This is a genomic window from Pseudomonas sputi (genome assembly GCF_021603585.1).
Lineage (GTDB): Bacteria > Pseudomonadota > Gammaproteobacteria > Pseudomonadales > Pseudomonadaceae > Aquipseudomonas > Aquipseudomonas sputi.
Window position 1 is genome coordinate 115,344 of sequence record NZ_BQHI01000009.1, and the last position, 55,655, is coordinate 170,998.

General features: G+C 50.3%; 59 protein-coding genes and 4 pseudogenes (2 of these 63 cut by a window edge). 26 read left to right on the plus strand and 37 right to left on the minus strand.

Annotation, left to right across the window (positions count from 1 at the left end):
* Position 1 carries a 1-nt sliver of a quinone oxidoreductase family protein gene (locus tag L6D81_RS15125; RefSeq protein WP_236180582.1) on the plus strand. It extends 965 nt beyond the left edge of the window, so only 1 of the gene's 966 nt is visible here; the start codon falls outside the window, past its left edge; only part of the stop codon is in view: it crosses the left edge, with 1 base visible at position 1.
* Between the two features lie 90 nt (positions 2 to 91).
* On the opposite strand, the gene L6D81_RS15130 is transcribed toward L6D81_RS15125, so the two are convergent.
* Positions 92 to 1,087, minus strand: a complete 996-nt coding sequence (locus L6D81_RS15130) for a zinc-dependent alcohol dehydrogenase family protein (RefSeq protein WP_236180585.1) — start codon at positions 1,085 to 1,087, stop codon at positions 92 to 94.
* A 128-nt stretch (positions 1,088 to 1,215) separates the two neighbouring features.
* Between L6D81_RS15130 and L6D81_RS15135 the strand changes: the two genes are divergently transcribed.
* A complete protein-coding gene (locus L6D81_RS15135) occupies positions 1,216 to 2,121 on the plus strand; it encodes a LysR family transcriptional regulator (RefSeq protein WP_236180586.1) in 906 nt (301 codons plus the stop codon).
* 33 nt (positions 2,122 to 2,154) lie between these two features.
* On the opposite strand, the gene L6D81_RS15140 is transcribed toward L6D81_RS15135, so the two are convergent.
* A complete protein-coding gene (locus L6D81_RS15140; protein ID WP_236180588.1) occupies positions 2,155 to 3,051 on the minus strand; it encodes a LysR family transcriptional regulator in 897 nt (298 codons plus the stop codon).
* Between the two features lie 220 nt (positions 3,052 to 3,271).
* Here L6D81_RS15140 and L6D81_RS15145 point away from each other — a divergent pair, with 220 nt between their 5' ends.
* On the plus strand, positions 3,272 to 4,195 hold the full coding sequence (locus tag L6D81_RS15145; protein WP_236180590.1) for an SDR family NAD(P)-dependent oxidoreductase: 924 nt from the start codon (positions 3,272 to 3,274) through the stop codon (positions 4,193 to 4,195).
* 861 nt (positions 4,196 to 5,056) lie between these two features.
* On the opposite strand, the gene L6D81_RS15150 is transcribed toward L6D81_RS15145, so the two are convergent.
* From L6D81_RS15150 to L6D81_RS15180, 7 genes are read right to left on the minus strand one after another with little or no spacing between them, the layout of a single operon-like run.
* Positions 5,057 to 5,833 carry a CbtA family protein gene (locus L6D81_RS15150; RefSeq protein ID WP_276574212.1) on the minus strand — a complete coding sequence of 259 codons (777 nt, stop codon included), beginning with the start codon at positions 5,831 to 5,833 and terminating at the stop codon, positions 5,057 to 5,059.
* Positions 5,834 to 5,854: 21 nt separating this feature from the next.
* Positions 5,855 to 6,067 carry a CbtB domain-containing protein gene (locus tag L6D81_RS15155; RefSeq protein ID WP_236180592.1) on the minus strand — a complete coding sequence of 71 codons (213 nt, stop codon included), beginning with the start codon at positions 6,065 to 6,067 and terminating at the stop codon, positions 5,855 to 5,857.
* Positions 6,068 to 6,114: 47 nt separating this feature from the next.
* Positions 6,115 to 6,522, minus strand: coding sequence for a DUF302 domain-containing protein (locus L6D81_RS15160; protein ID WP_236180595.1), 408 nt, complete (start codon positions 6,520 to 6,522; stop codon positions 6,115 to 6,117).
* A 1-nt stretch (position 6,523) separates the two neighbouring features.
* Positions 6,524 to 7,276, minus strand: coding sequence for an aquaporin (locus L6D81_RS15165; protein ID WP_236180596.1), 753 nt, complete (start codon positions 7,274 to 7,276; stop codon positions 6,524 to 6,526).
* Positions 7,277 to 7,287: 11 nt separating this feature from the next.
* A complete protein-coding gene (locus L6D81_RS15170) occupies positions 7,288 to 7,635 on the minus strand; it encodes an SH3-like domain-containing protein (protein ID WP_236180598.1) in 348 nt (115 codons plus the stop codon).
* On the minus strand, positions 7,632 to 8,288 hold the full coding sequence (locus tag L6D81_RS15175; RefSeq protein WP_236180600.1) for a nitrile hydratase subunit alpha: 657 nt from the start codon (positions 8,286 to 8,288) through the stop codon (positions 7,632 to 7,634). The genes L6D81_RS15170 and L6D81_RS15175 overlap by 4 nt, the downstream gene beginning before the upstream one ends.
* Positions 8,285 to 8,638 (minus strand): SH3-like domain-containing protein, encoded by a 354-nt coding sequence (locus L6D81_RS15180; RefSeq protein WP_236180601.1) that lies wholly within the window; start codon positions 8,636 to 8,638, stop codon positions 8,285 to 8,287. The genes L6D81_RS15175 and L6D81_RS15180 overlap by 4 nt, the downstream gene beginning before the upstream one ends.
* A gap of 398 nt (positions 8,639 to 9,036) precedes the next feature.
* Here L6D81_RS15180 and L6D81_RS15185 point away from each other — a divergent pair, with 398 nt between their 5' ends.
* Complete coding sequence (locus tag L6D81_RS15185; RefSeq protein WP_236180603.1) at positions 9,037 to 9,984, plus strand: MBL fold metallo-hydrolase; 948 nt, start codon at positions 9,037 to 9,039, stop codon at positions 9,982 to 9,984.
* 96 nt (positions 9,985 to 10,080) lie between these two features.
* Here L6D81_RS15185 and L6D81_RS15190 read toward each other — a convergent pair whose 3' ends face one another.
* Positions 10,081 to 10,932: a LysR family transcriptional regulator gene (locus tag L6D81_RS15190; RefSeq protein ID WP_236180604.1), complete on the minus strand. Its 852-nt coding sequence runs from the start codon at positions 10,930 to 10,932 to the stop codon at positions 10,081 to 10,083.
* Positions 10,933 to 11,084: 152 nt separating this feature from the next.
* On the opposite strand from L6D81_RS15190, the gene L6D81_RS15195 reads away from it, so the two are divergent.
* From L6D81_RS15195 to L6D81_RS15215, 5 genes are all read left to right on the plus strand, one after another.
* Complete coding sequence (locus L6D81_RS15195) at positions 11,085 to 12,083, plus strand: zinc-dependent alcohol dehydrogenase family protein (protein WP_236180606.1); 999 nt, start codon at positions 11,085 to 11,087, stop codon at positions 12,081 to 12,083.
* Positions 12,084 to 12,380: 297 nt separating this feature from the next.
* Positions 12,381 to 13,100, plus strand: a complete 720-nt coding sequence (locus L6D81_RS15200) for a helix-turn-helix domain-containing protein (RefSeq protein WP_236180608.1) — start codon at positions 12,381 to 12,383, stop codon at positions 13,098 to 13,100.
* Between the two features lie 253 nt (positions 13,101 to 13,353).
* A complete protein-coding gene (locus L6D81_RS15205; protein WP_236180610.1) occupies positions 13,354 to 13,653 on the plus strand; it encodes a tautomerase family protein in 300 nt (99 codons plus the stop codon).
* A 103-nt stretch (positions 13,654 to 13,756) separates the two neighbouring features.
* Entirely contained in the window at positions 13,757 to 14,671 is a 915-nt protein-coding gene (locus L6D81_RS15210) for a LysR family transcriptional regulator (RefSeq protein WP_236180612.1), read from the plus strand.
* A gap of 58 nt (positions 14,672 to 14,729) precedes the next feature.
* On the plus strand, positions 14,730 to 15,659 hold the full coding sequence (locus L6D81_RS15215) for an SLAC1 family transporter (protein WP_236180614.1): 930 nt from the start codon (positions 14,730 to 14,732) through the stop codon (positions 15,657 to 15,659).
* Positions 15,660 to 15,996: 337 nt separating this feature from the next.
* Here the strand turns inward: L6D81_RS15215 and L6D81_RS15220 are convergent, their stop codons facing one another.
* The 5 genes from L6D81_RS15220 to L6D81_RS15240 all read right to left on the minus strand — a co-directional run bounded on the left by L6D81_RS15220 (position 15,997) and on the right by L6D81_RS15240 (position 19,739).
* A complete protein-coding gene (locus L6D81_RS15220; RefSeq protein WP_236180616.1) occupies positions 15,997 to 16,359 on the minus strand; it encodes a hypothetical protein in 363 nt (120 codons plus the stop codon).
* Between the two features lie 316 nt (positions 16,360 to 16,675).
* The gene (locus L6D81_RS15225) at positions 16,676 to 17,338 is read right to left on the minus strand and encodes a carbonic anhydrase (RefSeq protein ID WP_236180622.1); all 663 of its coding nucleotides are present in this window, start codon (positions 17,336 to 17,338) and stop codon (positions 16,676 to 16,678) included.
* 48 nt (positions 17,339 to 17,386) lie between these two features.
* Positions 17,387 to 17,635, minus strand: a complete 249-nt coding sequence (locus L6D81_RS29510) for a DUF2790 domain-containing protein (protein WP_276574213.1) — start codon at positions 17,633 to 17,635, stop codon at positions 17,387 to 17,389.
* 75 nt (positions 17,636 to 17,710) lie between these two features.
* Positions 17,711 to 18,178, minus strand: a complete 468-nt coding sequence (gene cynS, locus L6D81_RS15235; RefSeq protein ID WP_236180625.1) for a cyanase — start codon at positions 18,176 to 18,178, stop codon at positions 17,711 to 17,713.
* Between the two features lie 718 nt (positions 18,179 to 18,896).
* Positions 18,897 to 19,739 (minus strand): LysR family transcriptional regulator, encoded by an 843-nt coding sequence (locus tag L6D81_RS15240; RefSeq protein ID WP_236180626.1) that lies wholly within the window; start codon positions 19,737 to 19,739, stop codon positions 18,897 to 18,899.
* Between the two features lie 110 nt (positions 19,740 to 19,849).
* Here L6D81_RS15240 and L6D81_RS15245 point away from each other — a divergent pair, with 110 nt between their 5' ends.
* From L6D81_RS15245 to L6D81_RS15255, 3 genes are all read left to right on the plus strand, one after another.
* A complete protein-coding gene (locus L6D81_RS15245) occupies positions 19,850 to 20,554 on the plus strand; it encodes a haloacid dehalogenase type II (RefSeq protein ID WP_236180636.1) in 705 nt (234 codons plus the stop codon).
* Positions 20,555 to 20,571: 17 nt separating this feature from the next.
* Positions 20,572 to 21,363 (plus strand): aldolase, encoded by a 792-nt coding sequence (locus L6D81_RS15250; protein WP_236180651.1) that lies wholly within the window; start codon positions 20,572 to 20,574, stop codon positions 21,361 to 21,363.
* 234 nt (positions 21,364 to 21,597) lie between these two features.
* On the plus strand, positions 21,598 to 22,383 hold the full coding sequence (locus L6D81_RS15255; RefSeq protein WP_236180653.1) for an SDR family NAD(P)-dependent oxidoreductase: 786 nt from the start codon (positions 21,598 to 21,600) through the stop codon (positions 22,381 to 22,383).
* A gap of 364 nt (positions 22,384 to 22,747) precedes the next feature.
* Here L6D81_RS15255 and L6D81_RS15260 read toward each other — a convergent pair whose 3' ends face one another.
* Together L6D81_RS15260 and L6D81_RS15265 are read right to left on the minus strand one after the other, a co-directional pair.
* Positions 22,748 to 23,200 carry a PAS domain-containing protein gene (locus L6D81_RS15260; protein WP_236180655.1) on the minus strand — a complete coding sequence of 151 codons (453 nt, stop codon included), beginning with the start codon at positions 23,198 to 23,200 and terminating at the stop codon, positions 22,748 to 22,750.
* Between the two features lie 2 nt (positions 23,201 to 23,202).
* Positions 23,203 to 23,444, minus strand: a pseudogene (locus L6D81_RS15265) (hypothetical protein); the annotation flags it as partial.
* A 382-nt stretch (positions 23,445 to 23,826) separates the two neighbouring features.
* On the opposite strand from L6D81_RS15265, the gene L6D81_RS15270 reads away from it, so the two are divergent.
* Positions 23,827 to 24,819, plus strand: coding sequence for a TerC family protein (locus L6D81_RS15270; protein WP_236180657.1), 993 nt, complete (start codon positions 23,827 to 23,829; stop codon positions 24,817 to 24,819).
* A 241-nt stretch (positions 24,820 to 25,060) separates the two neighbouring features.
* On the opposite strand, the pseudogene L6D81_RS15275 reads toward L6D81_RS15270, so the two are convergent.
* The 5 genes and pseudogenes from L6D81_RS15275 to L6D81_RS15295 all read right to left on the minus strand — a co-directional run.
* A pseudogene (locus L6D81_RS15275) lies at positions 25,061 to 25,192 on the minus strand (DUF2256 domain-containing protein); the annotation flags it as partial.
* A pseudogene (locus L6D81_RS15280) lies at positions 25,179 to 25,454 on the minus strand (cryptochrome/photolyase family protein); the annotation flags it as partial. The pseudogenes L6D81_RS15275 and L6D81_RS15280, both read right to left, overlap by 14 nt.
* 136 nt (positions 25,455 to 25,590) lie before the next feature.
* Complete coding sequence (locus L6D81_RS15285; RefSeq protein WP_236180659.1) at positions 25,591 to 25,896, minus strand: DUF6482 family protein; 306 nt, start codon at positions 25,894 to 25,896, stop codon at positions 25,591 to 25,593.
* 14 nt (positions 25,897 to 25,910) lie between these two features.
* Entirely contained in the window at positions 25,911 to 26,621 is a 711-nt protein-coding gene (locus L6D81_RS15290; protein ID WP_236180661.1) for an SDR family NAD(P)-dependent oxidoreductase, read from the minus strand.
* Positions 26,622 to 26,674: 53 nt separating this feature from the next.
* Entirely contained in the window at positions 26,675 to 27,139 is a 465-nt protein-coding gene (locus tag L6D81_RS15295) for a thiol-disulfide oxidoreductase DCC family protein (RefSeq protein ID WP_236180663.1), read from the minus strand.
* 274 nt (positions 27,140 to 27,413) lie between these two features.
* On the opposite strand from L6D81_RS15295, the gene L6D81_RS15300 reads away from it, so the two are divergent.
* Both L6D81_RS15300 and L6D81_RS15305 read left to right on the plus strand, forming a co-directional pair.
* Positions 27,414 to 27,878 (plus strand): DUF3429 domain-containing protein, encoded by a 465-nt coding sequence (locus L6D81_RS15300; RefSeq protein WP_236180665.1) that lies wholly within the window; start codon positions 27,414 to 27,416, stop codon positions 27,876 to 27,878.
* On the plus strand, positions 27,875 to 29,194 hold the full coding sequence (locus L6D81_RS15305) for an ABC1 kinase family protein (RefSeq protein WP_236180667.1): 1,320 nt from the start codon (positions 27,875 to 27,877) through the stop codon (positions 29,192 to 29,194). The genes L6D81_RS15300 and L6D81_RS15305 overlap by 4 nt, the downstream gene beginning before the upstream one ends.
* 174 nt (positions 29,195 to 29,368) lie before the next feature.
* On the opposite strand, the gene L6D81_RS15310 is transcribed toward L6D81_RS15305, so the two are convergent.
* The gene (locus tag L6D81_RS15310) at positions 29,369 to 29,563 is read right to left on the minus strand and encodes a hypothetical protein (RefSeq protein ID WP_236180799.1); all 195 of its coding nucleotides are present in this window, start codon (positions 29,561 to 29,563) and stop codon (positions 29,369 to 29,371) included.
* Positions 29,564 to 29,786: 223 nt separating this feature from the next.
* Positions 29,787 to 30,205 (minus strand): annotated as a pseudogene (locus tag L6D81_RS15315) (hypothetical protein).
* Between the two features lie 349 nt (positions 30,206 to 30,554).
* On the opposite strand from L6D81_RS15315, the gene L6D81_RS15320 reads away from it, so the two are divergent.
* Positions 30,555 to 31,250: a hypothetical protein gene (locus L6D81_RS15320; protein ID WP_236180669.1), complete on the plus strand. Its 696-nt coding sequence runs from the start codon at positions 30,555 to 30,557 to the stop codon at positions 31,248 to 31,250.
* 127 nt (positions 31,251 to 31,377) lie between these two features.
* Here L6D81_RS15320 and L6D81_RS15325 read toward each other — a convergent pair whose 3' ends face one another.
* Genes L6D81_RS15325 through L6D81_RS15340 form a run of 4 tightly spaced genes read right to left on the minus strand, consistent with a single transcriptional unit; the run spans position 31,378 to position 35,931 of the window.
* Positions 31,378 to 31,968: a hypothetical protein gene (locus L6D81_RS15325; protein WP_236180671.1), complete on the minus strand. Its 591-nt coding sequence runs from the start codon at positions 31,966 to 31,968 to the stop codon at positions 31,378 to 31,380.
* Positions 31,969 to 32,011: 43 nt separating this feature from the next.
* Positions 32,012 to 32,482 carry a hypothetical protein gene (locus L6D81_RS15330; protein WP_236180672.1) on the minus strand — a complete coding sequence of 157 codons (471 nt, stop codon included), beginning with the start codon at positions 32,480 to 32,482 and terminating at the stop codon, positions 32,012 to 32,014.
* Positions 32,483 to 34,759 (minus strand): Mov34/MPN/PAD-1 family protein, encoded by a 2,277-nt coding sequence (locus L6D81_RS15335; protein WP_236180674.1) that lies wholly within the window; start codon positions 34,757 to 34,759, stop codon positions 32,483 to 32,485.
* Positions 34,756 to 35,931, minus strand: coding sequence for a ComEC/Rec2 family competence protein (locus L6D81_RS15340; protein ID WP_236180676.1), 1,176 nt, complete (start codon positions 35,929 to 35,931; stop codon positions 34,756 to 34,758). The genes L6D81_RS15335 and L6D81_RS15340 overlap by 4 nt, the downstream gene beginning before the upstream one ends.
* Positions 35,932 to 36,055: 124 nt before the next feature.
* On the opposite strand from L6D81_RS15340, the gene L6D81_RS15345 reads away from it, so the two are divergent.
* The 6 genes from L6D81_RS15345 to L6D81_RS15370 all read left to right on the plus strand — a co-directional run bounded on the left by L6D81_RS15345 (position 36,056) and on the right by L6D81_RS15370 (position 41,849).
* The gene (locus tag L6D81_RS15345; protein ID WP_236180677.1) at positions 36,056 to 36,916 is read left to right on the plus strand and encodes a helix-turn-helix transcriptional regulator; all 861 of its coding nucleotides are present in this window, start codon (positions 36,056 to 36,058) and stop codon (positions 36,914 to 36,916) included.
* A 58-nt stretch (positions 36,917 to 36,974) separates the two neighbouring features.
* Positions 36,975 to 37,760 (plus strand): hypothetical protein, encoded by a 786-nt coding sequence (locus L6D81_RS15350; RefSeq protein WP_236180678.1) that lies wholly within the window; start codon positions 36,975 to 36,977, stop codon positions 37,758 to 37,760.
* A 65-nt stretch (positions 37,761 to 37,825) separates the two neighbouring features.
* Positions 37,826 to 38,722 carry a ComEC/Rec2 family competence protein gene (locus L6D81_RS15355; RefSeq protein WP_236180679.1) on the plus strand — a complete coding sequence of 299 codons (897 nt, stop codon included), beginning with the start codon at positions 37,826 to 37,828 and terminating at the stop codon, positions 38,720 to 38,722.
* 342 nt (positions 38,723 to 39,064) lie between these two features.
* Positions 39,065 to 40,222, plus strand: coding sequence for a restriction endonuclease (locus L6D81_RS15360; RefSeq protein WP_236180801.1), 1,158 nt, complete (start codon positions 39,065 to 39,067; stop codon positions 40,220 to 40,222).
* Positions 40,223 to 40,295: 73 nt separating this feature from the next.
* Positions 40,296 to 41,243, plus strand: a complete 948-nt coding sequence (locus L6D81_RS15365; protein WP_236180680.1) for an FRG domain-containing protein — start codon at positions 40,296 to 40,298, stop codon at positions 41,241 to 41,243.
* Between the two features lie 117 nt (positions 41,244 to 41,360).
* On the plus strand, positions 41,361 to 41,849 hold the full coding sequence (locus L6D81_RS15370) for a 3'-5' exonuclease family protein (protein ID WP_236180681.1): 489 nt from the start codon (positions 41,361 to 41,363) through the stop codon (positions 41,847 to 41,849).
* 660 nt (positions 41,850 to 42,509) lie between these two features.
* On the opposite strand, the gene L6D81_RS15375 is transcribed toward L6D81_RS15370, so the two are convergent.
* The 3 genes from L6D81_RS15375 to L6D81_RS15385 form a co-directional block, all read right to left on the minus strand.
* A complete protein-coding gene (locus L6D81_RS15375; RefSeq protein WP_236180682.1) occupies positions 42,510 to 43,475 on the minus strand; it encodes an endonuclease in 966 nt (321 codons plus the stop codon).
* A gap of 418 nt (positions 43,476 to 43,893) precedes the next feature.
* On the minus strand, positions 43,894 to 45,693 hold the full coding sequence (locus L6D81_RS15380; RefSeq protein ID WP_236180683.1) for a DNA recombination protein RmuC: 1,800 nt from the start codon (positions 45,691 to 45,693) through the stop codon (positions 43,894 to 43,896).
* Positions 45,694 to 46,745: 1,052 nt separating this feature from the next.
* Positions 46,746 to 47,213, minus strand: coding sequence for a hypothetical protein (locus tag L6D81_RS15385; protein WP_236180684.1), 468 nt, complete (start codon positions 47,211 to 47,213; stop codon positions 46,746 to 46,748).
* A gap of 426 nt (positions 47,214 to 47,639) precedes the next feature.
* Here L6D81_RS15385 and L6D81_RS15390 point away from each other — a divergent pair, with 426 nt between their 5' ends.
* On the plus strand, positions 47,640 to 47,825 hold the full coding sequence (locus tag L6D81_RS15390) for a hypothetical protein (protein WP_236180685.1): 186 nt from the start codon (positions 47,640 to 47,642) through the stop codon (positions 47,823 to 47,825).
* A 716-nt stretch (positions 47,826 to 48,541) separates the two neighbouring features.
* Here the strand turns inward: L6D81_RS15390 and L6D81_RS15395 are convergent.
* The 4 genes from L6D81_RS15395 to L6D81_RS15410 all read right to left on the minus strand — a co-directional run bounded on the left by L6D81_RS15395 (position 48,542) and on the right by L6D81_RS15410 (position 51,059).
* Complete coding sequence (locus tag L6D81_RS15395; protein ID WP_236180686.1) at positions 48,542 to 49,156, minus strand: hypothetical protein; 615 nt, start codon at positions 49,154 to 49,156, stop codon at positions 48,542 to 48,544.
* Positions 49,157 to 49,237: 81 nt separating this feature from the next.
* On the minus strand, positions 49,238 to 49,684 hold the full coding sequence (locus tag L6D81_RS15400; RefSeq protein WP_236180687.1) for a hypothetical protein: 447 nt from the start codon (positions 49,682 to 49,684) through the stop codon (positions 49,238 to 49,240).
* A 208-nt stretch (positions 49,685 to 49,892) separates the two neighbouring features.
* Positions 49,893 to 50,294: a helix-turn-helix domain-containing protein gene (locus tag L6D81_RS15405; protein ID WP_236180688.1), complete on the minus strand. Its 402-nt coding sequence runs from the start codon at positions 50,292 to 50,294 to the stop codon at positions 49,893 to 49,895.
* Between the two features lie 468 nt (positions 50,295 to 50,762).
* Positions 50,763 to 51,059: a DUF7693 family protein gene (locus L6D81_RS15410; protein WP_236180802.1), complete on the minus strand. Its 297-nt coding sequence runs from the start codon at positions 51,057 to 51,059 to the stop codon at positions 50,763 to 50,765.
* A 431-nt stretch (positions 51,060 to 51,490) separates the two neighbouring features.
* On the opposite strand from L6D81_RS15410, the gene L6D81_RS15415 reads away from it, so the two are divergent.
* The 3 genes from L6D81_RS15415 to L6D81_RS15425 all read left to right on the plus strand — a co-directional run bounded on the left by L6D81_RS15415 (position 51,491) and on the right by L6D81_RS15425 (position 54,575).
* On the plus strand, positions 51,491 to 52,186 hold the full coding sequence (locus L6D81_RS15415; protein WP_236180689.1) for a YaaW family protein: 696 nt from the start codon (positions 51,491 to 51,493) through the stop codon (positions 52,184 to 52,186).
* On the plus strand, positions 52,177 to 53,145 hold the full coding sequence (locus tag L6D81_RS15420) for a hypothetical protein (protein WP_236180690.1): 969 nt from the start codon (positions 52,177 to 52,179) through the stop codon (positions 53,143 to 53,145). Before L6D81_RS15415 ends, L6D81_RS15420 begins: the two co-directional genes overlap by 10 nt.
* Positions 53,146 to 54,245: 1,100 nt before the next feature.
* On the plus strand, positions 54,246 to 54,575 hold the full coding sequence (locus L6D81_RS15425) for a hypothetical protein (RefSeq protein WP_236180691.1): 330 nt from the start codon (positions 54,246 to 54,248) through the stop codon (positions 54,573 to 54,575).
* A 109-nt stretch (positions 54,576 to 54,684) separates the two neighbouring features.
* Here L6D81_RS15425 and L6D81_RS15430 read toward each other — a convergent pair whose 3' ends face one another.
* Together L6D81_RS15430 and L6D81_RS15435 are read right to left on the minus strand one after the other, a co-directional pair.
* Complete coding sequence (locus L6D81_RS15430; protein ID WP_236180692.1) at positions 54,685 to 55,260, minus strand: hypothetical protein; 576 nt, start codon at positions 55,258 to 55,260, stop codon at positions 54,685 to 54,687.
* On the minus strand, positions 55,257 to 55,655 hold the 3' end of the coding sequence (locus tag L6D81_RS15435) for a DUF5129 domain-containing protein (protein ID WP_236180693.1). The gene runs 1,566 nt beyond the window's last position; only the last 399 of its 1,965 coding nucleotides appear in the window; its start codon lies off the right edge, out of view; the stop codon is at positions 55,257 to 55,259. The genes L6D81_RS15430 and L6D81_RS15435 overlap by 4 nt, the downstream gene beginning before the upstream one ends.

Sequence of the window (55,655 nt, forward strand, 5' to 3'; positions counted from 1 at the left end):
AAGGTCAGTTTGGGAAAACTAAATGGGCGCAATAGCGCCCATTTAGTTTTTTCCCAGGTTCTATGTAGCTTTGCTCGCTTTCGAATCTGTATTAGATGTCCACGACAATTTTGCCCTTGGCTGTGCCGCCGGACACAATGGCATAAGCTTCGTTGACGTTGTCGAGAGTGAATTTGCGGTCATCAAGCAATACTCGCAACTGCCCGGACTCAGCCAGACGAGTAGCCTCAGCCAATATCTCACCGTGATGTTTACGTCCTTTGCCAGTCAACAGTGGTAGAAGTGTAAATACGCCCGAATAGGTGGCACCCCGGAAGGACAGGGGAGCGAGCTTATGCTCACCCCAACCCAAGCAACTGACCACGTGACCCGAGTACACCTTAGTCACTGCAAAAGAAGCGTCCAGGGAAGCGCCGCCGACTGTGTCATAAACGATGTCGAATCCTTCTCCATCGGTATGTTGAGTCATGTACTCCGCAGGCACTTGTTCGTTGTAGTCAATGGCAGTGGCGCCGAAGCTTTCGATCGCGTCACGGCTCTTTGCGCTGCCAGTTGCGTAAACCTGCGCACCGCGCGCTTTTGCGATCTGTACAGCGATATGACCCACGCCACCTGCACCGCCTTGAACCAGCACTTTTTGGCCCGCATGGACGTTCGCGCGGTCTACCAGACCTTCCCACGCTGTGATGAATACCAGTGGCAGTGCTGCTGCTTCTCGCATACTCAGATTGTTTGGCTTGCGTGAAATCAAGTCGGCGTCTACAGCTATATACTCCGCCAGTGAGCCCTGCTGGCCGCCGATCCCACCGGCCATGCCATAAACTTCATCTCCAGGCTGGAAGGCGCTAACGCCTTCGCCGACTGCTACCACTTCACCTGCCAAATCCATCCCTAAAACCGCAGGGAATGGTTGGCGAGCGTGTGCCCCCTTACCTTGGCTGATCTTCGTGTCCAAGGGGTTGACTCCGCTGGCAATGACTTTCACCAAGACTTGGCCTGCCTGAGGCACAGGTAGAGCTAGACTATGGATCTGCAGTGGGGATTCTGGGTTTACCGCGACAGCGGCACGCATGTTGATGTTGTTCATAGGTCTTCCTCTTGAAATGATCCAAGCCGGCATCCGGCGTTGAATACAGTTTCACCTAGCGGCGGGTTTCCGATAAGTAGGTAAATCCCTATAGTGATGATTCCAAAAAGCGACTAAATCGGAGTCACATGGACATCCTTGAATCAATGGCGATTTTTGTCCGAGTAGTGGAGCGAGGCAGCTTTTCTGCTGTTGCCCGGGAAATTGGTTCAAGCCAGCCTACTATCAGTAAACAGATCGGCTCCTTGGAAAAACGACTAGGTGGTCGTTTGTTCGCTCGCAGTACACGTCAATTGTCCATGACGGATGAGGGGCAGCGTTACTACCAGCAATGTCGAGAAATTCTGGCAGCTGTAGAGAATGCTGAGCACACTTTTCAGAGCGGTCAAGAGCGTATTGCCGGAACATTGCGAGTGGCATCCTCGGGCAGCTTCGGTCGCATCCAAATTGCGTCGAGGCTGCGTGGTTTTTTAGAGCTTTACCCCGAAGTGTCCGTCGATTTGCAACTGAACGATGAAAATGTCGATTTAGTAAGCTCAGGGGCTGACGTTGCAATACGCATTGGTGAGCTCAAAGACAGTAGTTTGATTGCAAGGCAGATTGGACTGACTAGGCGCAGAGTGTTCGCTGCTCCAGCCTACCTAGAGCGATTTGGATCACCTTCCAAACCGAAGGATTTGACCAAACATAATTGCCTTGTTTTTAACCAGCTGGAACATTTTGCGAGTTGGCGATTTGAGCATAAAGGCAAATGGGAAAGCGTGCAGGTCAGTGGTAATGTGCGTAGCAATAATAGTGAGGCGGTGAGGCAGATGGTGTTAGACGGGTTAGGGGTTTCGCTTTCTCCGTTGTGGTTGTTTCGCCAAGACCTTCTGGAAGGGCGCGTAATGGTTCTTCTTGAGAGCCACCCACCTGCTCCCTTACCAATCCATGCCGTCTCTCCGCCAGATCGAAAACAGTCTGCAAGAGTCCGGGCTTTCACCGATTACTTGCGGGACGCGTTTGCGCTAGACACCGATATCTGCATGGGCTGAGGTGCTGAGGAGCACAAAAACCGGATGAGTAATTTACGCGGGCATCCTCTCGCGGACGATGTTGACGAAGGCCCGAAGCCCCCCCGGCATGTAGCGATTGGCTGGGTAGTAGAGGCTCAGGCCCGGAAAGAAAGGAGTCCAGTCTTCTAGCACGCGGACAAGCTTTCCCGAGGCAATGTGAGATGACACCGCGAACTCATTCATCCAAGCCAGCCCGGCACCTTGGAGGGCTGCCTCTATCATTAAATGGTGACTATCGAGCGTAAGCGAACCGCTGACGTCTATCGCCTGCTCCTCACCCCTTTTTTTGAATTCCCACTTGCATAAAGTGCCGCTTGGGAAGCGAACTCGGATGCAATTATGAGCGGCCAAATCTGCCGGCACTTTCGGTTCAGGGAATTTGGAGAAATATTGGGGCGACCCGACAACCGCAAAACGTAGTGGGGGACTGATAGGAATTGCAATCATGTCCAGGGGGACGCTTTCTGCCAACCTGATTCCAGCATCGAATCCTCCGGCGACGATATCTACAAAGCCTCGATCAGTGACTATGTCCACCCGCATGTCCGGGTACCTATTTAAGTACTCCAATACCACTGGAGTCATCACCATCTGTGCGGCACCTTCAGAGGTGTTCAAGCGTAGCGTTCCAGAGGGTGTATCTCTGAACTCACCGACCGCCTCCATCGCCGCTGATATTTCACGAAGTGCGGGCTGTATCCGAAGTAGAAACTGTTCACCAGCTTCGGTAAGTGAAACGCTGCGAGTGGTTCTGTGAAATAACCTCACACCAAGTCTTTGTTCGAGCATGGCGACCGCGTGACTGAGCGCTGACGGCGATAGGCCCACTTCCATCGCAGCGCGGCGAAAGCTACGATGATTAGAAACCGCTACCACGGCGTTAAGCTCTACCAGCCCTGATTTTTGCATTGTGCTAATTCCTGCATGTATTCATGCAATATTAGCCTGATTGTTAGCCTCATCGCATGAGCATATTTTATCCAGCCAACCTATACCGGAGAGAAATCCTTGAGCCTGCTTCACTGCTCGAAGCAGTAAGCAAGGTAAACCTGGTGGATCTCAAAGCCTGGTGTCTGGCGGGCCCGTTAAGTGGGTTCTTAACGGATAAAGCACTTGCGAGGATAAATTTATGACACGAATCACGACGCCATTTGGGTTTCATTCAACTGCCAGCGACGTTCTGAAAGGGGTCGACCTGAGCGGTAAGCGAGCTATTGTTACGGGTGGGGCGGCGGGAATAGGGATTGAGACCGCTAGGGCGTTGGTCAATGCCGGAGCAGATGTAACACTTGCCGTTCGACGTCCAGATGCAGCACAAATTATTGCGGCAGAGTTGCGTGCCGTTGGCAGGGGAAACGTCGAGGTTCGATCTATCGATCTTGCGAACATTGCTTCGGTGAGATCATTTACCTCAGCTTGGTCAGAACCGCTGCATATCCTGGTCAACAACGCAGGGATCATGGCGCTTCCTGAGCGAGAGTTAACCCCTCAGGGTTGGGAGATGCAGTTTGCGACTAACTTTCTTGGCCATTTTGCGCTGGTGACGGGTTTGCAGGAGGCCTTGACCCAAGCCCAGGGCGCTCGCATCGTGTCACTTTCCTCGAGTGCAGTTCTGTTAGGGCCAGTAGTCTTCGACGATATCAATTTCGACTTCCGTCCATACGAACCTTTCGCCTCGTATTCACAAGCCAAGACAGCATGTGCACTCATTGCCGTGGAAATCACGCGTCGCTGGGCTGATAGGGGGATCTTAGCAAACGCGCTAAACCCCGGTGCTATCGCGACCAACCTACAAAAGCATACCGGCGGTCTTAAGACACCTGTTGAACGGCAAAAAACGGTTCAACAGGGTGCTGCAACTTCCGTACTTCTAGCAGGCTCGCCTTTGTTGGAGGGGATAGGTGGACGTTATTTTGAAGATTGCAACGAGGCGAAGATTGTTCACCATCGTCCCGCTGATTACATCGGCGTTGCGCCATACGCTATTGATCCTGGCAACGCGCAGCGTTTGTGGAATATTGCCACCAAAATGATTGGGGAGGGCGATGTCTAAGACAGTACGCCCCAAGATAGGCTTTGTCGGATTGGGTGACTAAGGGGGCGTGAATCAGGGCTAAATGATTCCGGGTTGCATAGGCGCTGCTTGGACACCGCCAAAGGGTTAATGGAGCTGGTAAGTCAGTTTTGTGCGACGAAATGTGTTTACAGCTAATTAGGGTGCACGGGTAGATCTGCTGTCGATTTCAACCAAGAGGCGTTCACTGGCCGCCTAATAAAGAGAATCTATAGTCATAACTTGAAATCAAAGGGACGGGCACGACTTTTCGGTTACGAACTAGCCAGCTACGGGTACGCGCTACATCAAAGGATTGACGTGTAAGGGGAAGTTTTATCACGAGCTCTGCCGCTAGTCGATAGCCGCCACACCCGCTGTTGCAATTCGTCTCTAACCATAAGCCCGGTCTTAGAGTGACTTTGGCATCGGTACCGCAAATCAGACATTTCATCATCCTTCATCCCTTTAAATGAGCTCAACATGGAACTAAAGCGTTGAATAGGGTAATTGTGTCCCACGAAAAATCGATACGTACACAAGTAGCAGTCCGCGACTTTTTGGATCGAGGATTGGTAGTTAAACCTTTTAGTATTGATGTTCGATTTACAAGTCTTTTAGTATTTCGTCCTGGTAAACCTTTGCCAGAGAACGCTCGCCAATTTATACTTGCTTTTCGCATTCGACTCGAAAAGGATCTTAAGCAATTACAGACCAAATTGAAGGGCGCATAATAGCCAGTCGGCTGCATTCATTGCTGCGTCTGCGTGATATTCATCAATCTGTAAAAATTGTACGAATAATACAAGCATGGATTTCGTGTTTAATTATGGTGGATCAGGATCGTGCGGTACAGGCCCATCATTGCTTAGAGAAGTCTACGCGCCTCGATATCAAACTCCTACTGCTAATTAATCTTTCTGACAGCCACCCGAATAAAAGCCCAAGGCTTGACCAAAGTACGACGTGGACACCGATTGACGCTATTCGGAATCTCCACAGAAGCACTGCAGAAAAGTCATCGGGTATCTCACTTACAGTAGGGAAAAAATAGCCCGCCACAGCTATGATTAGAATGTAAAGAGATATCCCGACGGTTGCTGCATTCCAGTCGCCGCATGTGGCTCTCATCCTACGGGCTGCTTTGATAGAGAATAGAGCCGCCACGACAGAGACGACAATCATCAAAAAAAACAATACGGTGCGCAGGCCAATCGTTTCTGAATTATTGGTTGCTGGGGGATTCGCAGGATACTTCAACCCTGGTATCAGGTTGATCACAATGAAGGCGCTCACTGCAAGCATCAAGGCCAGAGCCCTCGGGCTGAGCGTCCCCGTCCGACCCAAAGCATAAGCGAAAACCAAAGAAAAAATCCCACCGAGTGACATCGAATAAACCAGCATGCCTGTCAATAAGCCAAAGGTGCTTTGTATCTCTCGGCTGACGACATCTCCGGTTTCCATGCCCATTTCTGAGTCAGCCTCGCCGTGTCCGTGTTGATGACTATGTGAACTTACGTCTTCATAGGCTATGGCAAGCTCAATTTGTGGCTCTCCAAAGACGGTGGCGAAGGTGAACGCCAGGATGCCGGCGAGCAATCCGGCGATCATTCCTCTTGCGAGCAGTCGACCAGTCATTTTAATCACCTAGTGTGAGCATTAATGGCAAGGAAATCCGAGGATATGCCTGCTGTCATGAACGTACTCGTGAAAAAATGTTCCTGTGAAAATTGAAGTTGCGCCTTGCTCCGCGCCAATGAAATAGATACCGACGATCATTAACAGCCCTCCAAAGATCGCCCAAGGTATAATTTCACCCAATGGAATGGTCGGAATCGAATGACCTACCGGGGATGCGGTGTTGTAATTCATGATCGTCTCCGTAAGTTTATCTTGTGGTAAATCGCGAACTCGATACATCAGGCTGGAGGAGAAGAGGCTTCAACGACAATAGCCTCCAAAGCTTGAGCCATTGCTGAAGCGATACTTTCAGTCTCTAGTGCAAGTCCGTGGTGCTTGGACAGCCACCTAGGATCGTTATAGGTCAGGAAAATGGCTCCCTCGCTGTTCTGCCAAATGAGAATTTTAAGTGGAAGATCGAGGCCAATCGTTTGTTCTGCATTCATCAAGGGAGTACCTACGCGAGGGTTTCCGAAAATGAAGACTTCCGTAGGGTTTAAAAACATGCCTACACGCTTGGCAGCCTCAGAATGATCCACTCGCGCAATGATGTCCATGCCCCGGAGTGACAGTGCAGCTATCAATCGAGCTCGCGTATCCGGTAAGCCATTTTGGCTGATATGGGTGACTAAGCCTGGACTATTCATTTCATGGCTTCCTGATACTTTGCGTACTTTCATCGGGCTGCGTGGAACGTGGAAATGCCACAGATATAATAGAAAATGCCAGAAGTGCGCCGACTACTTCTGCAGGTAAATAGATCAATACGATGTCTAGAGGAAGTCCGACAGGGCCGGCTGCGAACAACGCAGAAACAATAATTGCTGGATTTGCGTAAGAGGTTGAAGGAGTCGACACAATAGCGCTTAGTAGCCAGGCTCCAACAGCGAAGGGCCCGGTTAGGGTTAAGCCGCCGCGACTGCACCCAAACACCACAATCATCAAGCCAGTCGCCGCTAGAATCTCGCTATATACAAGTGTCGGCTTTAGGGTGAGTGTGGCAGAAGTATTTAAGGTTGAGTCAAAAAGCTGATTAGCAACAAGTGCTCCCATCACCCCACCGATAAATTGGGCGAAAATGTAGGCAATGGTGCAGTTAAGTTTTCTATCGCCTGCGAGCCACTGCAATGCCGTAATGAGAGGATTGAAGTGTCCGCCAGAAACGCTTCCGAATGCGAGTATCAATCCAACCAGAGCAGCGCTCGTTGCAAAACCGATGACCAATAAAATAATCAATTCATTTTCTACGGAAAGTCTTTGAGCTGTTAAACCCGAAGCGGTGATGACTAACATGAGCAATAGCGTGCCCACACCCTCTACAAACGCTCTTCTAGAGAGCTCAAGATTTGGATTTCGCTCAAAAAAGCATGATCCATTGTCAGTAGCAGAATGAGAGGTCATGACTGCTCGGACTACACATTTTTACTTTCAGTATTGGGGCGTTCCCTGGATCTCACTTCATCCATTTTAACTGCCAAATCTGAAGGTGTCAGAATGCCTTTCTGAAATAGAATATTCGCGAATGCTGCTATCCAGCGCTCATAATAAGTCAGCTTACCTATCATCTCGCTTCCGAGAGCTTCTACGCCCCGTCGTTTCTCTTCAGTGTTAATTATCTTGTGGAAGTCGAGAACATCCGCCAGGGCGTGGCACCTCTTTTCCCATGGTTCAAGTTCGTGCTCAACCTGTACAACGGGGTCTGCTGGAAAACCACCAATATCATTTGGTAGCCGCTTCATCAGGTCTTCAGTCTGGCTCATTTTGGACTTTTCTCCGATGGGTTATTGGCCGGAATTACACCGATCATCGAATCGCGCGTTACCAGCGATGCCAGCTGTTCTTCTGTGAATTTTTCCGTTCCCGCTGGCCGCATCGGTAGAACCAGGTATCGAATTACGGCGGTAGAGTCACTGACGCGGATTTCGACGTCATCGGGGATGATCGTGCCGAACTCAGCTAGGACTGCTCGGGGCTCATAAATGGCTCGCGCCCGAAATGGTTTCAGTTTGTACCAATCAGGTGGGAGGCCGAGCACGGGGCGTGGATAGCAGGAGCACAGGGTGCAAACAATAAGGTTGTGTACTTCAGGAGTGTTTTCTAGAACGATGAGCTGAGTATCGTCGTAGAAGCTAATACCCAGTTCTTCGCAACCGGAGCGTCCGTTTTTTAACAGACGCTCTTTGAAATCGGGATTTAGCCATGCGTGAGCAACCACCTTGGCACCGAGTGCCGGATTGCGAGAGTCGAGCACTTCAATCTGACGACGAATTTCCCCCGGCCCTATCAATTGCCTTTCAATGAGCAATTCACGTACCGCCGTCTCCATAATCTCGTAGTAGCTGAGACTGGCGCTGTGGCTAATTTCGTCGTGCGGGTGGTCATGCTTGGCTTTATCGTCATTCCTTTTGCTCATGATGAAACCCTCTCGAGCCAAGTCTCATAAACCTCAATTCGGATTCCATCAGATGGTGAGCCGGCATAATTGGGCCAGACTTCTGTCATTGGAATGGCGATGCGATAGTAATGAAGCTTGGAGCCAGCGTTGTGTCCATAGCCTTCGTCTTCATTGTTAACCGCTGCTGGCTGCATCACGGCCTCTACTATTCCAACCTTGCCCCTTAAGTAAATCGGGACACGGTAGTGCCCTACAGGAGATCGCTCCAACACTCGCACGCTATCCCCGTGCGAAAAGACAGGTAACTCACCCGCTGCCGATACCACCCCTTTGATAAACGTTGCTGATACAAGGCTGCTGCGATCCATAGGAAGGAAAACCTCTCGTGTGTGGAGGTAGTTGGAGCAACTTCAATATCGGCGCTAATCCAAGCGTCGATTAGCCGTCAGTTCTATCTGGAGCTAGATGCTGAACCCGCTAATTAGTTTCTTCTTGTCTATCTTTGCCAGAATTGACTGATTCAGACCTGTGCACGATAGATAATAATTATCATTGATAAAGAATCGATCAAATACATTTTTTGTTACATTCTGAGGTGCGAAAGTTCTACTTAAGCATAAATAAACAAGAAGTTCTGTAATCGGATTTCTATCCTGAACAGGGAGCGGCCTGTCCAACGATTCGTCCTCAAACTACTTTGTGCGACCGTTGTGCCGACTCGGGGATAAGCGCTAAAACCGCAAAATTCTATACAGAGGATGGACACATGCAAACTGAATGTAATTTTAAAAAATTCTCCATGGCAGCTCTGACGACGCATCTCACGATGCTCAGCTTGCTGTTTATATCGGGTCAAGCTTGGTCAGAAAGTCCGGTGTTGATGATTAATGCGGAAGCCGCCAAGTCACCCATCACAGTCACACCGTTGAGAAACAATGTTAGTGTTTTAGAAGGCTCAGGTGGGAACATTGGTGTGTTAGCGGGTAAGGAAGGGAAGTTCATGGTTGATTCAGGTATCGCTGTGTCGAAGGATAAAATTGAAAGTGCATTGAATAAGCTCGGCCCTTCACCAGTAAAGTATGTAGTTAATACCCATTGGCATTGGGATCACACTGATGGTAATGAGTGGCTCCATAGCAAAGGTGCGACCATTATAGCGACGCCAAACGTTGTGAAGTACATGTCGACGACTACAAGAGTTAACGATTGGGATTATACGTTTGAGCCATTTCCTAAGGGCGGTATCCCTGCAAAGACCATCACCGAACCAACAACATATGAGTTCGAAGGTGAAACAATTATTGCCACTCCTGTTGCCCCAGGTCATACCGACGGCGATATCTATGTGTATTTTAAAAAGGCTGATGTATTATTTCTCGGAGACCTTTTTTGGAATGGAGTGTACCCGTTCATTGACAACGATCAGGGCGGTAGTATTGGTGGCATGATAAATGACGTTAATGCAGTGTTAAAAGTTTCAACGGATAATACACAGATAGTGCCAGGTCACGGCCCGGTTGGGACTCGTGCTCAGCTTATTGAATATCGGGATATGCTGACTAACATACGAGATAATGTAGCGAAGTTGAAAATGCAAGGGATGAGCCTTGATCAAATTATAGCTGCGAAACCGACGCAAAAGTATGATGCCAAGTGGGGGCAGTTCGTGATAAATCCTGATTTTTTCACTAAATTGGTCTTCAACGGTTTGTGATCGTTGTATAAAATTTCAGGCATGGGCAGGAGTCCGGGTCTTCACCCGGGCTTCACCTTTTATATTAGTCCGCCGTCAAACATTGCGTGCCCAAGATCAGTTTGACAGCCTTTCGATGACCAGGTCTAGCAGCACCCGTAAGCGCTTGAGTTGACGAAGATCTTGGTGATAGCCGACCCAAGTATCACGCGACGGCGGTTCATCTCCCAGATCAACCACTTCTAGTTGAGCGAATCGCTCTCCAAGCGGTATCGGTAATATTGCTAGACCTGCACCACTTGCGCACATCTGCGCCTGAACGTCGCGATTGTTGCTTCGGAACGCTACATGAGCTCTCGGCAGCTTGTTTTGAACCCAACTGTAGCAAGGCATGCTCTCAAATGCTGTGTCCATGGTGATGAGCGCAGTCCCATGACCATCTCCAGCTACAGGGTGGGCCGTTCCTTTGAGAATGTATGCCGCGTATCGCATCTTTAACAGTTTTCTCGAAACGACATTAGGTTCATCGAAAGGCTGAATCCGAAATGCCATGTCTGCCTCGCAGCGCGCGAGACTGTAAAATCGTGTGTCAGTGAGGAGTTCGATTATGACTTTTGGATGACTGGCGGCGAACTCAACGAGCACTGGCGACAGAAGATGAGCGCCAAACCAATCTGACGAGGTTATACGCAGCATGCCCTCGAGTTCTTGCTCATGACCGGCGAGTTGCCTCTGAAAAGTCAGTATTTCCTCCTCAATTCTTTGGGCATGTCCCAACAAAGCAGTGCCTTCGTCAGTTAGAACGAAACCATCAATAGTTCGTTGAAATAGCTTTTCTCCAACCGACTCCTCCAATGCTTTCAGACGTCGTCCCATGGTGGGCTGAGTCCCACCGAGCTGACGTGCGGCCCCACGCAGTGTGCCTTCGCGTGCGATGGCTAGAAATATTCGAACGTCACTCCAATCCACAAATGAACCCCTAGCTTTAAGTGTCGCTACGATACGTTCAAACGCGCACGAATGATGATGCAAATTCGTATGCCCCGCGTGCGAACTCTTTTCTTTTCACAGCGTCTCCGCCGATATAGCCTGCGAGATGCCGATGGGAAAAGGGGGTCGAAATGAAGCCAACCACCTCTATGAAGGCCGCAGTTCTAGAGAACTACTTCGACCCTTTTCGCTATGCAACGGTCGCACGTCCTGTCCCAAGCGTAGGTCAGGTTCTGGTCAACATCTCTGCAAGCGGTGTCAATCCACAAGACCTCAGCATCCGTATTGGTGAGGTGCTATTCGAGAGTTATGCGTTGCCAGCGATACTCGGAATTGATCTGGCAGGCATTGTTGCTGCCACGGGGCCTGGCGTTACGGATTTTTTGCGTGGTGATGAGGTATTCGGTTTGGCGGGAGGGGCTGCGTGCTTCCAGGGAACTCTCGCCGAATATGCAGTTGTTGATGCTCGTTTGATAGCTCATAAACCAACCAACCTAAGCATGAGGGAGGCAGCTGCCATCCCCCTAACGTTTTGCTCGGCTTGGGAGGGTTTGGTGGGTCGTGCGCGATTGAAGCATGGTAATACTGTGCTGGTACAAAACGGTGCAAGTGATCTTGCGCACCTTGCTATACAAATTTCACTCGCTTTGGGGGCTAAGGTCTACGCAACGGGAGCCGGAAGTACCTGTGAGAGGATAGAGGAGTTAGGCGCAGTCTCCATTAATTCCGATAAGCTTACGGTCGAGCATTACGTTGCAAAATTTTCTGGTGGCAGAGGATTTGATGTTGTGTTCGATACGGCCGGCGGCGCTACACTGGACGATGCCTTTCGTGCCGTAAAATACTTTGGTCATGTCATCAGTACATGTGGATGGGGGACGCACTCGCTAATAGCGTTAGCGACTAAATCAGCAAATTTTTCTGCGGTATCTCCCATACTATTATTGACCTGCGAGGAGGGGCGCCAGTCTCAAGGTCACATTCTTTATGAGGCCACTCGATTAATAGAATCGGGCAAGCTACTGCCTAAAATTGACCCGCATCGATTTGGCTTGCAAGCAGTTAATGAAGCCTATGAACTACTCGCAAGTGGACGCGCGTGTGGGAAGTTAGTTGTGGATGTACGGTGAATATTTAAATTACTGATTTGCATTGGTGGAGAGGGAGTGTATATAAGTTAATGACGAAAATGGAGGTCAGCTATTTGTAGCTATCTAAAAGGCTGCATAATAATGTTAAACACTGAGCTAGGGTTTTTCCATGAATAGTGAAAGTGATTATCAGAATATAAGGGAGGATGTATGGCAGGGTTCGAGTTTTTCTGGTCTTCGTTCAGATGCTAGCTTGCCGACCAGACTCACCCAAGCCTTGAACTATACCGCGGCACATAGTCCTTTAATTCGGGGGGATGTTCGATTGTTGTCGCGGTGCAGTTGAAAGAGTTAGGGTCTCATCAGCTATGGTTGTCTGGATATGTTGACCCAAGTAATTTTAAGGCTCGTGGCGGTGTAGCAGTATGCAATCTTGATGGTGCCGACTCTGTATATCTTGTTAGTTCGATTGATGCTAATAAAGCTTATGTAAGTTCGGCGGTCAACAGTTATTGCAATAGTTCTAACGCCACTAAAGTCGAGCTTCAATGTCACTACAGCGAGATTGATCCGGTAATTGAAGGTTTAATCCAGCTGGCTTTGGTTGCCTTAGACAAGCACGGTGCGATTAGTCATGACTTTGCGGAACACCTCGCTGCCGTCCTCCACGCGCACGTCTTATGTAGACATGTCAGCGCTCCTGGTACACCTACGCCTGCAGGCCGGCTAGCACACTGGCAAGAATATAGGGCTAAAGAAATGATGTGCGCTCAACTTGAGGGAGATGTTTGTATAGAGTCCATCGCGAAAGCTTGTAATCTCTCCCCAACTCATTTTTCCAGAGCATTTGCTGCAACCGTCGGCACCCCTCCACATCGTTGGTTAGTGCAGAGAAGAACATATCGTGCTTGCGACTTATTAAGGCTTACAAATTTATCTATATCTGAAGTCTCCTCTCTGTGTGGTTTTGCTGATCAAAGTCATTTCACGCGAGTATTCAAAAAAATAATCGGTACATCCCCTGGGGTGTGGAGACGAAAAGCTACCGCTCCTTGAAATTGCAAAACGATAGTGACGAGGCTGTATTTCTTAATGCATATGCTTTTTTGCTATTTAAATAGAGACTTTTAAATTGAAAAATTATTGTGTTGCCCGCAGGTCTGCAGGGGGTTGTTAGCTAAAGTATTCAAAAAAGACAGGAAGATTCAATACTGTCATACGCTGCGAGTTTAAAATTTCTAAACTGAATGAGCGGTCTGCTGTGTGAGTTATTCCAGTATAAATATTATCACTTGCGAGGGTTCTAAAAATGCCTTTTGTAAACGTTAAACTCGTCGACGGTGTTTTTACAAGTGAAGAAAAGCATGCCATGGCAAAAGACCTGACTGACGTGATGGTAAAATACGAGGGATCTGAGGCTTTTCGAGAGGTTGTATGGGTACTGATTGAAGAATTGCATACTGATGGCTGGCACATAGGTGGACGTCCTTTTGCAGGCCCAAGGTCTCTGATGGAAAACCTCGCAAACTCGAAAAAAGTCTATGAGATGATTGATGGAAATCCTACATCTCGTGACGAGTTTGCTGCTGCATTACCTGTTAAAAAGTAAAGGCCAATGCTCATCGTGCCCTGTTTTCGAGACATGATGAGTCTAAGTTGCTGAGTTAGTAATTTTATTCGTGAAGGGTCACTGATCATCTTAAGGTGCTTTTATGAATCGTGGTGACTTGCGCCGAGTAGACATAAACATCCTAATTGTTTTTGAAACGATGATGCATGAGCGGAATTTGACTCGGACGGCAGAGAAGTTGTTCCTCAGTCAACCAGCTATTAGCGCGGCACTTAACCGTCTACGAGATTATTTTGATGACCCGCTTTTCGTGCGCAATGGTCGGGATATGCAGCCTACGTCTCGAGCTGAGGCCCTTGCACTTCAGTTGTCACCTGCACTTGATACAATGTCAGCTGCTTTGAGTAGTAACCTTGAGTTCAACCCGGAAACAAGTACTGCTACGTTTCAATTTGGTCTTTCAGATGACGTAGAGTATGGGTTGCTCCCTGAACTAATGCGGGAGTTGCGTGCCGAGGCTCCAAGTGTTGTATTAATAGTTAGGCGTGTTGATTATTGGCAGATGCCGCTGCTACTGACCTCAGGTGAAATCTCGATGGGGGTTAGCTATACCAAAGACCTTCCCGCAAATGCGAAACGTAAATTTCTTAGATACTTAAACCCCGTTCTCCTAAGGGCAGACTCTGGGGAGATGCCCATAGGTCTTGATGAGTACTGCACGAGGCCGCACGCATTAGTGTCCTATACGGGGGATATCAGTGGTTTCGTTGATTCGGCTCTAGAATCGCTAGGTCGTAAGCGAAGGGTGATTTTAGCTATACCTCAATTCAGTTCTTTGCCGGCACTGTTGTCCAATACAGATTTGATTGCGACAGTTCCTAGCTATGTGGCTGAGGCAATGGTTAAACAATGCGGGTTCGGACTCCGAATGGAGTCTTTACCATTTCCAACACCTGATTTTGAGCTGTCAATCGTATGGCAAAGTGCTTTGGATTTTGACCCTGCTGAACAATGGCTCCGAGCGAGATTTAACAAAGTTATGCAAAGTGCAGGTTAGTTTATATAAAAGGGGTGACCGAGCAGTGGTTCATAATTCGCTAAAGTGAGTTATTCAAGTGGCTAAGAATATTAGAGTCCTAAGAACCGCCACCTTTGTTGTTCCTGCTTCATCGTTCGGTATCGTCCTTGGCATGGCGGGGCTGAGTAGTTGTTGGCGTGTTGCACAGCTCTATTGGCCAATTTATTCCTGGTTTGACGACTTACTATTTGCGTTGACCTCGGTTGTCTGGGCTCTATTGGTCGTGGGTTTCTTTTATAAGTGGTTTGCAAATAGATCCATAGCGATTGCTGAGGTTGAACATCCCGTTCAGTGCTGTTTCATTGGGCTTTTGCCGGTATCAACGTTGTTGGTTGCAACATGGTTTTTTGAGTGGTATCCGGTGGTAGGTACTTCGCTTATTTTTCTTTGCGCATTTGGGCAGTTGGGTTTTTCAGTAACCAGGTTTGGCGGAATGTTAAGGGGCGGACGGAAATCGAGCGATATTACGCCAGTGATGTACCTTCCCAGCGTCGCTGGTAATTTTGTATCTGCAATCGCGTTGAACGCTATCGGTTCGGAAGAACTTGCAAAGCTATTTTTTGGTGCGGGTTTCTTTTCTTGGATGGCCCTCGAGTCAGTGATCCTTCAACGTTTACTGAACGATGATGCGTTGCTACTTAATTTGCGTCCAGCGCTTGGAATTCAGCTTGCTCCACCTGTGGTAGGCGCAGTTGCTTACCTGTCCGTTTCCAATGGTCAGGTCGATTTGTTTTTTTACGCATTAATGGGGTATGGAATTCTCCAGCTTCTGTTTCTCACGCGGTTGATTGTCTGGTTCGGTGAGTCTGGCTTCAAACCTTCGCTATGGGCTTTTAGTTTTGGTATCACAGCATTAGCTCTTGCAAGTCTGAGGGCGGGCTCAACATCTGAGGCGACCTGGTTCACCGGCGCTGCACCCCTTTTTTTTCTGATTGCAAATGTCGCCATCATGATGTTGTTTTTTTGACATTGTCGCTGTTAATGGTTGGGGAACTATTTAAGTCTGAGAGCTGATAGATTATATCGAAGGTTTCTTAGGGGAGTGGTGTACAGCTCCATTGGCGCGTTCTTTAGGTGTTCACGTATTCCTTAGTGAAACCGTCAATATCAATATGCCCATTGGAAACGCGCTTATCTTTTAGATTTTTGTAATGTAAATGCAAAAACCTCACTAGGTAGTTAGTGGGGTATCTCGCATCTTTGTGCTTTTTGCTTGTCTTTAAAAGTCTGGTTTGTTAGCACGATCGGTTCCAATCAGAGGCTGATGGGAAGGGGGCTTAAAGACATAAAATGTTGAGGATTAGTTAAAAAATTCTCATGCTGTCGATGAAATGTTGATAAAAATTTTTGTGGAGTTGAATATGTCTCTCTTCCGGTATATCAGGTTTGAAAGTGGTAATCAGCACGCCAGTCGCAGCGTCCATTGATACGCTCAATAAGACAACCTCAGAAACGGCGGCGAAAAGATGGGGTTTGGAGGAAGAGGCAGATGTCGTAGTTAAGCTTTCTACTGATGCAAATAAGGCGTCAAATAGTGCTAAAGGGAAGGGTGTCAGTACCGCTATACAGGAGTTGCTCAAGAATGAAGGAGCTGCAGCAACAGCTGAGGCAACAACAGCAGCAGTTGGCGGCAGCCCAAGCAGCCAGTTACCCGAGCGCTTAAGCAAAAACGACATCCATAATGGGGGTTCAGGGGCAAATCGTCGACACCAACGGTGCGCTACAACAAATTGCGTCCACCTTAGCGGAAGCGTTGAGCCCGGACTTGATGACCAGCTCAATGGTCGATACTACCGCCTAAATTTAGAGCTCTGTTCTCGATGTTCAGTGAGAATTGGCGAATGATTGCGCCAGGAGGGCACATTTGCCCTCCTTTTTCGTTGTAGCTTCAATCGGGATGTGACAAAAAACAAATGGCTCTCTTCACGAGTTGGGTTCACATTGTCGCTCCTTGCGTGAGCCAAGATATCCAGGCAATGGTGCTTAGACTGCGGAGGCATCAGACTTGGCATGCACAGCACAGGTATCCGGGTGCTCAGCCAGCGCCTTGAATGTTCTTTTGTCCTCACAGAGTGCGTCAATCGAGCCAGTTTCGATATCGTAGACCCAGCCGTGTAGGTTGAGCTTACCTTTCTCTTGGGCAAGGCGTACACTGGGGTGTGTTTGAATGTTGGCCAACTGCGCGATAACATTTTCTCGTACCATTGAGCTAAGTTTTGCGGCATCGTCAACATGGTGGCGCGACTCATTGATTACTTTCGCCGATTCCGCATGTTGTAACCATCCACTGACTGCCGGCAAATGATCCATACATTTGCATTTTGCAATGGCTGTCATAGCGCCACAGTCAGAATGCCCGCAAATTACGATGTCCGTCACACCCAGTACGGCCACCGCGTATTCGACAGTTGCAGATACACCACCAGGGTATGGGCTATAAGACGGCACAATGTTGCCTGCATTTCGAATCACGAAAAGCTCACCTGGTTCCTGTTGGGTTAACAATTCCGGTACCACTCGACTGTCAGAGCAAGTAATGAACAGCGTACCTGGATGCTGAGTGGTCGCCAAGTGTTTGAACAGACCGGTGCGCTGAGGAAATACTTCTTTCTGAAACTTCAAAAAACCATCGATAAGCGCTTTCATCGTATTTTTCCTAAATTTATTTGCGTATCTGTTTAAAGATCTTGATGATCAGTTTGTGCACCCGGTACCCATTACACTGTAGTGCAGCACATGCTCCGCACCTTTAGAATCTAGGTACGTCATTTCCACAGGTGTAGGGCCGCACACGTCAGCAGGGGATGTAATGTTCACAACTTTATTAATGTCTAATCGCATTCCGTATTTATAATCAACGGAGTCTTTGGAGAACGCAGGCTCAAGCGCGTAAGCAGATAAAGACACGATAAGGGGAAGTCCAAGTAGAAGGATTTTTTTCATTCAATATTCTCTAGGTAAATAAGTTGGTTGGAATGGGCCCGCAGATGCTGCGGGCCTATGGTTGTTAAGTCGGATTTAGAATGGGCGAAGTGGCAAAAACTTCCCATCCAGGGTAATCACTGCGCGGGATCCACCTTCTGGGTCATCAACTTTCTTGATATCAAGCTTGAAGTTGATAGCACTGATGATTCCGTCACCGAACTGTTCGTGCACAAGTGATTTAAGCGTGGTGCCGTAAATTTGAATCATTTCGTAGAAACGGTAGATTGTAGGGTCAGTTGGTACTCCCGAGAGACTTCCTCGCAGCGGAATAATCTGTAGTTGTGCCACCGAGTTAGCGCTCAATTCCAGTTTTTTACCGATGATTTGTGCAGCCTCTAATGGCAACGGATGTTGACCGAGAAGGGCTGCCGTTACATAGGCTAAGCCGAGGCCAGTACCATCAGCCAAGTCTTGCCAGGAAAGGTTTTTACGAGCTTTTGCGTCAAGGACTTCAGTGGTCAGAGCAATCGTGGTGTCTTTGTAAACGTTGGACTGTGGCATTTGTATCTCCAGTTTTAATTAGGTTGTTGCTGTGGGTTGTTGTGAACACTTGTATCTGTCTAAAGTGATTTTTAGAGCTGTTGCAAAATATCACTTTGTTTTTTTTGAGGCTCGGCTAGAGCAGTGGAGGCATCGAAAATGTTAGGTGAAGTGCTGAAAAGGCGATGCCAAATAGTATTTGAAATTTCACTTTATTCACTCTCAACTTGTTGTTTGTTGGTGTGAGGCAAAAATACGATCGTGAAGTATTGCTGAGAACTTTATCGTATTAATAGTTAATATAAATGTGGCGGATAGTAGATGCGGCACCGGGACTTAGCAGTCGGTGAAAGGGTGGCCTTAGGTGGTAGGAGGGGCGGAGATGGTTATGGAGGAGGCTGTAAATTGTTGTTTTTGCTCTGGTATTTCTTCTTGGGTTTCCAGAGCTATTGGTCGTAACTCAGTGCTCGAGCATTTACTCGTACTAATGTTGAGGGCCTACAGGTAGGGTCTCAACGACAAGAGCGCTGGTGATGCGTCATCGTCATTCATCATATTTTTACGAGCGGGTGAGAAGACTGACGGGCTTTTTAATTTGATGAAGCGGCGAGATTATGCGCAGCATTTTGCTGTGAAAATCGAGATTGCTGAACACAAGCGAATGATTGAATGATCTGCAGATCATTCATTGACGAGATTTGTCGCGTAAACGCGTTGTTATTCCCAGGTATTCCTCCTGTCAGACCTGACCCAATTCCTCCCGCAGAAAGTCTACAAGCCCTCGCTGTAAACCTGTCAGCGCTCCTTTACGACTGATCAGCGCTAGCTCAGTGGGCTCTAACTCCGGTAGATCGGTGCACACGGTATGTTCTGGCAAGACAGACGAAACGGGCAGCACCGACACACCTAGTCCTGACGTTACCGCCGCTTGAATGCCTGTCAGGCTATGACTGCCAAATGCGATTCGCCAAGGCCGTTGCGCCACATCCAACAGGCGGATCGCCCGCTGGCGGTAAATGCACCCCTGAGGAAATAGCGCGAGCGGCAACACACTGCTGGCCGAATCTGTCTGCGCGCCTTTAACCCATACAAGCTCTTCCGGCCAGGCTGCCCAGCATGGGCCGCTGTCCGGCTCGCGTTTGACCAGCGCAATATCCAGATCTCCATTGGCGAGTCTGTGCCTGAGGTCGGTACTCATGCCGCTGACAGTTTCCAAGCGCGCCCTGGGCTCTTGCCGGTTGAACCCTGCGAGGATCAGCGCCATGCGTCGGGCATCGAAGTCCTCAGGTACCCCGATGCGCAGGATCTCAAGATCGACATCGCTGGCCAGGGCCTCCATCGCTTGCGCAGACAGCGCCAGCAAGCGCCGAGCATAATGAATCAGCATTTCTCCATGCTCGGTGACATTGATGTTTTGTCCGGTGCGATCACGCATCAGCAAGGAGTGACCTACCAATTCTTCGAGCTTACGCACTTGTTGGCTAACGGTTGATTGAGTTCGGTGTACGCGTTCCGCCGCACGGGTAAAACTACCTTCATCCACCACGCAGACGAAGGTTTTAAGCAACTCAAGATCGAGCATGGTGGGCACCCTTGATATTTGATTTTCCACTGATAAATAGTCGCTAATTTAATTTCACACTATCACTGTTCGCGCCTAATCTGAAGATCACATTTCAGAGGAAAGCTGCTATGACACTCAAAAGTACTCCGCGCCCAGAATGGTTGACGTTCGATTGCTACGGCACATTGATTCAATGGGATGAAGGTTTGAAAGCAGTGGTGGCTGAGATTTTGCGCGATAAGGGCGAACACACTGTGGATGCCGATCGCCTGATTGAGGTTTATGACCGGCACGAACATCGACTGGAGCAAATCCCGCCACATCGGTCGTTTCGCCAGTTGAGCACTTTCGGCTTACACCTGGCTCTGGAGGAGTTGGGCCTGGAGAGTTCGCCTGAAGACAGCCAACGTCTAGCAGGGGCCATTCCGCGCATGCCGCCGTTCCCCGAGGTGATCGCTACGCTAGCGGAGCTTAAGGCAATGGGTTTCAAGCTGTGCATCGTGTCTAACACCGATGACGACATTATCGCCGGCAATGTTGCACAACTCGGTGGACATATCGATCGTGTTATCACCGCCCAGCAGGCTGGTGCCTATAAGCCGAATCCGCGCTTGTTCGACTATGCTCACGAGCAGCTTGGCGTCAGTCGTGATCAGGTGGTTCATATTTGTGCGAGCCCCACGCTTGACCACACTGCGGCACGGGACATGCACTTTCGCTGTGTGTGGATCGACCGAGGCACTGGTCGGCAGTTGCTGCCAGACTATCAACCTGATGAGACATTGAGCACGCTGGATCAAGTCGTGCCTCTGTTCAAAAACCTTGGCTGGTAAAGGTCGGAGTCTCTGTCATGGCACATACGCTTGAAAGCAGTCCCGGTCATGCGCGATATGCTGACCTGGACTTAGGGACGCCCGCCATTATCACGGCGCGAAACGAGTTGGCCGCGTGCTTTCAGCTTGCGGCGTTACATGGGCTGGAGGAGGGGATATGTAACCACTTCTCCGCCATGGTGCCGGGGCGCGAAGATCTGTTTTTTGTTAACCCCTACGGCTATGCGTTTGAAGAGGTCACTGCCGATAATCTTTTGGTTTGTGACTTTCACGGCAACGTGGTGGCCGGTGAAGGGATGCCGGAGGCGACCGCGTTTTACATCCACGCAAGGCTGCACAAACAACTGCCACGGGTGAAAGTGGCGTTTCACACGCACATGCCCCACGCCACAGCTTTGTGTCTGCTGCAAGGTTCTCCGCTGCTGTGGTTAGGGCAGACCGCTTTGAAATTTTATGGTCGTACAGCGGTGGACGAGAACTATAACGGGCTAGCTCTCGATGATTCAGAGGGCGATCGGATTGCCAGCGTTATGGGCAATGCGGATGTTTTGTTCTTGAAAAACCACGGCGTGATTGTCGCTGGCCCGACTATCGCCGAGGCCTGGGACGATCTTTATTACCTGGAGCGCGCCGCTCAAGTGCAGTTGCTCGCGATGGCCACCCAGCGCGACCTCAAGCCAGTCCCTCACGAAATTGCACAGCGCGCTTACGAGCAAATGCGACTGGGGGATGCAGAAAGCGCTCGAGCACACTTGCAGAGCGCGATGCGACGTCTGTCGCAAGGACAATCGTCTCGCACGCATTCATAGATTGTCAGCAATGTTCTGGGGTTATGGGATCACTCTTGCAGGATGGGTTTTGCCTATCCCCTGAACATTCTGCATTACGGACGTGGCTCATGTGAGAACAATTCCTCTGTGTTAGGAAATGGTGCCGCCTAATCACAGTTTTCTGAGCAACGACTCAGCTACGTGTGAATTTTACTAGATGTCCGTTGAGCTATCCTGATACCAACAAAGTGATACTTGTGGACGAGATAAGAAATGCCGATTCCAATGTTGCAGGGGCAAGTCGCTCTGGTAAGCGGTGCGGGCAGTGGAACTGGTATTGGTTTTGCGATCGCCCGACGTTTGGGCCGCGAAGGCGCTCGTGTCTTGATCACTGCCAGCAGTGCGCGGATCCAGGAACGAATAGCCGAGTTACAAGTCGAGGGTATAGACGCTCACGCGATGACAGCTGACTTGACTGACGAATTGCAGGTCAAGAAGCTGACCGATTGGGCTTACGAGCAGTTCGGCCATATCGACATTTTGGTCAACAACGCCGGTATGGCTATGGTCGGCAGTCTGGAACCCTTCGTCGAAGTGGCGGACATGGATTTGACGATCTGGAATCTATCTCTGGCGCGCAATTTGACCAGTGCTTTTTTGCTGACTCGTGCGGTGTTGCCCGGGATGAAAACGCGCCGCTACGGGCGCATCGTCAACATCAGTTCGACGTCCGGTACACGCGGCAGTAATCCAGGTGAGGCGGCTTATAGTGCGGCAAAGGCAGCTATGCTCGGGATGAATATGGGCCTGGCGCTGGAAGTCGGTAAACGGGGCATCACCGTCAATAGCGTCGCACCAGGCTGGATTGATACGGGGGCATTGACCGAGGAAGAAAGCCGCGCCGGTAACTACACTCCGATTGGCCGCGCTGGTCGTCCAGAAGAGGTTGCCGCTGCAGTGGCGTTTCTGGCGTCCCCGGAAGCCAGCTACATCACCGGTGAAGTACTGGTAGTGGATGGCGGTAATTGTCTGATCGAAAACAAGGCGCCCTGTCGCTAGTTTGCACTGCTGCCTTTTAGTGAGTCTTCTATTTAGCGAAGAAATGAAACGCGCAGAGACTCTCTGGTCTTGAGCCGGGTGCTAGCTCTGCGAGCGTTGAATTAGTGCCCCAGGTTGAGCGATTTCTTTCAGGAGCTTCTACACCAGAACATCCGTGCAGCCCAGCCATTTTTATTTCGCCATATAGCTGGAATGGGCCATGACCTCGCGCACCACTGATTACGATTACGGCAGTGCGCAAATTATGGTGGATGATTGCGAGGGGAGGTTGGTGCGTTGTTTGAGATTCACATGTACCTATTTCAGAAACAGTGACGTTATTACGAGTGGATACTCGATCGTTAACTCATCAAGTGCGGATCCTCTAGGCTTTAGGTTGCGATTGAGCCAGTTGGGTCTTCAGTTGTGCGACTTCAGCTTCCAGTTCACGCACTCGCTCCCTAGCCTCAACTTCAACGCTGACGTCTTTCTGGATACCGATGAAGTAGGTGAGTTGATCGGTATCGTTGAACACCGGGGTTATCGATAGTTCGTTCCAGAAGGCGCTGCCGTCCTTGCGATAGTTGCGAATCACTTGTCGGCAGGGGAGAAGGTTCCTTATCGCCTCGCGGATTACTGTCAAGCCGGCTTGGTCACGGTCTGTACCCTGCAGGAAACGGCAGTCCTGGTAAAGGATGTCGTCCACGCTGTACCCCGTCAGGCGCTGAAAGGCTTGGTTCGCGTAGATCAGGATGTTTTCGTCGCCTTCCTGCTCTGCTACCACGATGCCGTCGTTGGATGTTTCAACCACCAGTTTTAGCAGTTCTGCGTCGATCATTTTCAGAGCCCCAGGGAGTGAAATCTCATTTTTAGCGGCCATCCGCCGTAAACGGGATAATCAGTATAACTCTCGGCATTGCCGCCATACACGTTAGCTGAGTTCAGGGGGGGCAGCGGCCAATCGTTCGCGATTCTGGCTGGTAGATTCGGCTTGGCCATTAGCTGATCGCTTCGATGTAGGTGGTATGAGGATCGTCTTCAACCATACTTAGGTAAGTGCGCTCCTCATCGGTGCTACAAAACGGGAGCCCGACAAGGCGTCCGTTTTTATTTACGCAATTGCGTTATTAACTTAGAGGAACTTTCCATTCGCGGTCTTTCTTCGGCACAGATCTTCCGTCTAGGATATTCAGGCTTATTCAATCGCTAAGACCGACTATAAAATCCAGGAAGCCTCTGAGGAGCTTCACGAGATGAATCTGAATGCAGATATAATCTTTGCCTGTCGGCACTCCTACTTCCTCTACGGCCTACCGGTTTGAAATAACTTGCAACCGTTGCGTGATTGAGAAACCCCACATGTCTCTCTAGATTTTATCTCGCAATCCCGGGCCCCTCTGACAGCTAACCGCTGCCATGTCGGAGTTGCAGTTTTTATAACTTCGACACTTAGAGGAGGGCCACATGACTGTCCTGGAACCGCTCTTCCTAGCCGAGTTTCTCGGCACCGCCACTTGGCTTTGGCTAGTTTTTATCAGCATCGTCATGGGCCTATTGATCTTCGACCTCGGGGTGCTACACCGTGGACACCGAGAAATCGGCGTTCGTGAAAGTCTGATGCTGTCTGCTGGCTATATCACGGCTGGCTTACTGTTCGGCCTCTGGGTCTGGCAGGTTAAGGGCGGTGAGGCCGGGATGGATTTCTACACCGGTTTTCTGATCGAGAAATCGTTGTCGATGGACAACGTGTTCCTGATGGCGATGATCTTCAGCTTCCTCTCTATCCCGCGTAGGTATCAGCACGAGGTGCTGTTCTGGGGCATTCTCGGTGTCATCGTGCTGCGCGCGATCATGATTGGCTTGGGGGCGGCGCTGATCGCCGAATTCAGCTGGATTTTGTATGTGTTCGGCATCTTCCTGCTGTTAACTGGAGTGAAGATGCTGTTCAGCAAGGTCGATGCCCAGCCAAACCTCAGCGATAACCTGCTGGTGAAGTTCCTGCGCAAACACATGCGGGTGACTGAGCAACTGCATGAGGGGCGCTTCTTTGTCCGTCAGGCAGATGCCAGCGGTGAGTCAGTGGTCTGGGCGACGCCGTTGTTCTTAGCCTTGGTGCTGATCGAGTTTGCCGACCTGGTGTTCGCCGTGGACAGCGTGCCAGCGATCTTCGCCATCACCCAAGACCCCTTTATCGTCTACACCTCCAACATCTTCGCCATCCTTGGCCTGCGTGCGTTGTATTTCGCCCTGGCGGCGATGATTCACCGCTTCGCCTACCTCAAGTACGCGCTGGCGCTGGTGCTGGTTTTTATCGGGGGCAAGATCTTCCTGGTCGGCATCATCGGCAAGATTCCGGCGGTCATTTCCCTGAGCGTGACCTTGGGACTGCTGCTGGGCGGTGTGCTGCTGTCGCTCTGGAAAACACGCGACCAAGCCTCTGCTGGCTCGCAGGAGTAAATCAAAGAAGGTGGCGGCCGCTAGTCGGCTGCCTCCTAGCGAATTGGCAACTTTGAGACATATGGCCAGTAACGGACTCGGCATTCAAGTCGAGTGTGGCTATAACGCCAACGGCGGTACTGGAAACGCCAGTGGATCCCCTCTGATCAATCCAGATTGATTTCCACTAAATAGCGCCAGCTTGTTTTCGTGAAGGGTTTCGAGTTCGTCCAGCAGTTGGGGAGGGGATGACATGGTATCCACTAACTCTGCGCCGTCGGCAACGCTCTGAGCAGTAGCGCACCTCCGCCCAGCAGCGCTCCCATTTCTTGCGCCAGGCGAATGGCAATCCGCAGACCACACACACCTTTACGGGTAGTTCACTCTTCTTCAAAACACCCACCTGCATCGAGTTTGGCGACCAGTTTTTGGCCTCGTTTCCAGAGCGCCTCCTGCTTGGCTTCACTCATCCGGTGGAGGTTCTTGTAGACCATGCCCATGCGCTGATTGCTGTGCAACAGGTCGCCGTGACGTATCAGGAAATGCCAGTAAAGCGAATTGAAAGGGCAGGCGTCGTCGGTCTTGCTTTCACTGACTTTGTACGCGCAGTGACGGCAGTAATCAGACATTCGCTTTATATATAGGAAACTGGCGCAGGCTTTCAGCGTAGGCAAAACCGTACGCTCGCTGTCCGGCCCCTTCATTGAGGCCAGGTCAATAGACAACTGTTCGCCCAAGAGCAGGCATAGTCGGTGAGTCTTATTCATTCGACGGAGTCCAATGGAAGGTTACTCACCAAGGCGCAGTCAGCGAGAAAGGAATGCGTAACGACCCAATGGGCTCGTCACGTGAACCGCACATCTCGTCATGGACGCACTGCTGCACAAGCACGCAGGGAAATGGCGGGACAAACTGCAACAAGTCACGCAGGTGATTGATAGAGCGAAGGCGCATAGGCTTCGCTTCGTCGTCCAACAGCGTGAACTGGCCGTGATCCAGCCCGACTCGCGCCAGATAAAGGCCGCCTTCCAGAGACAGCAGCTCCAGCTCTCGTACCTCGCCATTCGCGGCCCGTTCGGTCAACGCTTGCAGATTCAAGGTTCACTCCCTGTCTACCACGGTAGGCGTTCTCCGTTATAAGCAAAGAAATTGCCGCTGTCGGCGGGCGCCAAGCGGTCAATCAGTGATAACAGCTCGCGGGCGGCGAGGCTTGCAGGCCTCGCGGCAGAAGCGCCTTTAAAGGGCTGGGACAGACCCGAAATGAATGTACCTGGATGAAGACTCAGCAAGCGTGTCTGAGGGCGTGTTCGTGCCAGTTCAATCGCAGCCGTTTTAATCAACATGTTCAACGCTGCCTTGGAGGCGCGATAGGCATACCAACCGCCCAGACGATTGTCGCCAATACTGCCGACCTTGGCGGAGAGCACTGCCATTGCGCCGCAAGCGTCAAGCAATGGTAAGAAGTGACGTAAAATCAGTGCAGGCCCGAGTGTGTTGACTTGGAATATCGCCTGAAGCGCATCTGCTTCAATAGAGGTGTAACTTTTTTCAGGCTTGATGTCTTCGCGATGAAGCAGGCCTCCAGCATGTAAAATCAATTGGTATGGGGCTTCTTCAGCTAGTTCGGCGGCCGCCCTGGCGATACTGTCGGGCTTTTCCAGATCCAATCCTGGAGCACTGTTGCGCCCCAGCTCACGAACAACCGAGCATCCTAGATCTTCGTTGAGCAACTCACAAAACGCCGCGCCGAGCGCTCCACTGGCACCTATCACCAATGCACGGTAGCCCTCGCCAAGGGAGTTCATCCTGAAGGAACTATTCATTTAGCCTCTCCGCAGACAGACATGGTCTATCGGTGCTACCAAAGCGAAACGTTCTAGGGCTGCTCTGTTTTGACAGTGAGCAGCTCGTCGCGTGTGTGTTTTGCTTCCGGCACCGCGCAACGGCTATCGACACATCGACGGCGGCCATCAGGGTGAGGTAACCACTCCAAATGGGGACGGAGACGGCAAAACTGGCGATAACCGAGTGTAAGCAGCGGTCTGAGTGCACGCCAAGTTAGCGGCGTGGCCCAAAATCCCAGGCCGGCTGCACGCCAGCTCCATAGAGTGGCGTCCAGGCCCTTAACCCAGCGACCATTGGCAAAACAGGCATGAAGCGTCGCTTGCATTTGCTCGAACGTGAAACCAAGTGCTTTGGCGTCGAATTCAGGACTTTCTATGTCAACAAACAGCAGTCGGGTCTCTGCCGCGTGTCGGCGAAGGATCGTGATTTCACGCGCACACAACGGACAGTGCCCGTCAAAGTACAGCGTCAGTGGCCAAGGCTCTTTGTTGTACATTTGTGGTTGTCTTGTATAGGTTTTGTATAAGATAGGCCCAAAAAAACGACCTGACAATCACGGTCATTCCTTACTGTGAAATGAACCACCCGCGCCAGGCAGTGTGCAAATTCAGCGGATATGCAGTCTCCTGCTGCCCGAAAAGAAATGGGGCAATGATCTAATTCTACAAAGTGGATCATTACGCTGACCTCGGCTTCGGATCGCCGGCAATCTCGCCCAAGCGGGGCTTTGGGCCTACAGTCATGAGTGTCGCTCACTGCAAGGAATACAAATGAACGCGTTGACTTCAACCTCTCTGCCAAAGCATGTCAGCCTGCTGGGTTATGGTGGTCTGTTGCCGTTTATTTTTCTGGCGCTGCTGATCCCATTCTCTCTCGACTATCGGCCGTTGTTTGCGATTGCGCTTGTTAACTATGGCGCCGTCATCCTGAGCTTTGTCGGCGCCTTACATTGGGCCTTCGCCATGACCGTGCTAGACATGCGCGCCGAGCAGCGTCGCAACCGGTTCATCTGGAGTGTCATTCCGGCGCTTATCGCTTGGATTGCCACGTTACTGCCAATGCCAATTGGTTGCTTGCTATTGGTCATCGGCTTTGTTGCACACCTCCGGCAGGATAGGCAGCTGTTCCCGATCATGAGCTTGCCCGCTTGGTACCTGCCGCTGCGATTACGGCTTACCCTCGTGGCGAGCGTCTGCTTGCTGCTTGTCGCGATCGTTGAAGCGCTTAATTCATGAAACCTCGTGTGCCCGGCTCGTTGCCCGTGCCTGGCAGCCGCTTATCGCGGTTGATGCGTTTTGGCAGTTTGGCCTCGGGCGTCGCTGGCGGCATGCTAGCCGAAGGTGCTCGGCAGTGGATTCAGGGCAAACGTCCGGCGCTCAGCGATCTGCTGTTGACCTCGGGTAATGTGCATCGGGTGGTCGAGCAACTGTCGCAACTGCGTGGCGCCGCCATGAAGGTTGGCCAGTTGTTATCGATGGATGCCGGTGATTTGTTGCCGCGCGAGTTCAGCGAAATCCTTTCTCGTCTGCGTTGCGACGCTCACTCTATGCCCATGAGCCAGTTGGTGGCAGTTCTCAACGAGAACTGGGGCAAGGGCTGGGAAGGGCGCTTCGAACGGTTTTCCTTCACGCCATTGGCTGCAGCGTCCATCGGCCAGGTTCATGTTGCAAAAGGAAAGGACGGCCAACGACTGGCGATCAAGGTGCAATACCCTGGCGTGCGCGAGAGTATTTCGAGCGATGTGGATAATGTTGCTACCTTGTTGCGCATGTCCGGGATGCTGCCTAAGGGCATGGATGTCGCCCCATTGCTCCAAGAGGCCAAGCGTCAGTTGCAGGATGAAGCGGACTATATGAAAGAAACCGAGCACTTACAGCGCTTTGATCGACTGTTGGCGGACAGTCCTGACTTTCTGGTTCCTCGTGCGTATGCCCAGTTCAGCACACCTAATATTTTGGTGATGTCCTTCGTTGACGGAGTAGCGGTGGATTCACTAGAGCACGCGCCCCAGGCAGAGCGCGACCGGATCATCATGTTGCTATTCGGCCTGTTTCTGCGCGAGGTGTTCGAGTTCCAATGCGTGCAGACCGACCCTAACTTTGCCAACTACCGTTATCAGCAAGACTCCAGCCGGATGGTATTGTTGGACTTCGGCGCCACGCGAGTTTATGACCGCAACATTACCGAGGCTTATCGCCGCTTGTTGATTGCAGGCCTGCATGAAGACCGTGGCGCCATCACCAATGCCGCGCTGGACGTCGGCTACTTTCAGCCTGAAACGCTCCCCAAACACAGAGCGGTACTCACTGATCTCATTACTCAGGCCTGTGAGCCACTGAGGCAGCAAGGTGCCTATGACTTTGCGACGTCTGACCTGGCCGTACGCCTACGTGATACTGGTTGGGAACTAGGTGCCGACCGCGACTTCTGGCACACACCACCTGTGGATGTACTGTTTCTGCATCGCAAGGTCGGAGGTTTGTACCTGTTGGCCGCGAAGCTGAAGGCGCGGGTGAATGTGCGAAGGTTGTTCGAGGCTTACGTGATTTGAGCGCTTTGTGAACGGTAAATGCTCGTCTCGGCTAGATCGTTTGTTCGCGACCTAAGTCGCGGCTAGCTTTCCAAGCCATCCGAACCTCAAAAAATGGGTCAAATTGTCTAAATGAATTGGATGCCAAGACATGCCCACAATTCATAGGTGCGCAGGGTTCGGGGGGCGCAGCACCTAAGTCTGCCGAATCCTCAAAATGGAATCGGCGATGGCTTGAGCATTTGCGTCCAGCGCTTCCATGGCCGACATCGCATGAGCGGCGACGCTTCCCACGCCATTTTCTGAAAGCCACTTGGTTATTTCTCCTATTGCTGCACCTAGTGCGTGCTGGTTATGCAGCAGCGATGTCAGGGCGTCCGCCGTGGCGATCTTGTAGTTCTAATTATCTGGCATGGCGCTCTTCCTTGTGATGGTGCACAGATCCTAGTTCATCTCACCGCTGTCCATACGGCGCGGGTTTGCCCGATGTTTTGGCAGAGCACGACTAGGACTGACAGGGGGCCAGAAGGCTGCACTCCCCGTCTTTGCTCGCCCGCCGTGCTTGGTCTGTGGAGCAAGCGATGGGTAATACTTATCTACCCGAGCTTCAGGTTTACGTACGGAGCCAAGCTTCCACCTTTTGCAATCTACCAACCTCGGAAGGCTTTGACTTTCCTGTTTCTAGAATCTCAAGCAGTCGCTGTCTTTCAGCTCTAGAGGAAAACCAATCATTTACCTCGATGCTGCAGTGGCTGGACTCACTCAATGCCCATCTAACGATCATGTCCGCAGCGGCTCGGTGGTGATGGGCCATCAACAGAGATCGGCCCTCCACAGAACAGCCGCGCTCCGCAAATTCATCGGTCACGTCAATGACGCCAAGTTCGCCAAAATAGGCTGTGGTGTCAGGCTAAAGAATGCCAGCCAATGACACCTTAGCCACGCCGGATTCTCGATCAAAATATGAAAGGAAATGCGATCCACCCTTGGTGCTTCCAGGATGTGGAAAGTTGATGGCGGCCTGTCTGTTATGCAGTGCTGATGCGTGACACGTTTGAGGTCAAGGTAGAAGAGCGGCTAGGCGATGAGGGCTTTCCTGAATTTATGAGCGCCGATTCGGTTAAGCGGAGGGCACCCCAGTTCGTGGTATGGCGCCTCATCAATGACGTTTGGGTGCGGCTGAAGGATCGCACTGTTCTAGTGGATGTAAGTCATAACCGTACTTTAAGCGCTTTGTGTATTTCCATACGTTATGACAAATACTGCGGGCTGAGAGTGTTTTTCTCAAAAATAGATCGATGAAAAAAAATTTGAAGTTTAGCTAAGGAATCGGTGAGTGCCGCCGATGAAGTATATTCATTAATTTAACAAGGAGTTATGCGTGTCTGACGGTATATTTTCAATGATCAAGAGTGTTTTTCCTACGCTCGTGGCTGGGGCTAAAGATCTACAGCGATCTATCATCACTCCGGCCGAATTCTTTAAAGATATGAAGCTTCGCAATTACTGGTGTGCGCAAGCCAGTTTGATCGGGCTAGTAATGGCAATAGCATTGTCACTACTAAGTTTTCCCTCGCTGAAGGGGGTTGGGATAGAAATAAGCAAGGACTTTTTATCCGTCATGGTTGTCCTGAATTGCATGTTTCTGATCCTCTATGGAGCTTGCTTTTGGTTAGGTGCACGTTTAATTTTAGGAAAGGGGTCGCTGTTTTCCACGATTAACTCATTTTTTTATATCTCAATTTGCCTAGTCTTCATGAAGATCGTTGAGATGCCAGCGCTAGGCTCGAGAATGACCGCTTTAGCGCATAGCTGTGAGCTTGGGGAGTTTGGAGCGAATGTCACTGCTGCGATATCCGCAAGTTCTGTTTCGAGGACGTCGAACTTTTTAATCGTCGTATTTTACCTTGCGTTTACCGTCTGCTCGGTAAAACTTCAGCGAGGCGTCAATGACTTCGGTATCGTAAGGGGAGTGGTGTCCGCGATTTTCGGGATGATACTCCTAAGTTTAGCCGTTATTTATATCCAAGAACCTGCAGTGTACGCAGTGGTCTGCGGCTACCTAGGAGCAAATTAACTTGCTATGTTTCAATTGGTTGGCTAGTTAGCGTCACCTCGCTGTAGATCAGCGATAAGATCGCTCATAACTGTACCATGGCTGGACGTTTCTTTGCGTCAACAGCCATGGCGCCGCTATCGAGGGTTCAGAACAGCGGGTGTGGGCCGAATTCTTCATCAATTCTTTCAACCCATCCTGAGTTTTCAGGTTTGTTGGCGGCCCCTCCTACTATTCTAATAGCGTATGCGCGGCAAACCTCCAAAATCGAGGGCGGGATGTATTCCAGTATCCCTTTGTATTCTTTGTCGTCCCCGTCACGGTATTGGTACATATCAGCGCACCAAAGATCGTAGACCCAGGCACTAATTTCCTCGTCGCTTTGCGGAAGGGCAACCAATTCTTTGACGAATTTGTTCAGGTGCTGACGCTCCCTCTTGGAAAATCCTCGCGTGGTTAGGCTAAAAAACTTTAAAGCCTTTATAGCTGGTCTGACTTGCCAGGTGAGCGAGTCAATGGAGTCTGGAGCTCGCATCAGCGGGACTAGCTGATACGGACTGAGCAACTCGCCGGTATTTGTTGCCACGGAATGCATTATACGGTCAAGGTGGAAGCTTCTACGCTCACTGCGCATGTGGCAAAAGGCATCAATGGTTTTATCAGTTTCCTTGCAGGGATCCGATATATCCCTTTCTGTGATATTACCTGCGCCATCCTGGTACTTAATGCGTATGCGCACTGTTGCTCCTGAAATTATGTACTGGGCTGTAAAATGTCATTGTTCATCTATTGTCGGGCGGGGAGCGAGCCTCGGAGGCGCGGCTCTTATCTATTCCCCACACTGCTTTAGCTATCTCTTCAATTTTCGCGACAAATTTATCGACGTTGAGCCCTGCGATGAAAGCTAGCGCGAAGAAACCAATTTCACTCGCGTCAGATTTAGAGCTGGATTCCAATACCAGCAAGCCCGCTTTGAGGAAAAGATAACTAACGGCACCAGCAATCACGCTCGTAATGGGGCGAATGAAGTACCACGCATACCAGTCCGTATCCCACCTCTTGTGGACGCATTTGTTCAAGTACACAGCCCTGAGACAGTAAAGGCAGCCCCCCACGCAACCAATTGCACCACACATCAATGGAATCCGTAGCACCTCATAAGGTTGTGCAAGCCAACCTAGCGCCATTGCGCCTATCGAGTAGGTCGCGATGAACAGCAACAGCACAAGATAGCCTACGATCAGAAGCAGCACTTAATAGTCCTTCAATTGGTCGGAGCACGTTCCGATAGTAACTGTGCAATCAGTTTCGCCCATGATGAACATGACAACTGGCAAACCATCGTTGGCCATGGTCAAGGCTAACGATGCTAGTAGATTCATGTCGTCGGAGCTCGGGCGTGACGAGTGCTTGGGCGGATGCGAATGCCAGTCACCGATGTAATCGACGATCCCGGCTGTTCTTCGACGTGTATCAAGAAGCACTTCTTCCTGGCCCTCGTACCCTCGAATGAAGGAGGCGGGTGTAGAGATGCTATCTGGAGGGGCGGGCATTCCTTTGACAATATTGATAGTCTTCAACTGATGGTCAGTATATCCGAGCAATATTCCACCTGTTTCATTAGGTAGCGCCTGGCTTCTCAGGCTGCGAACTTGTTCAATAAATCCTTGATCCCACCGGACTGTCCAGCCATCTGACCGTGCTTCCTTTGATTCAGAAATGGCTATTTCATGCGCTGCTACGCCGCCGGTTTCATCATTTACATCCCATACACACGCTCGTGCGCCCGATTTGGCTTGGCTCAGCCTTACCTGCCGGCTGAGGAGTGACGCGTGGAAGCGAATCAGTTCGACAGAAAGCCTGAGGGAAATATCTCTGCACCCGTTCCCGACCCATTCACCTTTGCTGTGTCCGTCAAGATGGAGTTCTCCCCACGGCGATTCGAGGATTGCACGGTAGTATTGGGCTTCAATGCTCGATATCCGAATGCCCCTGTCACGGTCTTCGAGAAGCAATACTGAGCTTCTACCTGAAGGTGTGAGGAATACGCTTGCGGTACGAGGTGTTCCATCACGCTCACCTAATTCCCTCGGTACATGCAACGTCGTCGTGGCGTCCACTACTAAGCTTGCGTTGCTTAGTGCCGCCGAGACATTCACATCTTCGTCGACAACGCTCGCGTCAATCGCCATATGCGGTGGTTGTTCGGGGAATATTTGATCCAGAATGCTTTTAACGGCTCTGACTTTCGGGGATCCGATAGCAGAATCCGAAATGATGTGCCTTGCCAGGTTGTGAGGCATAGCCTGGTCAGGATCTATCAAAGTCCACTGACCCCAAGACTCTCTCGTCCACGTTTCCACCATGGAGCTGCCGAGAGCACCTACCCCAGCGATCACTCCTTCGAAATCCGAATCTGCAGATTCCAGGCACGACAATGACCGGATGAGTGGCTTGTCGAGCTTATATCGAAGCTGGGTTGGCAAAATTGAAATAGCTTTCCATCGCTCCTCTAGCGTTTGGCCTATGAGCTCAACGGGGCTCCAGCTTCGTCGGTATTCATCATAAAAAAGCAACCCGCAGGCTTCACCCAGATGGAGCAGGGAACTGGTAACCCAATAGGCGAGGTCGTCAACCTTGTCCACTGTCCCGTTCCGGAGTCTCGGAACCGATAGCAAAATAAGAACGCATTTTGGACGCTGTTCATTGGATGAGAGATCAGTGACCGAAATCAACTGCTTGATTGCTTTGGTAAGCTCGTCAAAAAAAGAACCGCCACGAATCGCCACCCATTGGTCAAGGTCTCCTAGGGTCGCTGGGAAGCGCTCGACGCGCGAGCTTTCAACAGGCGGCAAATTAACGCGAAGGGTAGGGATACTCTTCATTCCACATGCCGTTGCTGCATTCGCATCTACATAGTAGCCAAGGTAAGTGGTGGCCTCAGTGCTACCTGACTCGGCTTCAACGAGAATTAAACGCCGAGCAGGATTCAAAGACTCCTCAGCGTGCTTGGCGGGCAGGATGATTTGGAATGGTGTATTGAAAAATAATTGCTCCAACGGCTGGTCGCCCAGGTGAAGCGAGTTTTCGGCTGATTCACGCAACCACCAAAGCACCCGAGCGAGAAATTTTTGGGGTGTCCAAGAGCGCTGAATCTCAGACCATGTGCTGTTGTACAAGCATAAGGAAAGAGGCTCTCCGGTACGTGTGTAATTTTGATGGCCTAGGACGGGGAACTCGCTTCTTAAAGCCCTTACCCCTACAGGAGGGTCTTCTTGCATGTTCACAGTGAGGGCAAGCCACTCCTTACGCAATATGCCGTTTGGATTGCGGGCCCCGACAGACCCGTCTCCTGCCTTCACCACAATTATCTCGGTCAGGCCTGCGCCGTCTAATAGCGAACGTGTTTCCTGAATCTGGAAATATTCATGCCTTTCGCATGCTCGATAGATCTCTTTGGACAAGGGAAGTGTTAGTGCCTGTGCACCATCTTCGACTGGGTTGCCCCACTCGATGAGATTGGGACTCACTTCTTGGCTCCTGCCCGAGGTGCAGCTGCTGCTACTGCGCTGCTCGCTGCCGCTATTCCGACAGCTGCTCGCACCAAACCTGATGATGTAATCTCGAATCGGATTGTCTCGGGCTTGGCTTTGTCACCTACACAAAGGAATAGACCATTGACGTCATCCAGGATGGATTCGTACTCCCGCTTAGCGCGGATGCAGGGTGGATCGTTCTTGTCGTCAAGCACCTTCTTGCTGCTGGCGACGATGATCGCACCCTCACGAGCTTGACCCAACGCAGATCTTGCACCCTCGGATACCTCTGCATCTTCCCCATATGTCGACCAGCTGTGGTGCGAAAGAGCGTGCCACGAACAGTGGTGCGGAGCCTGTAGCAGATCGTATTCCAGCACTTCAGGGGTATCTTTGTAACGATCCCAAATTCGCTCCCAGATGGAGGTATGGGCGTCTCCACCAGTCAGAAAGCGAGTTTTATTTCGGCTGAATGATGACGGAGCCAATTCGATACTCAAAATCACGCTCGAGTGATTCTTCGAGAGAGTCTTTTCGGTCTCGTCATCTTGCTTGGGCATAGGCGCCAGGAGCCTGGCGCTGAAGAAGTCACCGTAGGTGTGTCCGCCAATCGTCGAGAACGTCTCTCCTGTCTTCACAAGGATTGGTTGGATATTGTCGGTTTTTCCACCTTCATCCTCGCCGAACACTCGAACGCCATTCCCAGCTATCGCGTAGCCAAGCTCCTTCCAACGAAGTACGCGACGTCGAGCCTCAACGTGAAAGGCATGGGCGTCATCGCACAGCGTCAGGCCGAGCGAGTTACGTCTACGAAAAATCATAGGAGACGACCACATCTCACGGATGACGATTCGCTTTTCAGCTTGCGGCTTTTTATCGTCTGGGTAGTCCTCAATCGGCCCAAGCCAAAAATGCTTGCGCACTCCGAGACAGTGATCCTCGTCAGGATGGCTGAGAAGGAAAGCATCCACGTAGGGCCTTTGGTCAGCATCGGTCAGCAATTGCTTCCTCAGTTCAGCCGCGACATCCGGCGTCTCATCTTCTGGATCATCTGCCGCTAGGCGGATGCGAACATCAATGATGATGGTTGTAGCGTCGGCATTTGCCAGCCGCACCATGGTCATGTCGCCGTTACCCACCGGGAAAAACGCAATTTGTCCAGCCATGGTGCACACCCCCAAAAAGAAGACGCGGATCGTCGTAATGGCAATACGGTACCCATAAAAATTAGATGAGTCTACTTTTTAGTAGTGTTACTATCGCATCATTCACTACGCTAGGCAGAAACAGATGACTGACCACCTACAGAAAAAAGCAGGCCGGTGGGGGCAGATGCGCCGCTTGGAGTTCATTGACTTCCGGCTTTTGTGGGAGGGAAGGGTAAATCGGGCAGATTTGCTCGATTTCTTTGGGATTTCTGCGCCGCAGGCCTCCTTAGACTTCGCTAGCTACCTGGAGCAAGCGCCAGGAAATGCGGTCTATGACAGGACTGTTAAAGCCTATGTGGCAACAGATGCGTTCACCCCGAGATTTGCTCCGGATGACGGATTGCGTTATCTGGATGAGCTCCTAGCGCGGGAAATGGGCGTGATTGATGAGGCAGAGAGCTTCATTGGATGGGCGCCCCCAATGGATTCTGTGCCTAACCCGATTCGTCTGGTGGATAAGCCGGCGCTGATCAAAATTTTACGAGCTATTCAGAGTCAGGAAGCACTCGAGATCAATTATCAATCGATGAGTGGGCCGAATCCAACCATCAGGACTGTTGCACCCCATGCTTTAGGGTTTGATGGCTATAGATGGCATGTACGTGCCTATTGCTTCAGACGTAACCAACACATAGATTTTGTTCTCGCAAGAATCCTTTCGTTGGCTCCGAAAGAACTGCCCTCCACGCCGCCTTTCGACAAGTTATGGCATACCTATGTTCAAGTGGTAATTGGAGCACATCCTGAGTTAGATGAGGGGCGGCGTCGTGCAATTGAACTGGATTACGGAATGCAGGATGGCCAGAGTACATTGACCACCCGGCAATCTCAGCTTTGGTATCTGCTACAGAAACTTGGTCTCAGGAACCAAAATCCTGATCCCAAAGCACAGCAACTGGTGCTTCTCAATCCGAACGAGTGCCAAGAATGGTTAGGTGAGTAATTTACACCGAATACAATGATTCAGAAAGATATTTGCAAATCTAACTGATGGATTAAACATGGTTGCGATATTAGAGTTGGTGAAAGATCCTTACGAACGAAAGGCTAGAGTGATACCAGGGCTGCTGGTTTCATTGCCGCTGCTTGTGCCTTTACTCTGCGTTTATGGAGCTAAACATCCGGTACTCACCAGCGTCATAGGACTGTTGGGCGGGTGTGGTGCGATCTACGCGTTAGCGAGCGTTGCTCGTGGTCGAGGGAAAAAGCTAGAAGAAAAGCTGTTAGAGAAATGGGGCGGAATGCCTACGACACTAGCTTTGCGGCACAGCGATAAATTTCTGGATAGCGTCAGTAAGCAGAGATATCACCAACAAATATCGTCAAAATTGGGTATTGATATGCCTAGCGAGCAGGATGAGAAATCGGATCCTGCTAAAGCTGATGATATCTATATTGGCGCGACTAAGCGCCTCAGGGAGTTAACGCGTGGCAATAAAAATCTCCTGCTGAAAGAAAACATCGCTTATGGCTTTCACCGCAATATGGTCGCAATGAAGGCCGTAGGAATACTATCTTGTCTCTGCGGTTTAGGGTATGGCGGACTGATCGCGGGAGTAATTCGGGTAAAGCCGCCTCATTTTGAACCGATCCATTTGGCAGATCCAGGACTCGCAGCAGGGCTCACAATTTTGATTTCAGGGTCACTTTTGATGGCCTGGTTATTTTATTTCGACAAGGATGCGGTAAGGCGAATGGGTTTTGTATACGCAGAGCGTTTGTTCGAGTGCCTTGGTTCGCTACCCAATCCGAGGGCAAGAAAAAGAACCGGTTCAAGCCCAGGTTGAAGAATAGATTCGTACGGATTTATTTTTAGAAGCAACAGTCAATTATAATTATGCAAGGAGGCAGAATGCCTACGATAAAAAGCTTATCTGTTGGTAATGGCGATATGTTTTATATCCTTCATGGTGGTGATAATTTTACCATGATTGATTGTAATCTAAATGCTGAAAATGCTGATGAGATTATCACCGAACTCAAGGAGGTATCTAAAACCAAAAGTATGCGACGCTTCATCTGCACTCATCCGGATGAGGATCATTTTAAAGGCATCGAGAAACTAGATAAAAAATTTCCTATAGCGAATTTTTATTGTGTAAAAAACAAGGCTCAAAAACCCGATCTAACCGATTCGTTTCTTCATTATTGTGCCTTGAGGGATAGCGGGAAGGCTTTTTTCCTTGAGAAAGGTTCAAAGCGGAAGTGGCTTAATCAAGGCGATGACGAACGTGGATCTTCCGGGGTTCATGTTCTTTGGCCGGATACCTCTAACGCAGACTTTAAGGAAGCTTTGCGTAAATGCGATGCTGGCGAGAGCTTCAATAACGTGTCCTGTGTATTGAGGTACTCTGTAAAAGGAGGGGCAAGCTTTCTTTGGTTAGGTGATCTCGAGACTGATTTCATGGAGAGCATTGTAGATTACATCGAACTGGAAAAAACAACCGTAGTGTTCGCCTCTCATCACGGTAGAGCATCCGGAAAGATCCCAGACTCTTGGCTCGAGAAACTTGATCCTCAGATCATTGTAATCGGTGAAGCTCCATCGCGGCATCTTCACTACTATACCGGCTATAATGTTATTACCCAAAACAAAGCAGGCCATATTACGATGGATTGCGTAGATAACATGGTTGATATCTATGTAACGAATGAAGAGTACGAGCGCGATTATCTCGCGGATCATGGGAAGCGAGCTTACTCAGGATATATTGGCTCCTTAGAGGTCGAGACTGAATACACCCTCTAGCTGATGACCCTACAGGGAAGAAACAAGGGAGGTAACTATTCAATACCGCTGCCTCCTTGATCTCCGCTGAAAAGCATCCAGAGGTAAGACATCCATTTTCGCAGGCTAACCGCCCGGATGTCCCCTGCATGTATCGATTAGTTCTAGGAGGTGGGTTAGCCGTGCCTTGGCGACCTGTCAGTATCCCGTTAAAGCCGCGTTACCGGCGCGGGATACATCTGTGCTGCCAGACTTTCGTGTCTTCACAGCTCAAGCTCAATGGACGGGCTGATGGCACTGAGCTATGTTCGCTGCAGGATCACGTGCGAGCTTGCGCGATGGCTTAAGAAAGGGATCGGTACGATGATTTACCAATGCAACGGATGCAGCAGGACTACCTTCGAGACTGCATGTCCTTGGTGCATGGGCTCCCAGGTTTCTCCTTCATCAGAAGTCACTCTGCGACACCTCACACCGCTGGATCCTTCGTTCTACCCTGATTTTCAGTACAGATCCAAAGGCTTGATTCAGGACTTCTTCGGTAAGAAGAAAGAGCAAGCCCAGCTCAACGAGCTACTGAACAATGTCTTGCGAAAATACGCGGAGCTGAAGCATCCATATTTCACAAACTTCATCCACACGACCCGCGAGAGTGCAGGTAGTAGTGATGACGCGGATGTGCCAGGCCCACGCTTGGATGGTGTCTACAGCGAAAGGGAGCTGTTCAGGGAGGTTTTAATTCGCAAAGGCTTTGACGAGCTCGAAGGGCTTCCTTCCCTCATGGACAAGCTGCTGCAAACAACCGCCTTCAACTCAGTTTACCTGGGTTTCTCAAGAGAGCTTACCCGCCACATCCGAGCTGACCTGGCCGACACCTTGCGCTCTTGGATTGAAGAGGCTGGGACAACGTTTAGGTCTGACTTGGCTTTGTTCTATTACTACATGTGGGAGAATGACGTTGCATTCCCCAATATCCATTTCAATCCCCAAGCGGCTTCGACATCTGGTGTGCCACTTATCCCTCTACAGATTTTTCGGACTGCCCTGAGCCTCTGTGAGGAGATCTATTTCGACATTCTCGTTGAGCGGCTAGGGTCTCAGCTGGAGCATTTCAATCCGAATCAGTTCATCACCATGTACCTGGTGGATGCCATGGATGGGTTTCAGTTTGAAACCTTCCTGGTTGAGATCTTCCAGACCATCGGCTACGACGTCAAAGAGACCAAGAAGACTGCTGATCAGGGCGCTGACCTTTTCGTTACCCGATTTGGTAAAAACATAGTTATCCAAGCTAAGAATTACTCTGGCTCTGTAGGCAATGCTGCTGTGCAGCAAGCCATCTCTGCTAAAGCCTTCTATGGGTGTGACGAGGCCATGGTCGTTACGAACTCCTATTACACGAAATCAGCGAAAGAGTTGGCCAGTACGGCGGGCGTGCGGCTAATCGATCGGGATGGTCTTCAAAGCTACCTTGATGACTACAATCAGAAGCTCATTGAGATATTCCAAGCTGAAGAGTAGGGCGCCTAACCCTAATTTGAAGGGGGGCAGCCATTAATCAAGTCTCAAAAAAATAATGCAACGGAGATGCGCTATGACAGCAGATGCTTTTTGGAAACCATTTGAGGTAGAAATAAATGACTTCAACGGATTAGTGCACGTAATTAATCAGGTGATGGATAAGGCGGTAGAAAAAGATATAAGTTTCGCTTGGCGCGGACAAGTCGACGCCAGTTGGGCACTACATAGTTCTCTTTATCGCAGAATGAACATTACTCGAGGAAAGACTCTTCCAGAGGCTGATATTGAAAAAGCAGAAGGGGAAATACTCATTGAATTACATAGGTGGGGTCTCCACTCATCCCCTCATGGTGGGAGGCTATCAGTGCTAAAGCAGCTCGCTATGCTGCAGCACTATGGCGCGCCTACGAGGTTAATTGACATCACATTCAATGCTTGGGTTGGTGTATGGTTCGCCGTTGAACAAAAATGGAGTAACGGTGTTCTGAATGAAGATGTTGATGCCAGGCTTTTTGCATTCGATGTTACGGACAGATTGATTAACGAGAAGGCAGAGTTTAGGCCTTGGGAAGATTCCTATCATCGACCATGGAAGAGTGGTGCTATCGATGATCTAGATAGAAAGGAGTGGACTACCTCGGTTTACGCATGGAAGCCTTCGAGTCTGGATGCACGAATTGCAGCTCAAAATGGAGGCTTCCTTTTTGGAGGTGTTCCTGCCAGCAGCAAACCGGATAATAAAAAATTTCAGTTCCCCAAATCTCCAAATTTTAACGATGGTTGGTGGTCGATTGAGGAGGGGCGCAAAGCGTGTTGTATCGCTGCCAGGCCTCATGTTTTTGAGCCAGCCAAAGGTAAACGCCCTGGGCCGGGCGCACTTTATACCTTCAGGATTAAGGCCGCTGCCAAAGCCGACATAAGACAGCGACTGGAAAAACTTTTCGGATATAAACATTCGACTATATACCCTGACTTTTCTGGTTTTTCCTCGTTCGGTGTTCCCCATATAAAAAACTACTAGGTTTTTTCATAGCTCATCTATCTATACTCTGCGCGCTTGACAAGTATGCACAAAAACGGACAGTTTAATCAAAGGTACACCGGTAGGCATGAACCAGGTACTCACAGGGAGGAGAGGATGAAGCTATTTTTAGACTGTGAGTTCACTCAGCTCAACCGAGACACAAAGTTGATTTCGCTGGCACTCGTGTCCGAGGCCGGCCACGAATACTACGTTGAACTAACAGACACCTACCTAGTGGGAGACTGCAGCGACTTCGTGATCCAGAACGTCCTGCCTCAGCTCAACCTTCTTGAACATGGGCAGCCCTTGGCCGAAGCTCAAGCCTCACTGCTTGCTTTCCTGAACGACCTTGAAGGCCCGCTCGAGGTTTGCTCGGATGCTCCGGATTGGGACTGGGATCTGTTCTGCCAACTGGCCTACGTCGATCATCGTTGGCCAGCTAACGTTGCCAATCGTCCAACCGACCTAATCCTGCTATTCAGGCATCTTGAAGTGGATGATATCGGCAAGGTGACGCTCCCGGAACTTCCCCATCACGCGCTACTGGATGCTCGCCTCTTAACCGACCTTTATCGTCGACTGAGCAAGTTGAAAGCGAGCTAGAAAGGGGGCGGATTTACGCCGTGAGAGAATGACTGTAGGTAAAGCCTTGGCGAGCACGATGCCGTCGCTGTCTTGCCATCGCTCCTTCGAGCCATAGGCTCGGCTGCGTTGACAATGAATGAACCGTAATGGTCATCGCACGAAACGCTTGAGTGACCGGCGACTCGAAATCACTTGCTCTCGTATCTCCTCTGGATCCATCGACATACCGCCGTCTGGAGTAACGCGAAGAGACTGCAGACTATTTAGAGAAGTGATGAAAGCGCGATCTCTGGCTTGCTCGCGGTCTGATCGTTCGTCTCGGCAAATGAACCTTATCAATCGACCTAGACACTTCATGCCATGCTCCTATTCTCGTGTTCCATGGCAGCATTTTCAGCGATGTGCAGGATAATGTCCCTGCCATTTTGTAAGGCCTCTCGTCGGGGGGGGAGGTATAACCGCTGTCCCTGCTATCTGAGGAAAGGTGGCTAATTTGCTGAGAGTCTGAACACCGCTTAGAAAGCCAACGGTAATGCACCTCAACCCAGTGTCAGAGCGACGTGGCCTGTAGGTCTTTTAGTGAAGCCCTATTTGGGTTCTCTTAGATTGACGCGATAGCGCCGGTAAAAAAATGCAGCCGGCCTCGCTTGTGCGAGGCCGTCCTACTAGGTGCAGCAACTATTTGCAATTGCCTGCTTTGCGGTATCCCGCTGCTTGGGCTTCAGATTCCGAAGAGAACGAGATCTGATTTTTCGCGGACACCTGACCATAACCAGGGCATCCCACAGAGAGATGGTACACCCGACTCTTTCTGTTGCCGATGATAGCGCCTACTCCGTTCGCACTCGCAAGGGTTGGCTTGGCCGCTGCCTTCGGAAGATTAATAGGGAGGGCACCAACTACCCCATCACCAACCGTCTTGTATCCTTGTGACCATTGACGTTCGCCAGTCACGAATGGATTGGAGTGCCCCATGATTGCAGCAATGCGTCGATCTCGCTCTTTCTCCCAAGGCGAAACCGGGTACTGCTTGTCCCAAGCCATCAGTAGCTGCTGTTGCTGGCGAGACATGTTGAGTTTATACCTATCGAACATGTAGAAGGTGGTTCTAGCTACCAAACCTTTAACCTCATCGCGAGGTTCGGCAGCGCGTTGATCGAAATCCACTCGGGTCTTGCACTGCCCATACTGCGGAGCGATTCCGGAGGCCATTCCGTAGTTGAAATTACTGCGGTCGCCATTCACTTCACCTACGGACGGGTAGAGGTTAAACAGGTCTGCCTCCATTGCTCGAAATACCGGATCATCATCTACGCAGTTCTCTCGACCACCGCTTTTCCAGCATTGACGTTGGTTGCCGAATGTCCAGGCTGGAACAATATGTTCCCACTCAGTTCTCTCTGCCCGAGTCTCTTGCTTTCTTGCCTTCAGACCACATGATGCCGGGTCAATACGGCCACCAGATTTGCCAACCCACGTCCATTTGCAGCCGCAGTACAGCTCGCCCATGGAGCTATTGGCTTGGTCAAGGTAGACCTTTTGTTTGGCAATGACTTTCGCTTCGGTGAATGTCGCCGGTGGGCTGGCAAAGGCAGGGGAGATTAGTGGGAAGAGTAGCGATAGGGCGTACAGCAGTTTCTTCATCTGAAAACTTCATCAACGTTTGAAAGGTGCTGCATTATACGTTGATCGCTTACGGCAGGGCGCTTAACTCCCTCAAGATAGAGCGAAAAACCAAGTGTGGCGCAACGGCCGGTTTGCTGGGGCGACCCTATGTGCCAATGAAGTTTTGCTAAATATCTACAGTAATGTTATTAGCTGCGATAGCCACGGCGCAGGCGCCATGGCTATCAATAGCAGGCCGCCGGTGTTTTCGGTGTTTTTGGAGGATATGAGTTTACGGAGGCTATGGAATGAAAAGTTCGTTTACGCATTGCAGTTCTGGGGATAGGGGCGAGGGTGTCCACCTGATTTTTGCTAGTATCGCTCTTTAACTCGATAACAAAGACGAGATTTTCCGGGCGCTCGCATGCTCAGAAAATCTCACATTACCCGCAGCTTTTTATGAAGCGGCTATTAACGGTTTGGCTACTTCTGCTTCGACTGCAAGCGCAATATCTGTATCGAGTTCCAGCTTTGCCCGCTCCAGCAGTTCAGCTGGTAGCTCTTTCTGCACGGACACGCCCAGTTCCTTGAAGTCAGACGCTTGCTTGATCAAGTTACCCCTACCTGTGTAAAGCTGTCCCAACGCCTTTTCGTAAGTATCCTTAGCTTTATCAAGCTGGTTGCCTACAGCCAGCATGCTTGTCAGGAAACCATGAAGCTTCTCGTAGAAGCGTTGGGCTCGATTGGCCAGTTCTGCGGTATGTTTGTTGCGATCTTCAAAGCTCCACAGCTGCTTGACGATTTTCAGACTGGTCAACAATGTAGTCGGAGTAGCTACCAGTACATTTCGCTCAATCGCTCGCTGGAAAAGCGATTCATCATGCCGTAGTGCTTCAACGTAGGCGGATTCGATCGGGATAAACATGATCACCACTTCCGGCGAATTCAGTCCTGCGAGGCGGTAATAATCTCGATCGGCTAGCTCATTGATGCGGTCACGCACAGCTGCGGTGTGGGCGGCCAAAGTTTGGGCCCTTATTAAGTCATCCTCGGCATTGATAAAATCGGTGTAAGCGACCAGCGATGTCTTGGCGTCGATGATCATGTGCTTGTTCTGCGGCAGATAAACAATGGCGTCCGGACGCTGGCGGCCGTCTTCCGTGTTGAAGCTCACCTCGCGTTTGTAGTCAGTGCCTAAGCGCAAGCCGGAGTTGTCGAGAACGTTTTCCAACATCAACTCACCCCAGTTGCCTTGGACTTTCTTCTGGCCACGCAGGGCCGTAGTTAGTTTTTCCGCCTGGTCGGTGATATCTTTGTTCAAGATCTGGAGGTTCTTCAGCTCGGTACGCAGTTCAACTCTTTGTTCGGCGTCCTTGGTATGGATGTCTTCGATACGCGAGCGGAAACCTTTCATCTCCGTCTGCAGTGGGGCAATCAGATTGTTTATGCTTTCTTGGTTGAGTTCTTTGAAAGCCTTACCCTTGCGCTCCAGCACATCGTTGGCCAAGCGTTCAAATTCTTTAGTAAGACTTTCCCTATTTTCGTTCAACTGCTTGAATTGAGCGTCAAAACTCAGCTGTTTTTCCTGCAATGAAGTATTGAGTTTTACGTGAGCATTTTCTAGGGCGGCGTAGTTTTCCTGCGCAATTTTGAGTTCAGATTTGGTGGTTTCCCACCACGCTTTATAGGTGCTCAGCTCATTTTGCTTCTCTAGTAACTGGGTCTGAGCCTGCGCGTGCAATTCGCGCGTCTCTCCGAGCTGGGATGCAGTCTGCTTGATCTGAGTTTCGACCGTCGATAGCTGAGTTTCCAATTTCTCGCGCTGTTGATCGCGCTCGGCCAATCGTTCAGTGAATGTGACAGCGTTGCTGGTTATTTGATCCTGTAGCTTCGCAGCGGTTTCCTGCGTCCTCGAGTTACTCTCACGGGCTGCCTGTTCTGATTGTTGGGCGCGTTTGAGCTCGGTTTTAAGGTCAGCGATTTCCGCATCCAGCCTGGCTAATTGATCTTTATTGTTGTCCCGATCCGTTTCCATCCGTCCATAGGCGATATCCAGGGCGGCTTTTTGCTCCAACAACTGAGCGAGCTTGGTCTCTTGGATTACTAACTCAGCCTTAGCCTGTTCTAAAGCGGAACGAGTGATCTCAATGTCCTTGACCATCTGTTGATGGTTGCGTTGCGCGCGCCAGCTGGCAAGTATCCATGCAACGATGAAAGCAGCTAGTGGTAGTGCGACCAACATCCATTTTTGCTCCACGATGAATCTCCTGCTTTTAGGTTGCCTTCAAAGCAATCGTCCCCTTCAAGGGCGATGACGCCTCACTTTTCCCCACCCACATTTTGCGCCGGGCCCATTGCTGGGGGACTGATATCAAAACGCGCGCGACAACAGGCGTTTAGATCGAGAGGGCTAACAATTATGTGTGCAATGCCGAGCATAGACCACGTTTCACCATGATGGCCAAACGCATATAGGCTTCATGGAGAGCAGGCTGATCCGCTTGAAAACTCAACTCGACAAAAAAACTGCCCCCCTCTTGAAACCAAAAAAACATCAATCTCCTAAGGCGTACACTTCTTTGCATTGTGGTGGCCTTGGGGCGATCAATCGATTGCTTAGCGTTTGCTCTTTTTCTTTCCAATCTTTCCTTCGGTTTAGATTTTTTCGCTCATCAACCAGGTGGTGAGGCGACAAAGCCTTTGATGCATCAGCAAATCGCACCTTCGCGACGTAGTCGCGGCTACACTTTTGACTTCAAAAGAAATTGTTTTATTAAAAAAAGCAAAATCCGTCATGCATACGCCTATCTAAAGCTCCAGCTACCTGCGGCACATCTGCGCAATGTCCCGGGCATCTAGGAGCGCATGATGGAACGGAAAGCTTCGTTGCCCCACGTCTTTAGTCTGTCGCGTCAGTAGGGTAGTTACGAACATTCTTGGGCCATCAGCCTTCGTCTTATGCGAGCTCGCAAAATAACTCCCAGCCCATTGCGGCACGTCGGTCACAAACTCCAGCATTTCGTCGAAGGGGCGCAAGTCATAGGTGGGAGTACCGAGGCATTAGATTCTGTCGTACCCACAAAAATGGACGACCTGTCCTACTGCCAACGAGGCACACCGTGGCATGCCTTGTATCGGTGGAACGAATAGTGTGGGAGGGAGGGGGGCGTTGACTGCAATGCGTTCGAGGAGTGAAGGGGTTTGACAGGAGAGACAATCTTGCTGGCGAGTGACGATGCGACTCGTTCCTCGACCTTGTGTTGTTCATTGGACAAGTAATGGCAAGTAGGTCGCTGGCTTACGATCGCTTCAGTCATTCCAGGATTTCGGTGAATCACTAGGATTTTGATTCGTCCGAATTTTGTATGCGATGAAGGCAGTTAGTCCGTAAATGAACCAATAAACGGGTGCTGCCGCCAAGCTGGATAGAAACAACACAGCAGTGCAAACGATGAGCATGATGATGTAGAGGTTCAACAGCGGACGATTATCCCTTTTACGGATGTGATTGAGACCAATGCAGACCCCTATCATGTAAAAAGTAGTAACTAAACTCCAAATCCTGAAGGTGACTGAAATCGTTCTATCACCTCTGCCATGATCCTGTTGAAAGAAGATCGGGGCAAGCAGCCAGAAAATGCCAATCGACAGTGCAACTGTCCCTAGAAGCCCCCATCCGAAATAGGTTTTCGCAAAACTGTATTGTCCTTTGCAGAGGGGGCTTTGTAAGAAAGGAAAAGTCAGGAAGGCGAGTAGGACTGGTACGAGAAAAGACATCGAAACGTTCCGTCGTTGTATGGAATGATGTTTTTGATTGATTGAAATCTGTAGCAGCTTTGCAGCCTGCAAGAGCTAATCGTCCGAGGAAAACTATCAACTTTGATCCTAGCATATGGCCGCGACGGCGCGCCTGTTGCGATCGTATATCGCGGTGATTGATCCGTGCCTCATGCTTGTAAATGGTCGCACATTCGTACCGCAGGTGATCAGCGGCACTCCACAGATCAACTCTAGGCTATTGCTTTGCGGTCTACGATTAGTGGCTTAATCAAATTCGGTTGAAGGGTTCAGGTGGCAGCCGAGATAAGCTCCGAACTCTCGGTGGGCTCCCTGGGGCGAGCCATTGATCGGTAAAAAATCTCGCTTCTTACCCAGGAACTAACCTTATCTAGTTGGTCTATCTCAACAAGAGGTATCGCCGCTATGTCCGATCCATTCACCGCAAAATATCACAACCCACGTACCGGCAACGAAAGCTCCGGAGCGGCTGCTAGGGAAGGGCGTATCAAGACATTAGGAGGCATTGGTCAGATCATAAGCGATACCGTAATCAAGACGCTGATTGCCAGTGCTGACGAACCTCCGGCTGCAAAGAAAGCTTCGAAGTGAGGGCCAGTTATGTCGGATAAAGTCCTCGAATTCAAGACGCTAGCAATAGCGCCAAAGAAAAAAGCTGCCGTTTCTCCCGCCGGAGCTAGGTTGGCGGACTCCATCCTTCTGCAACTTCTGGAGGAGGCTGACGCGCCCGCTGGGAATGAATGCACGCCTGCGCAAATCTTTGATATCAGCCAGCGGATGAAGCGTGGCCCACTTCGAATCGGCAGCCAGATGCTGTTACGCCTAACCTCACCCTACTCGATGGCATTCTGGCTGAGCTAGGGCGCGCATGCCCAAGCTCCCTGCTTGGAGGAGCTTTAATCCGTTGCGATTACTTATCATCATTCGTCCGCACTGAAATCGTAGCCCGACGTGACCATAAAGGTATCGGCTTGCAACGTTTTGCATTTTGAGAACTTGACGGCAGTGTAGCAGGGGACACCTTGAGCTCATTCGTCGCAAAGTCGCTTGAGTCAGCTTATGGCAATCAATACATATATAGAGCTCTGTTGCTGATGCAGGCTGCCTTGTAAGGATTGAGAAACAGCTTGAGTAGACGTCCAGTAGCGAAACGGAGTTAGGCGATGCCCTCGGTTATCTCACGAAATGCTTAAGCTTCAAGTCAATGATCTCTAATGTGCTTTTCGCTAGTAACGCTTGCTGCGTTGAAAGTGGATGGGGGCAGCGGTGCACAATGCATGCCCCTCCGATTACCTGCTACCAAGAAGTCAGACAGGTAACGCTTCGCGTTCAGGATTCCACAATCGCTCAATCGCCCAGAGCGGCTGATTTCCTTGGAAAGTACGTATGGCCGAAATGTAAGCGTCGTACGTGGTGCGATCAAACGTTGTCCAAGTTTTACTCATGTCCTTCGCAGTTTGGAGCTCTTCACGAAAGACTCGAAGGTCGCTTTCCTGGTCAATCGCGTCCGAGGAGTCCAATGCCTTCAAAAGCACTGCATCAAGTGGTGGGTGCATTGCCTTCACGTGTGGATGGTCATGGTAACCAGCGCAGACGATCTTCAATTTCAAGTACATGTTTACAAGCTTTTGTGCCCGGCCGTAGGTGCACACTAATGCCTTGCGAACATCCGGTTCACCTTTGGCGCGCTTCGTGTAGTAGAGACCTTTGGAAGCATCAATCACCGCTTGAATTCGCTGGTGAATAAACTCATTCATTTCATCGGGAGGCGGCAGTTGATCTGCTGTGTTGATGGCTCCCAAACCAGATTTTTCTATCAGGTGTTTTGCCACCGCAATTGTGTGGCCAGGCCCTTGCCGAGAGTAGGCTCGGCCAGCGCCCCAAACAGCTACACGGTGGCGGTGCTCATGAATGTCATACATGCTCAGCTTTCCCAATTTTGATCGAAGTGTTGCCATACCTACGCTGAGAGTAGGTTCCTTACTCCCGACGCTTTCGCTGGCCTATTTGATTCGCAATTCGAAGTTAACCAATCCGTCTCTGGATTCGAGCCTGGTGATTTCGCAGGTCTCCAAGGCTACTCCCGACAGGCGTTGCAGGCTGGTTCTGAGCTCTTTCTCGATGTCACCTAAAGTGAGCGCACGCATAGCTTCAGCGAATGAGCTTGCGATCACAGGGGACTGTTCGATTGCAACACCTCTACTCTCAGACTGCTCAGCTAACGAGCGTGCGTATTGGATCAGTGGTGCGAGGCGTGCTTTCTGCCCGCTGTCCAAACTCACCCAGCGCTGTATTCCAGCAACGCTACATTGGCTAATTTCGGCAATTCGCGACTGAGGAAATCCGGTTTTTTCTTGGATCGCCGAAATCAACGCCCGAGTCCCCTTGATTGTTTTACCGTCTTGCGAGGTTTTAAGCTTATCGATAGCTGCACTGAGATTCGATTGCATGCAAATCACTCTATGCTGTGTGTAGGTTTTGAGTAAGCCTACAGTATGCTTAGTTATGAGGTCAAGTCATCATATGCTTAGGTATGTTGTACGTATGTTATTTTGAGGGGGCAAACGGGGCTCGGCTTGCTGATACGCTGACCATCAGACAGTGGCAAGCACAGCTGGAAATCAGGAGAGGGGGGGGATAAGGCGCTACGAGTGCAATCTATTCAGCGAAGCAGAATTCAACTTGCTGAGAAGTCGTCGACGAGCGATTCCTTGAGGGCTCAGTAGAGGGGCGCGGCACTTGCAGCACGTCAGACGGAATGTCCAAATCCCTGAGAACTCCAGCCTGGGCTAGATCCGCCAGTTCTTCTTGGGTACGACGCAGCAGCGCGCTAACTGACTGCCCTGACTCTGCGCAGAGAGTGATGGCCACGAGAGTGAGAGGGTTCACATTCAGCGGGCCACTCAGGGCAGTAATCATCTCCAGCGTGGGGCTTGACTGAGCTCGCTCCAATTTCGAGACGTATGTTCGACTGCTGACTTCGGCAAGGTTTCTCTGAGTCAACCCCTTGCCGGCGCGCATTGCTTTAAGCACAGAAGCAAAAGCAATTTTAAGCGACATAAACACGTTCCTGATTTTGAGCCAGTCAATTCGAGCGGTGCGTTGGAGGAGGGCATTCTAGACGATTAAGCACAGCGTTTTCTGCGCTCGTTGTGACTGATTTCATGCTCCACAATATGATCTGTGTTGGCCGAGTTTAACTATCCGTCTTCATTGAGCAGTCGGTCGCTTCTGACCGGCGAACGGCTCCAGCAGCTAGCAATCAATGGTCTGTAACGTAGTTTTGTGCTTTGTAACTCTGCTTACGTTACAGCGCACAAAACTACGTTACAGATCTCAGAAGGCGAGGCGGGGCGAAGGCAAGCGGAACGCGCAGGCGTGAGGATGGACGCCCGCAGGGCCAAGACTTGCGCCTCGCGCCAAGGCTTGGTTCACGACAGCCATCCCCGAGCAGGGGCTCGCCCAAAACCATGACCGCCTTTCTACCAGAAATTTACCAGAGGCCCTCAATCAGTGTGCGAAGGTGGATTAGATATAGCGAAGCAACTCCTCTAATTGGCGATGTTCGCTAGGAGAAAGGAGCTCGATGGGATCTGAAACGTCCCGGGAGGAGAAATCGTATTTCCGGCCATCAGGGCTGTAACAGCTGTCGCAGTAATCCAAAGAGCCGCAGTCGTTGTAAAGCGTGATAACCCAGCCATCTACGTCGACGGTCATCAATCCACAGTAAATTTCATCCCATGCAGCTTTGGTAACTCGCCGAGTCGGTCGTGCCTGGGCAGCAGCTTCTCGCAGTATTTGGTAGACCTCTCGAGCTGTAAGCATTTTTGCATCTGGCACGGCAATTCTCTTAAAACGGGGGTTAAATCAGTGGCGCTCTATTGATTCAGATTGTGAAGCCATGGTGATTTTGCGCCAAGAAATATCGAGTCAACTCTCGCGGGGCTGTGGCGTAGAAACGGGGATCGGGAGCATCTCTAGCGGGAGGCGCTTCGCAGAACGATGATTCAATTTGCCCGGCGGCCTTGGTACAGTGCATGCCCAATCGCAGCACAATATTGATCGCACCTGCGGCCTATTCAAATCATCGAAAGTCTCACGTTGAACGACTCCCGACCGGCCCATACCCTTGCTATCGCACGGATCAATATTTCTGGCCGACATTAGGTTTGCCCGTTCGTAGGCAAGACATCGTGATGGCTAAAAGGCTAGAATTTTGAGACTTGCGGCTTTCTTTTGAATCAACAGGGAGAACCATGACAACCGTCGTTCCGCGAGACCTTCCACTGGTCGATCTGCTATCGAATGCTTCATCTGCTGATCTCAATGTCTTGGCCGATCTCATCACGGATAATGAGAAGGGAAGGGTAGCCCTGGACAGTAAGGTCAAGATTACGATCCGGAATCATCGTGCGAAAGGTTCCCTCGGTTCTATACCCGATGTGTTGGAAGCTGAGATTCGTGCGTTTGGAAGCAACAGCATCGCCAATATGTTTAGGTCGAGTGGCGTCAGTTATCTGGAATTGGCCACCGATGTGGCGAAAAATCTCGACGGAAAACCGACTGCCTCGCATGACATCTTTGATATAGAAGAGCTTGTCATGCGACAGGCGCTGAGCCAGATCAAAGGTATAAAGACTTACTCAAGTCATGCAGAACTATTGCATCAGGTTGCGCAGGTTGTGAAGACGTTGGTTTCCTCCGCTAGCAAATTTGGCAGTATCGCTGCAACTGGAGGCGCAGCTGCAGCATCGAGCGCGGTTGGTAGTCGCTTGGTAGGGCTAGTCGCGCCACCGCTGGCAGTGTTAGCAGCCGGCGTTACCATTTACCAAGTGACCTCGCCCGCATTTCGCATTACCGTCCCGGCGGTGCTTCAAATCGCCAGAATCCGTCGAATTCGGTATGAAGCCGACTTTGCCGCTTATCAAGAGGAACTGCGCTCATGCCTATAAACGCTGACGCATTGGTGCGATCGCTGCCAGATTTACCAGACGTGCTAGCCAAGATTCAAAGTGGTTTATACCGCTTGTACGGTGGAGTAGTTAGGTATGCCCCGAATACCGGAAAAGGCGGGCAGATCGTAGGGCACTTGCTATTCCCAGGTGATAGTCAGCTAACTCAGGAGCGTCTACAGCAGCTTCAAGCAACGCTATCCAAGGGCCTCGAATCGCTTGAAAGCGGAATGGGCCACCTGCAACAAAGTATGGGCGTACTCCAAGGTTTGCAGTCAGCCAACGTTGTTATGACTGGATTGAATTTGGCGGTTACCACCGCGGGATTCGTGATCGTTTGTAAAAAACTCGACGGTATTAGCGAGCTGATACATGCTCAGTCGCATGCCATTAATCAGACCTTGCAGATCGTGGGCGACCTTCATGACCGTGGTTTCATGATGGATAAGGCTCAGTTTTGGGCGTTGACTCAGACCGCACGCCAGTATTGCGAGATGGGAGAAGTCGAACAACTGAAGGGCCTCATTGCACCCTTGCACAAGGAATATCAGTTCACCAAGCTCGTTTTGGAGAGGCATGCGTCAATCGGTGCGAGTAGCGTCGAGCGCCTCAATGAGATTGGTTTGCTCCAAGATCGCCTGATCAACTTGGGTCTGCTGACGGCGCACGTTCAAATGAGAATTGGAGCATTCAAATACAGCCATGAGTGTGTATCACGGCTTGAGAGTGACCTGATATCGCTTAATACTCGACGCATAGAAATCCTCACCAATGATCGCAACGTCGCATCAAATATTGACCACAAACAATTCGAGGATCTGCGTAGTTTTCTGCGGCAAGGTAAGAATGTGTTGCCAGCGCTTACCTACCAAGCTGACGTGATCGAATTGGAGAGCCGTAATCCTGGCTTGCTCGAGCGCGCGTATGAGTCAAAGGAAATCTTGCTGGTCGCAGCTTGATCTGTCCGTCTAGATGCGGAATGAGGATTGATGCTAACCCTGTTCTGAGAAGAATGATCAATGCTCGCAGTATCTTGCGAGCATCGCACATCGAAAGGATTGTCGAGTTAGCTTCTGAGAGGCGGTTAGTCGCACCAGGAGCATAAGCAACGCGTCATGGATATGACGAACTTCCTGATGGTTGATATCGGTAGCTTGTCTTTTCAATCAAACAATTACTCCACTATGGCTTCTTCCATTTATTGAAGGATGAATCAAACGCTGTCGATATTTGCTAAAGCTCCATAGCGAAGGGGGAGGCAGTTGTACAGCAGCAAGCGGAGCGCGCAGGCGTGAGGATGAAAGCCCGGAGGGCCGAGACGCAGACGCTCGCGTCAAGGCTCGGTTTACGACAGCCGTCCCCTGTAGGGGCACGCACGAAACAGTATCCTAAAGACCCAACTCAGATTCCAGGCGCGTACCTCGCAAATGCTTAGGTACAGATTTCACCGGAATCCAATCCAACGCTGCTCTCGTCATCTCGTGCCAAATATCTGATTGGATTGACAACCGATTATCGTACGCACCGATTGCTTTATATTGTTTAAGTACCTGCTTGATAACCCTAATGACACCCCTAGGATACCGTCCACGACATTGCGCGTCCGATATCGGCACATAATGGTAGCAGCCATATGTTTGCGCATTTCTTTTCGCCAGAACGGCCAGTTTTGCTCGTAGCGCTTTCTTGTTCATTGTCGTCCCTACTGACCACCAAATTACCTCAACGTCGTCCAGATCCATTTCTTCTGGCGGGTAATCTCCATAGTTGTCAAGGTCGTCGCACGGTAACGGTCGATTCGGTGCCGGACGTGGCCGTGATGGTAAACCCTTGTTCGAACTACTATTCGATATGCTCATATATCATTACGCTCAACGGATGAGGATATTATTTCCTGGCAAACCTTGCAGGTATTGTTTATTAGTATCTGGTTCGGCGCGCGACTTTGCAACATTCATGATTTCCGGTAGGATAAATAGATAGTGTGTATTTAGCCAACAAAGCTTATTGCACGATATAGATGACACAACCTACCTTTCTATTAATACAGCGGAATCATATGCGGATATTGAATTTGGTACTGGTGGCGCTTACGGCAGCCATCGTGACCTTACCAGCGCAAGCGAAAAATCTTACCAAGAATGAAATTGAAGTTTGCAAATGGGGAGCAGGGGTCGCGGGCTCTGCGCAACAATCCAAGCTTTCGGGTGTCACATTGTACAGCGCGAAGAATAATCTGAAAAAACGCACATATTCTAAGCCATGGATGCCAAAGATGGCGTTAGGAATAACCGAGCAAACCTACAAAAGTAAATCAAGATTGAAACCTGCTGCCGTCAAGAACACGTATTACCAAGGATGCGTCAAGCATGAATTGGCCAAAAAATAGGAGCAGGTTGGCCAAGATGATTAGCACGCTTGCAGCAATATTGATCAAATGACGCATAGCATATGATAAGCGCTTGTAGGGTAGGGTGCCGCTCTCTATCACACTTGAATCATTTTTCTTTCTTGGTATTAAGCATTTTCATCATCTGGCGAAGCTGTTTTGAGAGTTCAGCATTTCTGTGCTGTAAATCTGCGTTTTCTGCTTTGAGGTGTTCAATTGTCACGATCAATGTTTTATGGCTATCCACCATTTGATTCTCGATAGCAGCTGCGAGAGCATCAGCAAGCTTCAGATTGGAAAGCCTTTCGATTTCTTGAGCTTGCGTGCGTGATTCATTCTGAATCTGACGTTTTGTCAGCTTTCTACCTGTTGCGTACCGCCTTGCAGCACAACTGTCCCACAATTGTTCTAAAGCAACATTGTGTTGAGATATCAGTTCATGGATCTCGGGTTGCCTCCTTTTATTCAGCAAACTGTCGTGGACATTGCCTGCTTTAGCTATGTCCCGAGCAACAATCTTTCGTTTGTTCAATCTGAGATTTGCTCCTGCCTCAATCTCAGACTTGATGTGCTCATAAGCCTTGCAAACAGCCTGGTAGAGGTTTCGCTTCGTGTCCGAGGTTACCCATTCGGGTTCCTCGGTCGGCTTCGCAGCATTGGAATAATTACCAAGGCTAAATCTCATGCGGCCACACCTTCATCCAGACGTTTAGAGATTTTCCTGACCACCTCAGAGCTGATTTTTCCTAAGGACTTAAGGGGATGATTCTCGGCAATGAATTGGTGTGAAATAGCTATTCGCTCAAGCTCATGTTTCTGCAGATTATTATTCATGCTATGCGGACAACCTGCGCATATTTCGGGTGCGCTACGTTGGTCAACGTTCGGGATTCCAGTAGCAGGGTCATGACATTTCGCAATATTTTGCTCGCTCTGGCGCAATGCACAATAGCCCCACTCGAAAGCGGTAAAACGCACGAACTGGTCTGCTAAGTCGTTAAGGTGGGATTCAAACTCATCAGCGGAAAAAATGGAAATCTCTGCCATTTCTTTATCGATTCGCCGCGCTGCAGGCCCATA

Excerpts from the sequence above, each read along its gene's own strand:
- L6D81_RS15130 (WP_236180585.1), bottom strand. The coding sequence starts at position 1,087 with ATGAACAACATCAACATGCGTGCCGCTGTCGCGGTAAACCCAGAATCC.
- L6D81_RS15135 (WP_236180586.1), top strand. The coding sequence starts at position 1,216 with ATGGACATCCTTGAATCAATGGCGATTTTTGTCCGAGTAGTGGAGCGA.
- L6D81_RS15140 (WP_236180588.1), bottom strand. The coding sequence starts at position 3,051 with ATGCAAAAATCAGGGCTGGTAGAGCTTAACGCCGTGGTAGCGGTTTCT.
- L6D81_RS15145 (WP_236180590.1), top strand. The coding sequence starts at position 3,272 with ATGACACGAATCACGACGCCATTTGGGTTTCATTCAACTGCCAGCGAC.
- L6D81_RS15150 (WP_276574212.1), bottom strand. The coding sequence starts at position 5,833 with ATGACTGGTCGACTGCTCGCAAGAGGAATGATCGCCGGATTGCTCGCC.
- L6D81_RS15155 (WP_236180592.1), bottom strand. The coding sequence starts at position 6,067 with ATGAATTACAACACCGCATCCCCGGTAGGTCATTCGATTCCGACCATT.
- L6D81_RS15160 (WP_236180595.1), bottom strand. The coding sequence starts at position 6,522 with ATGAATAGTCCAGGCTTAGTCACCCATATCAGCCAAAATGGCTTACCG.
- L6D81_RS15165 (WP_236180596.1), bottom strand. The coding sequence starts at position 7,276 with ATGACCTCTCATTCTGCTACTGACAATGGATCATGCTTTTTTGAGCGA.
- L6D81_RS15170 (WP_236180598.1), bottom strand. The coding sequence starts at position 7,635 with ATGAGCCAGACTGAAGACCTGATGAAGCGGCTACCAAATGATATTGGT.
- L6D81_RS15175 (WP_236180600.1), bottom strand. The coding sequence starts at position 8,288 with ATGAGCAAAAGGAATGACGATAAAGCCAAGCATGACCACCCGCACGAC.
- L6D81_RS15180 (WP_236180601.1), bottom strand. The coding sequence starts at position 8,638 with ATGGATCGCAGCAGCCTTGTATCAGCAACGTTTATCAAAGGGGTGGTA.
- L6D81_RS15185 (WP_236180603.1), top strand. The coding sequence starts at position 9,037 with ATGCAAACTGAATGTAATTTTAAAAAATTCTCCATGGCAGCTCTGACG.
- L6D81_RS15195 (WP_236180606.1), top strand. The coding sequence starts at position 11,085 with ATGAAGCCAACCACCTCTATGAAGGCCGCAGTTCTAGAGAACTACTTC.
- L6D81_RS15205 (WP_236180610.1), top strand. The coding sequence starts at position 13,354 with ATGCCTTTTGTAAACGTTAAACTCGTCGACGGTGTTTTTACAAGTGAA.
- L6D81_RS15210 (WP_236180612.1), top strand. The coding sequence starts at position 13,757 with ATGAATCGTGGTGACTTGCGCCGAGTAGACATAAACATCCTAATTGTT.
- L6D81_RS15225 (WP_236180622.1), bottom strand. The coding sequence starts at position 17,338 with ATGAAAGCGCTTATCGATGGTTTTTTGAAGTTTCAGAAAGAAGTATTT.
- L6D81_RS29510 (WP_276574213.1), bottom strand. The coding sequence starts at position 17,635 with ATGAAAAAAATCCTTCTACTTGGACTTCCCCTTATCGTGTCTTTATCT.
- cynS (WP_236180625.1), bottom strand. The coding sequence starts at position 18,178 with ATGCCACAGTCCAACGTTTACAAAGACACCACGATTGCTCTGACCACT.
- L6D81_RS15240 (WP_236180626.1), bottom strand. The coding sequence starts at position 19,739 with ATGCTCGATCTTGAGTTGCTTAAAACCTTCGTCTGCGTGGTGGATGAA.
- L6D81_RS15245 (WP_236180636.1), top strand. The coding sequence starts at position 19,850 with ATGACACTCAAAAGTACTCCGCGCCCAGAATGGTTGACGTTCGATTGC.
- L6D81_RS15250 (WP_236180651.1), top strand. The coding sequence starts at position 20,572 with ATGGCACATACGCTTGAAAGCAGTCCCGGTCATGCGCGATATGCTGAC.
- L6D81_RS15255 (WP_236180653.1), top strand. The coding sequence starts at position 21,598 with ATGCCGATTCCAATGTTGCAGGGGCAAGTCGCTCTGGTAAGCGGTGCG.
- L6D81_RS15260 (WP_236180655.1), bottom strand. The coding sequence starts at position 23,200 with ATGATCGACGCAGAACTGCTAAAACTGGTGGTTGAAACATCCAACGAC.
- L6D81_RS15270 (WP_236180657.1), top strand. The coding sequence starts at position 23,827 with ATGACTGTCCTGGAACCGCTCTTCCTAGCCGAGTTTCTCGGCACCGCC.
- L6D81_RS15290 (WP_236180661.1), bottom strand. The coding sequence starts at position 26,621 with ATGAATAGTTCCTTCAGGATGAACTCCCTTGGCGAGGGCTACCGTGCA.
- L6D81_RS15295 (WP_236180663.1), bottom strand. The coding sequence starts at position 27,139 with ATGTACAACAAAGAGCCTTGGCCACTGACGCTGTACTTTGACGGGCAC.
- L6D81_RS15300 (WP_236180665.1), top strand. The coding sequence starts at position 27,414 with ATGAACGCGTTGACTTCAACCTCTCTGCCAAAGCATGTCAGCCTGCTG.
- L6D81_RS15305 (WP_236180667.1), top strand. The coding sequence starts at position 27,875 with ATGAAACCTCGTGTGCCCGGCTCGTTGCCCGTGCCTGGCAGCCGCTTA.
- L6D81_RS15340 (WP_236180676.1), bottom strand. The coding sequence starts at position 35,931 with ATGGCTGGACAAATTGCGTTTTTCCCGGTGGGTAACGGCGACATGACC.
- L6D81_RS15345 (WP_236180677.1), top strand. The coding sequence starts at position 36,056 with ATGACTGACCACCTACAGAAAAAAGCAGGCCGGTGGGGGCAGATGCGC.
- L6D81_RS15350 (WP_236180678.1), top strand. The coding sequence starts at position 36,975 with ATGGTTGCGATATTAGAGTTGGTGAAAGATCCTTACGAACGAAAGGCT.
- L6D81_RS15355 (WP_236180679.1), top strand. The coding sequence starts at position 37,826 with ATGCCTACGATAAAAAGCTTATCTGTTGGTAATGGCGATATGTTTTAT.
- L6D81_RS15360 (WP_236180801.1), top strand. The coding sequence starts at position 39,065 with ATGATTTACCAATGCAACGGATGCAGCAGGACTACCTTCGAGACTGCA.
- L6D81_RS15365 (WP_236180680.1), top strand. The coding sequence starts at position 40,296 with ATGACAGCAGATGCTTTTTGGAAACCATTTGAGGTAGAAATAAATGAC.
- L6D81_RS15370 (WP_236180681.1), top strand. The coding sequence starts at position 41,361 with ATGAAGCTATTTTTAGACTGTGAGTTCACTCAGCTCAACCGAGACACA.
- L6D81_RS15375 (WP_236180682.1), bottom strand. The coding sequence starts at position 43,475 with ATGAAGAAACTGCTGTACGCCCTATCGCTACTCTTCCCACTAATCTCC.
- L6D81_RS15385 (WP_236180684.1), bottom strand. The coding sequence starts at position 47,213 with ATGTCTTTTCTCGTACCAGTCCTACTCGCCTTCCTGACTTTTCCTTTC.
- L6D81_RS15390 (WP_236180685.1), top strand. The coding sequence starts at position 47,640 with ATGTCCGATCCATTCACCGCAAAATATCACAACCCACGTACCGGCAAC.
- L6D81_RS15395 (WP_236180686.1), bottom strand. The coding sequence starts at position 49,156 with ATGTATGACATTCATGAGCACCGCCACCGTGTAGCTGTTTGGGGCGCT.
- L6D81_RS15400 (WP_236180687.1), bottom strand. The coding sequence starts at position 49,684 with ATGCAATCGAATCTCAGTGCAGCTATCGATAAGCTTAAAACCTCGCAA.
- L6D81_RS15405 (WP_236180688.1), bottom strand. The coding sequence starts at position 50,294 with ATGTCGCTTAAAATTGCTTTTGCTTCTGTGCTTAAAGCAATGCGCGCC.
- L6D81_RS15410 (WP_236180802.1), bottom strand. The coding sequence starts at position 51,059 with ATGCTTACAGCTCGAGAGGTCTACCAAATACTGCGAGAAGCTGCTGCC.
- L6D81_RS15415 (WP_236180689.1), top strand. The coding sequence starts at position 51,491 with ATGACAACCGTCGTTCCGCGAGACCTTCCACTGGTCGATCTGCTATCG.
- L6D81_RS15420 (WP_236180690.1), top strand. The coding sequence starts at position 52,177 with ATGCCTATAAACGCTGACGCATTGGTGCGATCGCTGCCAGATTTACCA.
- L6D81_RS15425 (WP_236180691.1), top strand. The coding sequence starts at position 54,246 with ATGCGGATATTGAATTTGGTACTGGTGGCGCTTACGGCAGCCATCGTG.
- L6D81_RS15430 (WP_236180692.1), bottom strand. The coding sequence starts at position 55,260 with ATGAGATTTAGCCTTGGTAATTATTCCAATGCTGCGAAGCCGACCGAG.